Below are 57,454 nucleotides of genomic sequence, written 5' to 3' on the forward strand. Positions count from 1 at the left end.
GTAAGACCCCGTAAGACCCCTTGTAGACGACGAGGTTGATAGGCTTGAGGTGGAAGCGCAGCAATGTGTGTAGCTGACAAGTACTAATAGGTCGAGGGCTTAACCTAAAATTTTTTGTGGCAGTACTTTCTGTAAGGAAAGTGCGAGAACAAAAGATACTTCGGAAGCATATAAGCATTCTTACAGTTTCAATTCGCATCTAGTTTTCAAGGTACAATACCTTGTAAGCAGAACGCTCGAAATTCTATTTGCCTAATCGGGTAACAGATTTTCTCGCGGATCGCGCTTGCGTTGCAAGCACTTGTTTGGTGACGATGGCGGAAGGGAACCACGCGTACCCATCCCGAACACGACCGTTAAGCCTTCCAGCGCCGATGGTACTTGGACCGAAGGGTCCTGGGAGAGTAGGACGTTGCCAAGCAAATACAAGCCACTATTCGATTATGAATGGTGGCTTGTTTTTTTGTATAGCGCTAATTGATAGTAACGAATTTTCACTGGTTAATCTACTTTTGCCTGCATTTGATACATTCAAATCTCATATTGAAGACTAATTGTAGATGTTTGCCTGCATAATGTGCAGGCAAATCTTGCTTATTCTCAATTTTGATGCATTATTAGTTCATTTGGATGTATGAAATGCAGTCAAAGTTAAATAGTTGGACTAAAGTATCATTTTGAATGTACGATATGCAGTCAAAGTGTTTAGATCGCTTAAACATCACTAAAACATCGCTAAAACGAGAACAGGAAGTGCAGAATGAGAAAGAAGCAGCCCAAACATTGCTAAGCTAATACAGCCTACAGATAATACAAGCGCTTTAGCTACTTTCAAGTGATTACAGGACAACAGATAATACAAGCACTATTTCTGTTGCAAAGCTAATACAAACTCTACAGTAGATAGAAAACCCTGCACTTAAATAGAAATCTCTACACTAAACAGAAATCGCTACAACTACTGCAAGCAATCACAAGCCACCATTCCTAATGAATAGTGGCTTTTATTAGCTTTAGTTACGAATATTAGATATGTTTTTTGAATTTTAGTATTTTTAGTGGTGTATAACTCTGTTACAATTTGGGCGTAGTTAAATCTATACGTTAACAGGGGTGAATATATTGAAAAAGTTTGCAATGTTATTTTTATCAATTGTGATGGTTATTGGTTTAGCTGGTTGTGGAGGGTCTGATTCTACTTCTGGTAAAGAGTCGACTAAGCTTGTTGTGTATAGTCCGAATAGTGAGGAAATTATCAAAACAATCATTCCCATGTTTGAGAAACAGACAGGTATTACTGTTGAGCTTGTGACGGCTGGAACCGGCGAAATTATAAAGCGCTTACAATCAGAAAAAGAGAAGCCGTATGCCGATGTTATGTTTGGCGGAGCTTATGCTACGTATGTAGCTAATGCTGATTTGTTTGCAGAATATAAGTCACCTAATGATCAATATTTGTTAGAGGGTCATCGGAATGAAACAGGCTTTATCACACCTTATGTTTCAGACGGAAGTGTTCTATTAGTAAACAAGAATCTAATTGGAGATATCAAAATCGAAGGATATACTGATTTATTAAATCCGAAGCTCAAAGGGAAAATCGCATCTGCAGATCCAGCGAGTTCAAGCTCAGCTTTTGCACAATTGACTAATATGCTACTAGCGATGGGTGGAGACTATACATCTGATAAAGGTTGGAATTATGTTGGTGAACTCATTAAGAACCTAGATGGCAAAATTGCTAGTGGTTCAAGTGCAGCTCATAAGAGTGTTGCGGACGGCGAGTATATTGTTGCTTTGACGTATGAAGATCCATCTTCAAGCTATGTGAAAAGCGGTGGGCCGGTAACGATTGTCTATCCAAAGGAAGGTACTGTTTTCTTAGATGCAGGTTCTGGAGTTATTAAAGGTTCCAAAAATGAAGAGAATGCGAAGAAATTTATTGATTTTATCATTTCCAAAGAAGCACAGGATGCGTTTGGTACCCAGATGACGAACCGTCCATTACGCTCGGATGCCAAGCTAGGCACGCATATGACGCCATACAGTGATTTCAAAATGATAAATGAAGATCTAAAGTATGTACGTGAGAATAAAGCTAAGCTTGTAGAACGTTATACGGAGTTATTTACAAGTCTTCAATAATATACGCTTGCTGATCTTCAACAATATTTAATCAGAAATTAGGTGCAGAAGATGAGTGTCTCGATATCAATTCAGGATGTTGTAAAAAAATATGGTGAGACCAAAGTGATTCCTGAGTTATCGCTCGAAATCAAGGAGGGGGAGTTCTTCACTCTCCTTGGTCCTTCTGGCTGCGGGAAAACGACGCTCTTACGTATGATTGCTGGATTTAACAGTATAGAGGGAGGCTCGATTCTTTTTAACGGACGTGTTATTAATCTAGTTGAGCCAGGGAAGCGTAATATAGGAATGGTGTTTCAGAACTATGCGATATTTCCCCATCTAACTGTTAAGGGTAATGTCGCCTTCGGACTAGAGAATCGTAAGATGGCTAAGAATGAGATGGAACGTAAAGTAGATGAGATTCTTAAGGTTGTTCATATTGATGAGTACAAGGATAGAATGCCGAAGAATCTATCAGGAGGACAACAACAACGCGTAGCCTTAGCTCGAGCTATTGTCATACAACCAGACGTACTGCTGATGGATGAGCCGTTATCCAATCTAGACGCTAAGCTTCGGATCGAAATGCGCAATGCGATCAAAGAGATTCAGAAGGGTGTAGGTATTACGACAGTGTATGTAACTCATGACCAAGAAGAAGCAATGGCGGTATCCGATCGCATTGCAGTCATGAAATCCGGTATTATTCAGCAAATTGGAACACCACAAGAAATCTATCAGAGACCTGCTAATACCTTTGTTTCAACTTTCATAGGTCGCACTAATATTATAGATGGAACTTTGATCAACGATCAGACCAGGCCTTCTGTACATTTGGGAGAGGACTATCACGAGCTATTGCCAAGTGTATATGTTCCAGAGGGTCAACAGCAGGATACTTTGCCAGTAAAAATTTCAGTTAGACCAGAAGAATTCGTGATTGCTGAAGATGATGCAGGATTACATGCAACTATCGTTCATAGTGTGTTTCTAGGCTTGAACACGCATTACTTTGTGGATTTGGAGTCAGGCCAACGCGTAGAAATTATTCAGGAATCTACTGTTTCACAAATATTAGAGCCTGGTGCAAGAATTAGGCTTAAAGTGAAGAAAGAGAAAATCAATGTATTTGATGTGTATGGAGAACTGAATTATTCGAGGAGCATATCATCATGAGCCGGATATTTAGAAAATTTGATATTTGGACAAATATTGCCTTGCTCATTTTCGTTTTTTATTTGATTTTTCTAGCCTTTCCTTTGTTTACGTTGCTTACCAAAAGCTTTGTTAATGGTACAACAGGTGACTTTTCATTAGTGTATTTCCAGAAATTTTTCAGTAAAACATATTATTTATCTGCCTTGTTTAATAGTGTGAAGGTTACCGTAAGTGTGACGCTATTATCTATAGTGATCGCCACACCTCTGGCCTATATCATGTCGACGATCAAAATTAGAGGTAATTCTTTTATTCGAATTCTAATCCTAATCTCATCGATGTCGGCACCGTTCATTGGAGCCTACTCGTGGATTTTGTTGCTAGGTAGAAGTGGTGTCATAACGAAGTTTATGAGCAATACATTCGGTATCACAATGCCTGATATTTATGGGTTTACGGGAATCGTCTTAGTATTAACGCTGCAGCTGTCGCCTCTCATCTTTATGTTTGTTTCCGGTGCCTTGAAGAATGTAGATCATTCATTAGTCGAAGCTGCAGAGAGTATGGGCTGTACAGGTATACGTAAAATGTGGAAGGTGATTGTCCCCTTAATTACACCGACCCTATTTGCGGGTGGCTTGCTTGTTTTTATGCGTGCTTTAGCTGACTTTGGTACTCCGATGCTGATTGGCGAAGGCTATAAGACAGTTCCTGTCTTAATTTTTACCGAGTTTATTAGTGAGGTTGGCGGCGATGATGGGTTTGCTGCTGCGATCAGTGTCATTGTCGTACTCTTTGCGACTTCAATCTTCTTGTTGCAGAAGTTTATTTCGCAGCGTAGGGCTTTTACAATGAGTGCACTTCATCCAATTGAGCCCAAGGCAAGCAAAGGGTTAGCTAATATTCTAGCTCATGGCTGTGTATATCTATATACGTTCATAGCGCTATTACCGCAGCTTTATGTCATCTACACCTCATTCTTGAAAACTTCAGGAAGAATTTTTGTGAAGGGCTATTCTTTAGACAGCTACCGAGCTGCATTCACGAATATTGGGGACGCCATACAGAATACCTTTGTATTAGCGCTTACTTCATTGGTTTTCATTGTTCTGCTCGCTGTTCTGATTGCTTATGTTACGGTGAGAAGAAGCAATGCTTTAACAAATCTACTAGATGTATTTACGATGTTTCCATACATTGTCCCAGGCTCGATCCTGGGAATCGCGCTTCTCGTTAGTTTTAACAGCAAACCGATCTTATTAAGTGGTACAGCGATTATTCTGATCGTCGCGTTTGTTATCAGGCGATTGCCTTATACGATCCGTTCGAGTGCTGCAATTTTATATCAAATAAATAGTGGAATAGAGGAAGCAGCTATAAGCTTAGGTGCTTCAAAGCTGAAAACATTTTTCAAAATAACTTTACCGATGATGCTAGCAGGTGTCATATCAGGTGCTATTCTAAGCTGGATCACGATCATAACAGAGTTAAGTACTTCTATTATCCTGTATACGGGAAGGACCAAGACGATGACAGTCGCTATTTATACGGAGGTCGTTCGAGGTAACTATGGCGTTGCCGCAGCCTTATCTACGATCCTTACTCTTATCACTGTCGTGTCGCTGCTTATTTTCCTTAAGTTAACTGGTAATAAGGAAGTTACGATGTAATTAGTTCAGTTTGACCTAGCAAGTCGGTGCCTGTTATGCAGGGCCGGCTTGTTCTTTGTTGCGAGCATGTGGAAGATACGAGACTTCTTGTTTATTCTTATCAGGCTCCATAATGTAAGGTATAATGTCCATAAACTAAGGCTGTAATTAAGTAAGCGGCTATTGTCGCAATCCTTGTACTGAAAGACTCATCGGATGGGGGTTAGCTATGTTATTTAGCAAAAAGGATCGAAATTTTAAAGAATCGACACGGCATTTATTTCTACAATATACCTTTACCCCATTTATAATCTTATTGGTCTTATTCTTTATTTTTACAATTTATAATACCCGCAGTATTCTATCTACGAAAACGAATGAGGCTTCTCACAAGATCAGTCAGAACATATCCAATGTCTATAATTCCTACTATGAAGAAATTAACAGGATGGCTAGCTCGTTACAGGTCATTAAGTTTGTTAGTACGCATCAGGAGAGCCAAAATATATATGAGGAATTCTATGAATTTAACAATAGGCAGAACGTTAAGAGTATATTTCACATTACCGATACCAAGGGTGTCTTCTTATCTTCATCAGCACCAACAGATCATTTAACGGATGATGTGAACTTTCATACGATGATTACGCGAATTGCCAAGGACCCTGCAGGAACTCTCACTGAAATGAATAACTTCCGGTATTCTCATGATCGTTATACAGTCTATACGTTTGGTAAGGCGATTGTACAAGACAATATCGTGACTGGTTATCTGATCTATCAGCTGTATGAAGCGGATCTACAGAAGCTTATTTTTGAGCCTAATAATGAAATTTCAGTTATAACCGATCAGCATCATACCATCATTGCAACTACAAATAATATTACTAGGGGATTACTGAATAAGTTTAAACCTACATATGATTCGAAGGGTTATGTGGAGCTTCAGAATGGGAAGTACTACATAAGCGAGAAGGAACTCCCAGCCGCTCAGATGCAAGTTTATACACTTAACTCAATTAAATCAGAGGAAACAACCTACTATACACTTTCTATATTCATTATCGTAGTCAGTTTATCGCTATGGATTCTGATTTATTTTTTAGCTCGGAAAATGTCCATTCGAAATACACAATCCATTGATAAATTACTATATGCTGTGAATCAGCTGCGTGAAGGAACTATGGATTCTTATGTTGATATTAGAACGGGAGATGAATTCGAAAGCTTAGGTAATCAATACAATACGATGCTAGATAGGTTGAATGATCTCTTGAGCAAAAATAATGAACTAACGAATATTCGAATTGCAACCGAAATCAAACAGCTTCAATCTCAATTCCATCCGCATTTTATATTTAATGTACTAGAAACATTGCGATATGCGATTAAAGTGGATGCTAATCAAGCACAGGAGATTGTCATGATCCTCTCCAGACTTCTGCGATATAGTGTGAGTAATGACGGGCAAACGGTGTTACTGAAGGACGATCTGAATTATGTGCAGGATTATTTGAAATTACAGCAAATCCGGTTTAATGAACGCTTACAGTATACGGTTGATGTGTCGAGTAGTGCTGGTAATCCAATCGTTCCTAAGCTGCTACTACAAGCTATAATTGAGAATTCGATTAAGTACGGTTACAAAAATCAGAATTATCTTAAATTATCGATTAGTGTATATACAAATGGCCAAGACCTTATTCTAGAGGTTAGGGATAATGGTACTGGCATGAGTGAAGAACGTCTTGCACAGGTGAAGAGCATCATGAATCATCACGATAATACCAGCGAGCATATTGGACTCTATAATGTTCACCGTCGTCTAGTACTTTTATATGGAGAGAGCTATGGCATTCAGATTGATAGTACGCAAGGGAAGGGAGCATGTGTAAGACTAACCATACCTCACGTAAAGGGTGATGATGATGTTTAAGGTGTTGCTTGTTGAAGATGAGGATATGATACGCAGAGGAATACGTTATACATTCGACTGGCTCAAGGCTGATTGTGTTGTCATCGATGAAGCTTGCAATGGACAAGAGGGATTTACTAAAATTGTTAGTTTAAAACCTGATATTGTCATAGCAGATGTTAATATGCCTTTGATGGATGGAATCACGATGATTGAACAAAGTCTCAAAGTACATACATTTAGCAGTATTATTATTTCAGGCTATGATGAATTTCATTTAGCTAAGAAAGCCATTCAATTAGGTGTGAGTGAATACCTGGTTAAACCGCTCGAAGAGCAGCAGTTAATCGAAGCATTAAGCCGGGCCAAGAGCCAGGTTGAGCTTATGAGGAAATATGAAATCATTCTGAACAATTCTAATCAAATTGAAGAGATCTTAAATGCAGATCTACTCAAGATCAACACGAAGGTATCTAAATATGTAGCCAAGATGATGGAATATATACAAGATAACTATTCTCGCAAAATTAGCATTCATGATTTAGTAGAGCAATTAGGGATTAGCTCCACTTATTTGAATCAGAAGTTCAAAATGGAGACCTCTTATACGTTTAATGAATTTGTGAATCGATATCGCATTCAAAAAGCGATGGATTTATTGAAAACAGGTGAGGGAAAAGTATATACGATAGCACATGATACAGGATTTAGTGATTACAAGTATTTTATCAGCATCTTCAAAAAATACACGAATATCACTCCAAGTCAATTTCAAGAATATTTTGGCGATCCATCGTAACCTATTTGACTAGAGGCGAATTATGTCTATATTTTTGGTATAGTAGTAAAAGAAATTGTATAATTCGATATATTTACACAAATTGATTTTACGTTTATTTTGAAAAAGTATACTATATAACTAGGCCATACCATTATTTGTATAATATATTCAAGAATTTCAATATAGATCGTGAGGTAGAAAAATTGACAGCAGGACATTTGCAAATTCGATTCTGGGGAACAAGGGGATCGATACCGATAACAGGGGCACAAAATATGAAATATGGAGGTAACACATCGTGTGTTGAGATCAAGATTGGCCAGACGCTGATTATAATCGATGCGGGGACAGGGATTTATCATCTAGGACGTCATTTAACCAAAGGGACAGTTCCAGTTAAAGCTTGTCTTCTCCTTAGTCACGTACATTTGGATCATATACAAGGGTTTCCTCTGTTCGAACCTGCATTTAATCCGAATAATTTGATACACATTTATGGTGAGGTCAAAGAGAGTCTATCCCTTCGCGAGCAATTGGCTCACTTGCTGCAGCCTCCTTATTGGCCGATTGGACTAGGTGCGATGAAGGCGGATATGCAGTTTCAAGAAATGACAGCAGGTGAAATGATTCAAATTACTGAGGATATTCGAGTTAGAACCATACGTGGGAATCATCCCGGTGGGACGATTCTATTTCGGATTGAACACGGTGCTCAATCGGTTTGTTATATTTCAGATTATGAGCATAGTCAGGAGACGGAGCCTGATTTGATCGGATTCGTTCGGGATACAGATGTCCTTATTTATGATGCGACATACACAGAAACGGAGTACGAAGGACAAGAGGGACAATTAGGTAAGCAAGGCTGGGGACATTCGACCTTCATGGAAGGCTGTAAGCTAGCAACGTTGTCTGGTGCGAAGCAGTTAATATTGTATCATCATAGCCCAGATCGAACAGATGAGCAGCTTGATTCAATTGAGCAAGAGGCAAGGCAGTATTTTGAAGCTACATCGGCTTCCTATGATGGAATGGAGATTCATCTATGATGAAGACGAAAGGGGAAGTAGTAGTGTGAGAATTAAGCTGGCACATGTTATTTCAGTTCTAGTTATTCTCTCTATTGCATTGATGTATAGAGGGACTTTTACTAATATCGAAATGTTAATACAAGACAAGATTATGCAAAAAAAGAGTGCAACCGATGCGCGTATAGCCATCATAGCAATTGATGATGAGAGTATTAATGAATTAGGTCAGTGGCCGTGGAGCCGTGATGTGCATGCTCATTTAGTCAATACGTTGTCAGAGGGTAAGCCAGCAGCTATCGCTTTTGATATTACCTTCCCGGTATCTTCTACCGATCCTGAGGAGGATCAAGCGTTTATAGAGTCCGTGCAGAATGCTGGTAATGTGATTTTACCTAGCTATGGTACTTTTGATAGTTCTGCCAAGCGAGGAACAATAGAAGCTATGGAACTATCAGAGCCATTCACTGAACTAAAGGATGCAGCAGCTGCATTGGGTCATATTAACACCATTCCTGATGATGATGGCGTCGTTCGTCAATCATTATACAAATTTGACTATAAAGGCCAGTCGGTAGAAAGCTTTTCTTGGACTATTTATAAAATGTATAAAGAGCATATGGGGGAACAGGTGGATGCAGCTAAGCTGCCACTGGATGCATTCAATCGGTTTCATATTTCCTATTCGGGAGTGCCCGGAGATTATGAAATCATTCCATATGCCAAGGTCGTAAATGGGGACGTACCGCCGGATTATTTTGAGGATCGAATTGTATTGATTGGTCCTTATTCGGTTGGACTTAAAGATGATTATCCAACACCAATGGATCGTAAGAGCACGATGTTTGGGGTAGAGATTCATGCGAATATTATTCAAACCTTACTGGATGAGAATTTTAAGAAAGAGCTTGATTGGAAATGGAATGCCTTGTTTATCCTGCTGATGGGAGTTATCGTGTATTTTGTTTTCCGTAAGCTGCATGTAGGAATATCGCTTATCATTCTACTACTTCTTATTGTAGGGCTACTCTTTTTGGGCCACTATTTGTATGGACTAGGAGTTATTATTTCTCTGGCTTATATCATCCCGTTGTTGATGGTTAGCTATATTACCGTCCTTATTTTTAATTATATGAAAGAATTGCTAGAGAGAAGGCGAGTTACCGATATCTTCGGTCGATATGTAGCCCCACAAGTGGTTAGTCAAATTCTGAAAAATGGAGATGAAGGTCTAAAGCTCGGCGGAAGTCGCAGAGAGTTAACTGTACTTTTCGTAGATATTCGAGGGTTTACATCGTTATCTGAACAAGCTGAACCGGAAGAAATTGTTGGAATATTGAATGAATATTTGGATCTTACAGCAAGCTGTATTTTCAAATATGAGGGTACGCTAGATAAGTTTATTGGAGATGCAACGATGGCAATTTACAATGCGCCTTTACTCTTAGAGGATCACGCTATGAAGGCTGTTCAAACGGCATGGGCAATGAAGGAAGGCTCAGTTCAATTAGAACAGAAGCTAGTTGAAAGATTCGGATTCGGTGTAAAGTTCGGTATCGGTATTCATACGGGGCCAGCGGTTTTTGGTAACATTGGTTCGAAAACGAGAATGGATTACACCGCGATTGGAGATACGGTCAATACAACAGCTAGACTCGAGAGTAATGCCAAACCAGGTCAAATTATTATAAGTGAGAGCACCTATGAGGCAGTTAAAGATCGGGTTATCGTAAATTCGCTCGGAGAAATTAATGTCAAAGGCAAAGAACAAGGAATACGAGTCTATGAATTGGAGGGATTAAAGTGAAGAGGTTTAGATGGGTCATGACATTCGTAATCATTGCAACGATGATATTACCTAATCTCGTATTTGCCAAAGACAGTAAGAAGGTTGGTAAGATCACAGCTATTACGGGAACTGTACAGGTGCAGAAGAGTGGCGGAGAAAAGAAGTTCAAAGCTTTTAAGGGAATGGCAATTACACAAGGCGATACGGTGATCACAAGTAATAGTGGTAAAGCAACGTTGGAGTTAGATAGCGATAAAGAAGTTAGTATCGGCCCAGGTACAAAGCTACTTATAAGTGAATTAGTAGATAGTATTAAAGCTGGGTCTGGTAAAACAACCATCAGCCTTCTAGGCGGAGATGTAATGGTTCACGTGAAGAAAAAGCTCGAGGGTGATTCTCGATTTGAAGTGAAGACCCCAACTGCCATTATGGGCATCATGGGAACGCAGTTTGTGGTGAGTTATGATCCGAGCGGTAATTCCTTACTCAGTGTTTTCGAAGGGACTGTGGCTGCAACTCCTCCAACTGAGAGTCAAGAGCCTCCAAAACCTGTTCATGTGCATCCGAGTCAACAATTAGAGATTCAAGGTGGTAGTAGTCCAGGAAGTAATCCAGTATGGATGCCGCCTACTGGACTTGATCCAGCGAAACTTCCGTTATTTGTACTGGAACAATTAGCTTTAAACCCAATTTCCGGGTTGAGCGAGGAACTTCTCAAGAAAATTCAAGATGAGTTAAAGAAGAAGCAGCAGGAAGAGGCGAATAAGCCTAAGACACCCGTATTCAAGCCAGCTGATACGATTATCTATGAAGGATCAGCGGGAAATACGCAACCAAGCGGAGGATCGGGTGGTAATTCGGGCGGTGGTTCTGATGGTGGTGTGGAGCCGATATCCACTACAATTAGTCACATCGAGAACGTTAACTTAGTTGAGGGAGACAGTGTGAATCGAGAGTTTACAGTTACTCCAGCGGATGCTGAGGTTATTGTGACTTATAGTGTGGGAGGGTTCGAAAATACACTTCAAATTCTAGGTAATGGTCAATATCGTTGGGGGATTCCTATTGCAAGAGAGCAGAACTTGGTAGCAACCGTTACAGCGACGAAGAGTGGTTATGTTTCTGCAACTAAATCATTTCAAGTAAACGTGTTACCAAATCCAAATCCATTTGTTATTTCAAAAGGGATACTTGACCTATATAGTGATGAGGATTTCAGGATCGAACTTGGAGTTAAAGAGGGTGTTGATTTGGATAGGGTTTATCTAATCCGTCCAGGTATAGAACCGCTTCTTTTAGAAAAAGATCCATATGGAAGTGAAGGATATTCAGGAGATTATTATCTTGCAAATATAAATTTGAAATCTCAGGAACTAGTGCTCAAAAGAGAATTTAAAGAGATCCTTAGAGCAAATATCGATTCTTCCTATACAGTAAAGCTGAGTTTATTATTTACTAGAGAGGGCTACCCAATAGAACCAAAACTTACTAGTGAGGGCTACCCAATAGAACCACCACCACCGCTATTGATTACATTGGATGTAAATCCAATTCCTATTGTAGAAGCGGAAACTGTTGTGTTGGATCATAAGACAATTAGTATTCCATTTGTAAGAGGAATCTCATTGAATTCTCATGAAGAAGAAGACGAATTTCTAAAGCAAAACATTCAATTTATTGTGGAAGGAAGTTCAGATCAATATGACTGGACTGAAGCAGATAAAATTGAAATCATTGCAAATGAATTAGTAATAACATTAGCGAACGATCAGACCGGTTCCTTTTCGGCTTATATTATTATCATGGAAGGCACTTTGAAAGATAGTATATCAAAAACTGTACAACCAAAAGAAATTTGTATCCAAGTTATTCAGGAACCAAAAATCTAGTTTTGTGAAAGCAAACCAAGGAATGACTCGAATAACATTTAAACCAAAGGTAAGGTGATATGAATTGAAGTATTCCCTATGTAAAATAATTCCAGCAGTGCTGATTGCATTGCTTATGGCAGCTTCGACAACGTCTGCTGCATCAGCAGTTGAATCTAACATGAGTACCATAACAAGTGGTTCGGATATGAATTTTGGAACCGCACTAGCATACAAACTTAATCAACCCTGGGGTCTACTCTTTGATAAGCAAGGCAACTTAATCATTGTCGATTCAGGAAACCAAAGAATAGAGAAAATGACACAAACGAAGCTAACGACGCTAGCTGGTATAGTCGGCAAGCCTGATGCGTACGGAAGATTACAAGGTGGATATCTAGATGGTGATGCTGCCAAAGCCGTGTTTAACGATCCGCGGTTTGCGGTAGTAGACAGCAAGGGGAACGTATACATAACAGATTTCAACAACCATTCGATTCGTAAGATTAAGAATGGCAAGGTGTATACGTTAGCTGGAACAGGTAAAGCGGGATTTAAGAATGGCAAGGGTTCTGAAGCGCAGTTTAATAGCCCTACGGGAATAGCCATTGATAGTAAAGACAATCTCTACGTCTCAGATACTCTCAACCATGTGATTCGTAAAATAACGCCTGAGGGAGCGGTAACGACTCTAGCAGGTGAACAATCGGCGACGGGCGGTTTCTTGGATGGTGTTTTGAATAAAGCGCGATTTAATGAGCCAAGTGGACTTGTTTTTGATGACAAAGGAAATTTATTTGTTGCTGATAGTGGTAATCATCTTATTCGGGTTGTTTCTACTGTTAATAATCAAGTGCTTACGTATGCGGGCAAGAAGACTGACATAGACAGTGAAACGGGATATATGGCAGGAGGATACAGTCACGGGAATAAGGAGACTGCACGCTTCAACTCTCCTAAGGGATTGGCTTATGCGGATGGCGTCCTATTCGTAGCTGATAGCTTGAATAACCGAATTCGCGCTATTCAACCGGATGGTAAGGTAATCAATCTTGCTGGGTTGAGTAAAGCGGGTGACACGGTTGGTCCAGCAGATGTAATACAGCTTAATATGCCAGTTGCAGTTGCGTATGCCAAAGGTCAGCTCTATATTGCTGATTCCCTGAATAATAAAATCAAGACACTTCCTGTTGATCCTAAGCAACTGAAGCCAGTGCAGACTAAGGAGGATCTAATTGCAGGCTTTGAGTTTGCTCCAGCAAGTGAAATAGTTCAAGTTTGGTTGGATGGTAAGCTTAGTACGTTCGTATCAAGCAACAAGCCTTTTCAAAAAGATGCTCTAACCTATCTGCCTATCAGAGATATCATCGAACTATGGGGCGGCAAGGTAGAGTGGATACCTGCTTCGAATGAAGCTAAAGTAACGATGGGAGCATGGAATGCAAGCCTCGTCGAAGATGGCGAACATGTTTTACTTAAAGATGAACGCATGTATATCGATTTGGATCGTTTACAAGAGTTGTCTTCATTCGCAATTGTGTATGATGAGGATTACAATGCGCTTGTTATCAACAGAAAGCAGTAGAAGTAGAAGTAGAAGTAGAAGTAGAAGTAGAAGTGCGGGAGACATTCATAATGATATTGGATGATATTGAATTGTTTCGAGGGCTCTCGAAGGTTGAACTGGCACAAATATTAGGCAAATTAGATAAACGTAAGTTTGTAGCTGGAACAACCTTGTTCGGGCAAGGTGATGTTGGCAACTGTATGTATATCATCATTAGTGGCAGTATTGAGCTGTTTTCTGTAACTCCAACAGGTCAGAGCCAGCTTCTCACAACTGTGAAGGAAGGCGTGACGCTAGGAGAGATGGCGATGCTTACAGGCGAGCCACGCTCAGCAACTGCGGTTGCCTCTAGTGATGTTGAGTTATTCGTGCTGGATTCGGAGACATTCGAGTGGTTTATCGAACAGAATAAGTCGATTTCAGCTTATTTCATTCGCCTGTTATCCCAAAGATTAATTCGTACGAATACGGATTTGCTTGCAGTAAAGGAGGCTAGGTCTGCTTGGGTTCGAGAAGAACTTGAATGTCTTCCTAGCCAGCTAGCAGATAGTCTTCTATTCTGCTCGTTACTACCTCGATTTAGTCAGGGTATTGTTCAGGCCCGATTTGGTATCAATAGTTTAATGAATGAGCTGTCTGGATCACCAAGGCTACTCAGTAGTATACAAGTTGACCTATCGGATCCGGAGCAAGTGCTGCTTTCGTTTGATTTTCAAATAAAAAGCACATTATCTGAACTCTTTGCTCAGAAGTATGGGAAGGCAGAACAAGTAAGATGGATTGATTATGCTATAGAGCACTATTTAACTGGATCTGAACATGATTGGTTATTAGCACTACAAATATGTGAAGTATATCAGATGTGGGATATGGGTATAAATGCTATAAATACTAAATGGAATAATCAGCAAGTGGATGCAAGATTACCTATAGAGGAATATGAATTTATTGGACGATGTCCGGATAAGCATCTATTCGAGAGGTTCTCTTTGCTTGAACACTATGTAAGTTACTGTTTAGTAGAAGATCGTGAATCTGGTCTGAGGTTACTAGAAGCAGCGCTTGATCAGCGACAAGCTTATTTCTCAACTACGCAAACAATAACACTCTATGAGTGGGCGGCTGAATGCTGTCGTGGCCTAGGTCAACTGCAGAAGGCGTTAGAGCTGTTGCATACAGCTGAGATGTTAACAGCGTCTATACAAAGCCATAGTAGATTAGGGTCGAATGAAGATCTTAATTATCAGCTGGCAAGACAGACCTTAACAAATCAGAAAACCAAACAATTAGCATCCACAGCAGGCCCAGTATGGAAGCGAAGCCGGATTACGGGAATCGTCGCTTTATTGCTTGCTGTCGTATGCTTATTGTACTTTCACTACGCGACACCGTTTGCTGGACTTAACAGACAAGGAATGGATTTTATCGGTATCGGTGTTGCCGCAGTGATTCTATGGATCGTCAATATTGTTCCTGATTATATTGTCGCGTTGTTTATGGCGATGGGCTGGACGTTAGGTGGATTAGTAAAGCCAGAGGTTGCCTTGTCTGGATATGCTTCATCTACTTGGCTGTATATGCTGTTTATTCTAGCTATTGGAGCTGTTATTGCGAAGTCGGGTATTTTGTATCGATTTTCTTTGCATGCGTTGAAGCGATTTCCGGCTCATTATCGAGGCCAGGTATGGGGAATTGTTGCGGGTGCTGTTCTATTAAATCCACTTATTCCGTCATCTTCGGCGAAGGTAACCTTGGGAGTGCCTATTGCAAAAACACTGTCAGAATCAATGGAATTTCGTGATAGAAGCAGGGGAGCGGCAGGGCTCGGGTTAGCAGCTATGATTTTCTATGGATTTACGGCTCCATTTATAATGACAGGCTCGTATACGAACGTGATGGCTTATGGTCTTGTTTCAAATGCGGAGCAAATCTCATGGTTTCAATGGTTTATATATGCGTTGCCGGGGTTCCTGATTTTTGTGGGTGGTATGCTGGTTTTTCTAAGTATTCTATTCAGAAATGTAGCTCCAGGTAAAGTTATCTCCCAAACATTGATTAACGATCAACTGATTGTATTAGGTAAATTCACAAAGCAAGAACGGATTACGACTTGGACTGTGCTTGGTTGTATTCTGCTTATGATTATACAGCCGTTACACCATGTAGATAATGTGTGGATCATGCTGCTAGGCTTTGCAACGTTTATTATTAGTGGTGTTCTGGATACGAAGACGTTAAAGTCAGGAATTGATTGGCCATTCTTGCTATTTATTGGAATTGCCTTCAGCTTTGCAGAGGTAGCAAATCAGCTTGGCATCGTAGATACGCTAGCTAAGTTCTTGGGCGACTATATGCAGCCATTTATGTCTTCTCCAACCCTGTTCTTAATTGCTGTGGTAATCCTGTCGTTCATCGTTACGCTTCTTGTCAGAGATGATCCAGCTGTGATTCTATTAATGATCTCGATGCTGCCGCTGGCACAGCAGGTGGGTATACATCCGTGGATATTAGTATTTGTTATTCTACTATCAACAGATCCTTTCTTCTTTGCCTATCAGTCACCAACGTATCTGACAGCTTATTATAGTACAGAAGGGAAATCGTTTAGTCATCGTCAAGGTCAGACGGTTGCAATTGGCTATGCGATTGTGGTTATTCTGATTTCGATTACGTGTGTGCCATATTGGGAATGGTTGGGATTAATTCATTGATAAAGGTTTACTGGTAGGAGTTCACTGATATGACATAAGGAAGCATCTGTAAGCAATTGACGGCACAATTATTGACTGATAAGCTACAGTTGTACGAAAGGCTACATGGGTACAAAGGAAGGATATGGTGAAATAATTGATGGATTCGGGTACGATTATTACGGTTTTAGTTGTTTCACTGATCATAGCTGCTCTCGTATTGTGGCTGACTATCTACGTTACCAATAAAGCTTATTCACGTAAATGGGAGCTAGATGATCCGGAAGAATAATAGAGCGTTATTTGGGCGAGGGGTAGAGCGGGTCTAGGTGTCTCGATGTTCTTTGCGTTTTCAAACGATTTAAAGTATATCCCATCTAGAATCGCTCCTCCAAGATCAGCGCTGTTAAGCTTTACTTATCCCATCTGGGCACGTGTAAGATCAGCATCTCGAAGATTTGCCTTCTCAAAATTGCACTCATGATCGTAATCCCATCCATCTGGGCCTCTGAAAATTCAGATCCCACCATTTTACATTCCTCGAATTTAGCGACAAATAGATTTGCATGCCACACATCTCCCTTATGTCAAATAATGAAAGTATACCTAGATCTTATTGAATGACAACGAGAAATAATAAGTATAGCAGTCAAACACGAACTATAATAAGTCAATGTCAATTAATTGTTCGTTTTTATAAATTGACAGCGGATATTACATACTGGTAAACTGAAGGTGTAAATATGATTCTTATTATAACTAATATAGTTCAAACTCGTATAAAATCAGGAATATGGCCTGAAAGTCTCTACCCAGAAACCGTAAATTACTGGACTACGAGGGTGGGGAATGTTTGTGTCTATTAGCCTACCTAACAGTCCAGAATCGGTTGCCAAATTGGCCTGTTTCTGGACTTTTTAGTTGTTATAATTTATAAGCTTGACTTGATTTGAATACTATAATGAGAGTAGGTTGAACATGGCAGCGCGAGTTGGGGTCATTATGGGAAGCCAGTCGGATTGGGAAACGATGGTTAAGACATGTGAAGTTCTAGATGAACTACACATTCCGTATGAGAAGAAGGTCGTATCGGCCCATCGCACACCGGACTTAATGTTCGAATATGCGGAAACGGCAGTAGAACGAGGCTTACAGGTCATTATTGCTGGAGCGGGTGGAGCTGCGCATTTGCCAGGAATGGTAGCAGCTAAGACTGAATTGCCTGTCATTGGTGTGCCTGTTCAATCCAAGGCTCTGAACGGACTTGATTCATTATTATCCATTGTGCAGATGCCAGCAGGTGTGCCTGTAGCAACAGTAGCAATCGGTCAAGCAGGTGCGGCAAATGCAGGTCTATTAGCAGCTCAAATACTTGGTGCATTCGATGCAGAGCTTCAACAGCGAATTCGTGAACGCCGCGAGCGCACGAAGCAAGCAGTTCTAGAAAGCAGTGAGCTATCGTGATGGATAACAAGAAACAGCAGGTTATTTTACCTGGTAGCACAATCGGTATTCTAGGTGGTGGACAGCTGGGCCGTATGCTTGCATTATCAGGAAGAGCAATGGGGTACCGATTTGTTACGCTTGATCCGACAACGGATGCACCCTGTGGTCAAGTTGCTGATGAGCAGATCACTGCAGCATTCGATAATCTGGAAGCAGCGCGTAAATTAGCAGATAAATCGGATGTAATTACTTATGAATTCGAGAATATAGATGCCGGAGTAACGGAACTATTAATGAAAGAAGCTTATGTCCCCCAAGGAAGTAAGCTCTTATATATAACACAACATAGGTTAAGAGAAAAGAAAGCAATTGAAGCTGCCGGCGTTAAGGTAGCTCCTTATAGGGAAATTGACAGTGTAGAAACGCTTCGCGAAGCCGTTCAAGCATTCGGTATGCCATGTGTCCTGAAGACTGCAACAGGCGGTTATGATGGTAAGGGTCAATGGGTGATTCGTAAGCAAGAGGAAATAATAGAAGCGTATGAAACGTTAGCTAAAGCTAAGACTGAACTCGTATTAGAGCAATTTATTCATTTTGATAAAGAACTATCGGTTATTGCAGCAAGAAGCCCACGTGGTGAAGTGAAGGCTTTTCCACCGTCAGAGAACATCCATGTCGATAATATTTTGCACTTATCAATCGTTCCTGCGAGGGTAGCGGATTCGGTAAGTAAGCGAGCTGAAGAGCTAGCCATACGCCTTGCAGAAGGGTTAGATATTGTTGGATTGGTAGCTGTTGAAATGTTCTTAACAAATGATGGAGAGCTATACGTCAATGAGCTTGCACCTCGTCCGCACAATTCCGGGCACTATACAATGGAAGCTTGTAGAACAAGTCAGTTCGAGCAGCATTTAAGAGCAATTTGTAATTTACCACTCGGATCTACTGAGCTCATGACCCCTGTAGTTATGGTTAACCTACTTGGAGAGCATGTTGAGCCGCTGCTCACCTGGATGAAAGATCAAGCTAATCCGTTATCTGATTCATCAAACAGTTGTAATTCAAGTGGAGTTACGCCTAAAATTCATTTATACGGAAAACATGAAGCCAAGCATAAACGGAAAATGGGTCATATTAATTTACTTACTAATGATGTAGAACAAGCGTTATCGTGGGTTCAACAGGTTGGTATTTGGAACTAGCAGAATAAACGGAGGTATGAAGATGATTGAACGTTACACACGACCTGAAATGGCGCGCATCTGGACAGAAGAGAACAAATTTAGAGCATGGTTAGAGGTTGAAATTCTTTCTTGCGAGGCATGGTCAGAGCTAGGTGTTATTCCGAAGGAAGATGTGCAGAAGCTTCGCGTTAATGCAGATTTTCAAATTGATCGTATTTATGAAATTGAGCAAGAAACACGTCATGATGTAATTGCCTTTACACGTGCGGTATCTGAGAGCCTTGGGGAAGAGCGCAAATGGGTACATTATGGGTTAACTTCAACGGATGTTGTGGATACAGCTCTTGGTTATCTGTTACGCCAAGCAAATGAAATTATCGACAAGGATTTAAATAATTTTATTGAAATATTGCGTAATAAAGCAATTGAACATAAAGATACAGCAATGATGGGTAGAACTCATGGTGTACACGCAGAACCGACAACATTTGGTCTCAAAATGGCACTATGGTATGAAGAAATGAAACGTAACCTGGAGCGCTTCCGCTTTGCAGCAGATGGTGTGCAATACGGTAAGATTTCAGGCGCTGTTGGCACATATGCGAACATTGATCCGTTCGTTGAAACGTATGTTTGCGGTAAGCTTGGAACAAAGCCAGCTCCAATCTCGACACAGACATTGCAGCGCGACCGTCACGCAGAATACATGGCAACATTAGCGCTTATTGCAACGTCGATGGACAAGTTCGCGACAGAAATTCGCGCATTACAGAAGAGTGAGTTCCGTGAAGTAGAAGAACCATTCGCCAAAGGACAGAAAGGTTCGTCCGCAATGCCTCACAAGCGTAACCCAATTGGCTGCGAAAGTATTTCCGGTCTCTCACGTGTCGTTCGCGGTCACATGATTTCCGCATATGAGAACGTGACGTTATGGCATGAACGAGATATTTCGCATTCATCAGTAGAACGCATTATTTTGCCAGATGCAACGCAGCTTGTGAACTATATGCTCAATCGCTTAGGCAACATCATCAAGAATTTGACGGTGTTCCCAGAGAACATGAAGCGCAATATGAGAAGCACTTACGATGTACCGTTCTCAGGCCGCGTAATGACTAAGCTGATTGATAAGGGATTTGCACGTGAGCAAGCTTACGACACCGTTCAGCCTCGAGCTATGCAAGCATGGGAAGAACAGCGTTCCTTCCGTGATATTGTGTTTGCATCACCAGCTATTACGGATGTGCTTAGTGAGGAAGAGCTTGAGGATTGCTTTAATCCAAGCTGGCATTTGAAGCATGTAGATACGATTTTTGACCGTTTAGGATTAAAATAGTGTAGAACATAACGATTCAAACAATACAGTTGAGAACAAGGAGAATTGAGAATGAGTAATCAAGCATTATCCACTGCTGTGGATCTCGTTAAAGCACCACTGATTTATAAAGGAAAAGTACGTGAGCTCTACGATCTAGGTGAGCATCTGTTGATCGTTGTAACGGATCGCATTTCTGCTTTTGACTATGTATTAGAGCCAGCAGTACCTGATAAAGGGAATGTACTGAACTTGATCAGTAGAGCTTGGTTCGAGGTAACGGCACAATTTATGGAAAACCATGTTGTGCATACAGATGTTGATCAGTTAGGCGACATTATTGTCGATAAAGACGCACTACGTCATCGCATTATGGTGACTCGCAAAGCAACTCGTATTCCTGTAGAGTGTGTCGTTCGCGGTTACATTACAGGTGGTGGCTGGCGTCAATATCAAGAGACAGGTATGGTTAATGGCCATGTGTTGCCTGAAGGGCTTCGTAAGAATCAGCGCCTAGATCATCCGTTATTTACACCTGCTAAGAAGAATGATGTTGGACACGATGAGGATATTACAATTGCACAGATGGAAGCATGGCTTGGTGAGAACCTAACGAAACAGCTTGCTGAAAAAAGTATCATGCTCTACGTACTCGCTCATTCGTACTGTGAACAACGCGGAATTTTCTTGGCTGACACCAAATTAGAATTCGGATTTATTGATGATCAGATTCTATTAATAGATGAAATTTTCACACCAGATTCATCACGCTTCTGGGCTGCAGATAAATATGCACTAGATATTGAGATTGATTCAATGGATAAAGAGCCTGTTCGCAATTATTTAGCAAATTCGGATTGGGATAAGAATTCCCAGCCTGATCCATTACCAGAGCATGTGGTACAGGAGACTTCCAACCGCTATAAACAAATTCTAAATCTATTATTTGACGAGAAATAAGACATCATCTAACAAACACTCAAGGAGGATTATTCCTATGAAAGCAACCGTCTATGTGACGATTAAACAAAATGTATTAGATCCGCAAGGAAGCGCCGTAGAAGGCGCTTTGCATTCGATGGGTTTTGCAGAGGTAAGCAAGGTTCGTGTTGGTAAATATGTAGAGTTCGAACTAGACACAACAGACCGCGCAGAAGCAGAAGCTCGCATCACAACTATGTGTGAGAAACTTCTTGCTAACACTGTTATCGAAGACTATCGTTTTGAGCTTAACTAAAACATATCATCCTGTGTTGTGATAGGGAAATAGGTTTAGATGAGAGTTTAGTAGATTTCCCGAAAATCATAAGACGAAGTAAAGGGAAACGGAGAAATCATTTCTAGCGGAAAGTTTACGTCCGGCCTTTGAACTTGCATAGTTACCATATATTCAATTAATAAAAAGTATGCAAGTTCAACAGCCGGTGTAAGAGTTTTCGTAAGAAAACTAGCATCGGAAGCATATGCTTAGAAATGCATTTCGCAGTGGAATCTTAACGAAGTGTGTGTAACTTGATTTTCATTAGAAATATTCCGAACTTTCACATAGCCCCATTTCTCATATAAAAAGGAGGCATTACCCCATGAAATTTGCCGTTCTCGTATTCCCAGGATCGAATTGCGATATTGATTGCTATAAAGCAGTGGAAGATTGCGTAGGCCAGCAAGTTGATTATGTATGGCATACGGCAACGGATTTGTCAGCTTATGATTGTATTCTTGTACCTGGTGGATTCTCGTATGGTGACTATTTACGCTGTGGTGCGATTGCTAGATTTGCCCCAGTAATGACAGCATTATCAGAAGCTATTAATCAAGGTAAATATGTCTTAGGAATTTGCAATGGATTTCAAATTCTTACGGAAGCGGGTCTATTGCCAGGAGCACTTCTACGTAACGAAGCGTTGAAGTTCCGTTGTCATCAAACACCACTTGTAGTTGTAAATAATGAGAATCCATTCACAACTGAATATGCTAAGGGTGAAGAGATTAATATTCCGATTGCTCATGGCGAAGGTAATTACTATGTAGATGATCAGACGCTTAAAGAGCTCGAAGCAAATAATCAAATCGTATTCCGGTATAAACAAGATACTAATCCGAATGGTTCTCTTGATGATATTGCTGGTGTATGTAACAAGCAAGGCAATGTTGTTGGTATGATGCCGCATCCAGAGCGAGCTGTGCATGATTTGCTCGGTTCTGCTGATGGCAAACGGATGTTTACTTCAATTCTAAATGCATGGAGGGTTAAACATGACGCAGCAGTTATCCGCTAAAGAACCGACCGCAGAGCAAATTGCCGATCAGCAAATTTACAAGCAAATGGGCGTATCCGATAGTGAATATTCGCTGATCTGTGGACATCTTGGCCGTAAGCCTAACTATGTAGAGATCGGTGTTTTCTCCGTAATGTGGTCAGAACATTGTGCATATAAAAATTCGAAAAATCTGCTTAAACGTTTCCCGATTACTGGACCACGTGTACTTATGGGACCAGGTGAGGGAGCAGGAATTGTAGACATTGGGGACAATCAAGCGGTTGTATTCAAAATCGAGTCCCATAACCATCCTTCCGCAATTGAACCGTATCAAGGTGCTGCGACAGGTGTTGGTGGTATTATCCGAGATATTTTCTCAATGGGTGCTCGCCCAATCGCGTCCCTTAACTCTCTTCGTTTCGGTAAGCTTGAGAATGATCGTGTGAAATATTTATTTGAGAATGTTGTATCGGGGATTGCTGGCTATGGTAACTGTATCGGGATTCCGACGGTTGGCGGCGAAGTGATGTTCGATGAGAGCTATGAAGGTAATCCACTCGTTAATGCGATGTGTGTAGGTCTAATTGATCATGACAAAATCCAACGTGGTGTCGCTAAAGGTGTAGGCAACCCTGTTTACTACGTAGGCCCTGCAACAGGACGCGATGGGATTCATGGTGCGACATTCGCATCAGAAGAATTGTCTGCTAAATCAGAAGCTAAGCGTGCCGCTGTACAAGTTGGCGATCCGTTCATGGAGAAGCTAGTGATGGAATCATGTCTAGAGTTGATCGATTCTGGTATCGTAATTGGTATACAAGATATGGGTGCAGCAGGTCTTACATGTTCCTCATCAGAGATGGCTTCGAAGGCAGGCAACGGTCTTGAGCTATACCTCGATGAAGTGCCACAGCGTGAAACAGGTATGACACCTTACGAAATGATGTTGTCTGAATCGCAAGAGCGTATGCTATTCGTTATTGAAGAGAAGGATGAGCCCGTTGCGATGGAGATTTTTGACCGTTGGGGCGTTATTTGCAAGAAGGTTGGTAAAGTAACAGATGACGGACAATTGAAATTATTCCATGGTGGTGCAGTGGTTGGTGAAATGCCAGTTACAGCGTTAGTGGATGAATGTCCTGTATATAACAAACCATCCAAAGTGCCTGCTTATTATGAAGCGAATGCGACTGTGGATACAACTCGCTATGCAGAAGTAACAGATTTGAATGGTGCTTTATCGAAGATTTTGGCGTCACCAACTGTAGCAAGCAAAGAGTGGGTTTATAACCAATACGATTACATGGTACGTACTTCGACTGCGGTTCGCCCAGGTTCGGATGCTGCTGTCGTGTTAGTTCCAGGCACTCGTAAGGCTCTAGCTATGACAACGGACTGTAACAGCCGATTTGTATACCTGGATCCTGAAGTGGGTGGACGGATCACATTGAGTGAGGCTAGTCGGAATATTGTGTGTTCAGGCGCTGAACCATTAGCGGTTACAGATAATTTGAACTTTGGTAGCCCTGAGAAACCAGAAATTTTCTGGCAAATGGAGAAATCAGTTGACGGGCTTGCAGAAGCTTGTCGTGAACTCAATACGCCTGTTATTGGTGGTAACGTATCGCTATATAACGAAACACCGCAAGGTGCAATTCATCCGACTCCTGTAGTTGGAATGGTTGGCTTGATTCATGATGTGGATCACATTACGACTCAAAGCTTCAAGGATGCTGGTGATGTGATTATTCTGTTAGGAGATACCAAAGCTGAGCTAGGTGGATCTGAATTCCAATATGTGATTCACGGTGTAACAGAAGGTCGTCCTCCAGAGCTTAACTTAGCAACAGAGAAGAAGTTACTAGCAACTGTGCTTGAACTTATTCAGCAAGGTAAAGTGAAATCTGCGCATGACTTATCAGAAGGCGGACTTGCGGTAGCAGTAGCTGAGTCCTGTATTTCTGGTGGTGTTGGAGCTGAGGTTAACTTTGCGTCTGATTTACGTATGGACTTCGCTTTATTCAGTGAGAGCCAATCTCGTATTCTACTATCAGTTGCTCCTGAGCAAGCTGAGGCAGTGGTTAAATCAGCAGCAGCGCAAGGCGTACCTAGCCAAGTAGTAGGAACGGTAACGGCTAATAAGCAATTAAACATCGCAGTGAACGGCGCTCCTTCGATTGGAGCTGAAGTGGATACATTGGAAGCAATCTGGAAGGATGCGATTCCATGTCTCATGAGCTAAAAGATCAAGCTTTATCCTTGTGGACTGGCGATTATTATAACGAAGGTATGAATGTCGGCGATGGCATATTCGATAAGCTCGGCGAAGAATGCGGTGTATTCGGCGTATGGGGGCATGGGGACGCGGCGTCCCTATGCTACTACGGGCTACATGCTTTACAGCATAGAGGCCAAGAAAGCGCAGGTATTTGTACGAATGATAACGGCGAATTCCATTATTATCGTGGGATGGGTCTAGTTAAAGAAGTGTTTAACAACACGAATCTCAAAGACTTAACCGGAACGAATGCAATTGCACATGTACGCTATTCTACAGCTGGCGAGAGTAAGCTAGTCAACGCACAACCACTTGTATTCAAATACCGTGGCGGCGATCTTGCGATTGCAACGAACGGGAATATCGTGAATGCGAAGGAGCTTCGTCAGCGTCTTGAGAATGATGGATCTATCTTTCAAACAAGCTCTGATACCGAAGTGCTAGCCCATCTAATCGCACGTTCTAAGCAAAACAATATCGTTGATGCTGTAAAAGATGCTCTTGGGCAGCTTATCGGTGCTTATGCCTTCTTAATTCAGACGCAGGATACGTTAATTGCTGCGCTTGATCCGAATGCACTACGTCCATTTGCAATGGGACGTCTAGGTGAGGCTTATCTGTTCGCTTCAGAAACTTGTGCATTCGACACAGTTGGTGGCATCTATGAGCGTGATGTTCAAGCAGGAGAGATCATCGTATTTCAGCGTGATCAAGAGATGCGGATTGAGCGATATGCAGAAGCCAAGAACAAAGCCGTTTGTTCAATGGAATATGTCTATTTTGCCCGTCCAGACTCTGATATAGATACCGTGAATATTCACGCAGCTCGTAAGCGTATGGGCAAAAGATTAGCGATGGAAGCATTCACGGATGCAGATGTTGTTACAGGAGTCCCCGATTCATCGATTTCAGCAGCGATTGGTTATGCCGAGCAGACAGGAATTCCGTACGAGCTTGGTCTAATCAAGAATCGTTACACAGGACGTACATTTATTGAACCAAGCCAGGAACTGCGTGAGCAAGGTGTGAAGATGAAGCTGAGTGCAGTCCGTAAAGTAGTTGAGGGCAAGCGTGTCATCATGATTGATGATTCCATTGTCCGTGGGACAACTTCACTACGGATCGTCAACTTACTTCGCGAAGCGGGTGCTACAGAAGTGCATGTACGTATTTCATCACCTCCCTTCCAGAATCCATGCTTCTATGGAATTGATACACCAACTCGCAAAGATTTAATTGCAGCTACCCATTCACTTGAGGAAATGCGCAAAGCAATCAATGCGGATTCGATTTATTTCTTAAGCAAGCAGGGTATGCTCGATGCAATCGGTCTAGGACCTAATGGCGAACACAATGGTGGCTGCTGTACCGCTTGCTTCGATAATCACTACCCAACACCAGTCGATGATGAAGATACGAAGAATTGTTCTTGTTAAAATAAATCAGGTTTCGATTATGATTTGTGCTCAGAGTAAAGGAACGTAGGGTTGTGTAAATCCTGAAAAGCGATAGCGTTCGCCCTTTGAAATTCTATTCTTGCATCATCATGTGTTATTCAATAAGGAGAATAGAATTTCAACAGGCGATGTAAGGATTTACACAAACTCGTAGTGACTAAGCGAATGAAGCTCGATCCATAATCGGTTCCCACACTCAAAGGAGATGGAAGCTGTGTCAGAAGCATATAAAAAAGCCGGAGTCGACATTGCAGCAGGCAATGAAGCAGTCGAACGCATGAAGAAACACGTACAGTCCACAATGCGTCCTGAAGTCATGGGCGGTCTAGGTGGATTCGGTGGTTTGTTCGGCCTGAATAAAGACAAATACGAGGAGCCAGTGCTTGTATCGGGTACAGATGGTGTTGGCACGAAGCTGAAAATTGCCTTTGCGATGGATAAACATGACACAATTGGGATTGATGCAGTGGCCATGTGCGTGAATGATATTATTGTTCAAGGCGCAGAACCGCTATTCTTCCTCGATTACCTCGCTTGTGATAAAGTTATTCCTGAGAAAATCGAAGCTATTGTCAAAGGTGTTGCGGATGGCTGCTTGCAGTCAGGCTGTGCATTAATTGGCGGAGAAACAGCTGAAATGCCTGGGATGTATGCCGATGGCGAGTACGACATTGCCGGATTTACCGTGGGTATTGTAGATAAGAAGAAAATGATTGACGGATCGACGATTAAACCGGGAGACGTCGTGCTTGGGCTAGCTTCCTCTGGTGTACATTCCAATGGATTCTCGCTTGTACGCAGATTGTTACTAGAAGAACAAGGCTATTCACTGCATGACGAAATCGCTGAACTAGGCTGTAAGCTTGGAGATGCTCTACTTGCACCAACGCGAATTTACGTGAAGCAAGTATTAGCTATTCTTGAACAGGTTCAAGTAAAAGGGTTAGCACATATTACGGGTGGCGGTTTTATCGAGAACATTCCACGCGTGCTTCCACAAGGTGTCAATGTAGCGATCGATTACGGCTCATGGCCAATCCTGCCTATCTTCGAGCTTATGCAGCGTGAAGGTGGCATCTCGAATCGCGATATGTTCACGACATTCAATATGGGAATCGGTATGGTAATGGTCGTAGACGCTAGCCAAGCTGAAGAAGCAATTCGTATTGCGGAATCACAGGGTGAAACGGTATATCGTATCGGAACTGTTACGGAAGGTGACCGAATCGTTACCTTTAATGGAGCGGAGGTCTAGGCATGACTGAGCAGACAAAAGCTGCTTATCGCATTGCTGTATTCGCTTCTGGCAGCGGTTCGAACTTTCAGGCAATTGTAGATGCTGTTGCAAGTAGCAAGCTTGATGTTCAGATCGAGCTGCTCATTTGTGATCGTCCGCAAGCGTATGTGATAGAGCGGGCAAAGCAGGCAGATGTGCCTGTTTTTGCTTTTCGCCCTAAAGATTATCCGAATCGTGAGTCATATGAACTCGTAATCCTAGAGGAGCTTAAGCAGCGTGGTGTTGACCTAATCGTGCTTGCTGGGTACATGCGTATTATTACGAATGTTCTAGTTGAGACTTATGAAGGTCGTATGATTAATATCCACCCTTCGCTACTCCCAGCATTTCCAGGTGTAGATAGTATTGGACAAGCGATTGCATACGGTGTAAAAGTAACGGGAGTCACGGTGCATTATGTAGATGGAGGACTCGATAGTGGTCCTATCATCGCCCAGCAGGTTGTGGACATTAGGGCAGGTGAACCTGTGGATGAGTTAGCTGAACGTATGCATACAGCAGAGCATGAATTGTATCCAGAGGTTATACGCTTGCTTAGTGAGGGACGGGTGCAACTCGAAGGACGACAAGTCACGATAACTTCCTAACGAAACTTCCTAAAGATAACCATAACCTTCTAATGAATTAGATAAATGAATATAGTCATGAAGGCATGAAGACATAAAAGAAAACACCCTGCATAATACTTTGGGTAGCAAATGACGGGCTATTGAAGGAGATATGATTTATGAGCGATTTAAGCAATCGTATAACAGAATGTCCGAATTGTGGTTGTAGAGAGCTTGGCAAAGGAAAACAGGATGGTTACGCAACAATGTATAATGCCAACAAAGTGTTCAGCATGGGATCCAAGATATTTCATAGCATTTGTACCCGTTGTGGCTTGATCGTTCAGAGCTATGTGGAGAAGCCGGAGCGGTTTAAAGAAGAGTAGTGGACAGTTAAATCATAATCAGTGCTTGCTAAAGAGAGTACCATATGCAGATCGTAGCGGAGGGAACGGAATTGTCCTGAAGAAGCGAAGCGTTCGCCTTTGCCACCGGATTTCAACCGCTATAAGCGGTATAGGATCAAGAAATCTGGGGGCAACAGCGATCGGAAGGACAATCCGTTCACACAGCGTTCATCTATAGGCAATGTTTTAGACAATGATTTTGGTGACGAGCCGTCATTAATGAACTAGTTTCCATAATCAATAAATAAATTAATCAGATAGGGGATACAATTGTGGCAATCCAAAGAGCTTTAATCAGTGTTTCGGACAAAACAGGTCTAGTAGAGTTTGCGCGTGAGTTAGCAGGACTAGGTGTAGAGTTAATTTCAACAGGTGGAACTAAGACGTTACTTGAACAAGAGGGCGTTCCTGTCATTGGAATTTCCGAAGTAACAGGTTTCCCAGAAATTCTCGATGGACGTGTCAAAACTTTGCACCCAGCTGTTCACAGTGGACTTCTAGCTGTTCGTGACTCAGTAGAGCATCAGAAGGCAATGAAAGAGCTTGGTTTAGACTACATTGATCTAGTGGTTGTGAACCTATATCCTTTTGCAGCGACGATTGCTAAGCCTGATGTGTCTTATGAAGATGCGATTGAGAACATTGATATTGGTGGACCTACGATGTTACGTTCAGCAGCTAAGAATCACGCATTCGTAACGGTTGTTGTAGATAGTGCGGATTATGCTTCGATAGTTGAAGAAGTGCGTGCTGGAGGGGATACCACTCTTGATACGCGCAAACGTCTAGCAGCTAAAGTGTTCCGTCATACAGGAGCATACGATGCATTGATTGCAGATTATCTATCCAAACAGCTGGGCGAAGTATTCCCAGAGAAATATACAGTTACTTATGAAAAGGTTCAGGATCTACGATACGGAGAAAATCCACATCAACAGGCTGCCTTCTATCGCAAGCCGCTTGCTGCAGCGGGTTCATTAGCGACAGCTGAGCAGCTGCATGGTAAGGAATTATCTTACAACAACATCAATGATGCCAATACAGCAATTGCAATTGTTAAAGAATTTAGTGAGCCTGCAGTAGTTGCGGTGAAACACATGAATCCTTGTGGAGTGGGCATCGGTGAGAATGTGCTAGCTGCGTTTAAGAAAGCGCATGATGCTGATCCTACATCCATATTCGGTGGAATTATCGCATCTAATCGTACAATTGATGGTGCTACTGCTGAGCTATTGCATGATATTTTCTTGGAGATCATCATTGCACCGGATTTCACACAGGAAGCACTAGATCTTTTGATGAAAAAGAAAAATATTCGCTTAATGAAGCTTGATCCGAATACGAGTGTCAAAACAGCGCAACACGTAATTACTTCCGTAGAAGGCGGTATGCTAGTACAGGATAGCGATGTCTACTCACTTACTGAACCGGACTTGACCGTTGTTACGGATCGTAAGCCGACTGAAGCGGAAATGAAGCAGCTTCTATTCGCATGGAAGGTTGTTAAGCATGTGAAGTCGAATGCGATTGTACTTGCTGCTGACGATATGACAATCGGTGTAGGCGCTGGGCAAATGAACCGTGTAGGCGCGGCTAAAATTGCTATTGAGCAAGCTGGAGATAAAGCGCGTGGATCTGTCCTAGCATCAGACGCATTCTTCCCTAAAGGCGACACGCTTGAAGAAGCGGCTAAAGCTGGTATCACAGCGGTAATCCAGCCTGGTGGTTCCATCAAGGATGAGGAATCCATTCGTGTTGCGAATGAACAAGGCCTTGCTATGGTAATGACAGGCGTACGTCATTTTAGACATTAAGAGAGTAAGTTAGTAACGTCGTATGATATAAGTACAATCGTGATATGACATAGGTACTGTCGTATGACATCAAGCTTGCACTCGTTAAATAGATATGTGGAGGGACTAGCGTCATGAAAATACTCGTTGTAGGACGGGGCGGACGTGAGCATGCGATTATTTGGAAGCTCAGTCAAAGTCCCAAAGTAACCAAGCTGTATTGTGCGCCAGGTAATGGCGGTATTGCTTCACTTGCAGAGTGTGTGCCCATTACGGAAATGCAGTTCGAACAACTAGCGCAATATGCGATTGCTGAAAAGATCGATCTTGTCTTCGTAGCGCCAGATGACCCATTAGCAGCTGGTTTGGTCGATTTCCTTGAAGCAAGAGGCGTTAGAGCCTATGGACCTCGTGCAAATGCAGCTTTAATTGAAGGCAGCAAAGCCTTCATGAAGGATTTACTTCGTAACTATAATGTGCCGACTGCGGCATACGAAACATTCGATACTTATGAAGCTGCACTAGCGTATTTGCGTAAGCAATCTACACCGATTGTGATTAAAGCGGACGGACTAGCCGCAGGCAAAGGTGTTATCGTTGCGCAGACAATGGAAGAGGCAGAGCAGGCTCTCAAAGAAATTATGCTGGACAAGGTATTCGGCGTGTCTGGCTCGCAAGTAGTGATCGAAGAGTTCTTGCAAGGACAAGAAATGTCCTTGCTTGCCTTCGTCGATGGTGAAGTTGTGCGACCGATGATGCCGTCGCAGGATCACAAGCCTGTGTTCGACGGAGACAAGGGTCCGAACACAGGAGGTATGGGCACGTATTCACCCGTGCCCCACATTCCACAAGCTGTCGTAGACGAGGCGATCGAGACGATCGTAATTCCGACAGCTAAGGCAATGGTCGCGGAAGGCCGACCCTTCCGCGGAATCCTCTTCGCCGGCTTAATGATCTCGCCGGACGGAACACCCAAAACGATCGAGTTCAACGCTCGTTTTGGGGACCCAGAGACGCAGGTGTTACTGCCGCGTCTTAGGACAGATCTGCTCGACATCATCCTCGCCTCGCTTGAAGGGCGACTCGCTGAGCTACCGATCGAGTGGAGTGATGATGCCGCAGTCTGCGTCATCCTTGCCTCTGGCGGGTATCCGGGCAACTACCCGAAAGGCTTGCCAATCAGCGGCCTAGATGCGAAGCACGAGCATTGCATCGTGTTCCACGCAGGAACCGCGCTGTCGGAGGACGGCACGCTCCTGACTAACGGCGGTCGCGTCCTCGGCATAACTGGCTTAGGCGCTAATATTGCAGAAGCACGTGAACGTGCCTATGCAACAGCTAACGCCATCCAGTTCGAAGGCAAGCAGAATCGCACTGATATTGCGATGAAGGCACTTTAGAAACAACAGCTAGTAAGGATATCTAGGCACACCTTCTGAAGAGGGTGTGCTTTTTCTTTTGATAAGAAATAGGCGTATAATCACTACTGGTGTCTATGTGAAGCTAATATTTATTAGTTTTTTCATAGTGGAATATATTAGTTGAAGTATAATGAAAAATATACAGAATTTAGGGAGGCGTATCATGGAAAACTTCACATTTCATAATCCAACGAAGTTGATATTTGGTAGAGGGCAAGTGAGTAATTTAACGACGGAGGTACCTCGTTATGGAACTCGGGTGCTGCTCGTGTATGGCGGCGGGAGTATAAAGCGCAATGGTCTCTATGATCAAGTGCTTCAGCATTTAGCAGAGATTGATGCGCATGTAGTGGAGCTAAGTGGCGTTGAGCCGAATCCACGATTGTCTACGGTATATAAGGGTGTAGACCTGTGTAAGTCGGAACAAATTGAGCTCATTCTTGCAGTAGGCGGAGGCAGTGTGCTTGACTGCGCGAAGCTGATTGCCGCAGGAGCCAAATATGATGGAGATGCTTGGGATTTCTGCATAAGGAAAGCAGTGGCTAAGGATGCACTGCCTATCGGTACGATCCTGACAATAGCTGCAACAGGCTCTGAAATGAATGGGAATTCGGTAATTACTAACTGGGATACGAAAGAGAAGAATGGTTGGGGCAGTCCGCTTGTGTACCCGAAATTCTCTATTCTAGATCCAGTCTATACGATGTCGCTACCTAGGGATCAGACGATTTATGGCATGGTGGATATGATGTCACATGTGTTAGAGCATTATTTTCATCATGAGCCGAATACACCATTACAGGATGGCTTCTGTGAGACATTGCTTCGTACAGTGATCGAGACTGCGCCGCTATTACTTGCGGATTTGCAGAGCTATGAGCATCGTTCTACGATTCTCTACTGCGGGACAATGGCGCTCAATGGCGTACTGAATATGGGGTACAGGGGTGACTGGGCAAGTCATAATCTGGAGCATGCAGTGTCTGCTGTATATGATATTCCACATGGCGGAGGACTGGCGATCCTGTTCCCGAACTGGATGAACCATGTACTGGATGGCAATGAAGCAAGATTCAAGAAGTTTGCTGTGAATGTGTTTGGTATCGATCCGGCTAGCAAAAGTGATCGTCAAGTAGCTGAGGAGGGTATTGCTGCACTTCGTTCATTCTGGAACTCCATTGATGCGCCTAATCGTCTAGCTGACTACGAAATAGATGATTCTCAGCTCGAAGTGATGGCTCAGAAAGCTGTTGCTTTTGGTGAATATGGTAACTTCAAAACTCTTAATTATGAGGATACATTGGCAATATACAGAGCATCTCTATAGCAACACATCCTTAAATAGGAAAATATTATGAAACTTATTTCCAAATTCTGCGTAATAAATTATGAATAAATGATTTAGTTGTTAAGTGAATCAGTTTCATAGCGCTTCATTTAAGCTGAGCTGTGGGATTGATTCACGTGTTTGTTTCTATGGGAAGGAGAGGTGAGATGATTACATTTTATTGGAGCTGTTTTGCAGGTGGAGTGATTTTTGCCCTGATTAGTGTTCTGCTCGGCGATATCATTAGCCAAGCGATTGATGGCGTACTGGATTTCTTGTCATTTGATTTCCTGCAGCCTATGGTGATTGCAACGGCCATAACGTCAATGGGTGGAGCGGGTATATTGCTGACGAAATATTCGTCCCTTAGTAGCTTGTTCGTACTCCTGATATCGGTCGTCCTTGCACTATTGCTTGCAGTTGCGGTCTATTATGGTTATGTGAAGCCGATGCAGAATAGTGAAAATTCAACGGGATTCTCCATTCAAGATCTCCAAGGCAAAATGGGTCAGGTTACTGTATCCATCCCTTCGCATGGATTTGGTGAGGTGCTTGTGCGAGTCGGTGCAGGACACACGAATCAAATTGCAGCGAGTTTCGAACGGACGGATATACTGGAGGGCACACGAATCGTTGTCGTAGATATTCGAGAGAGTGTTCTGTATGTATCCGAAATAACGATTTGAGAATAGGAGTGATTTAAGTGCCAGATTTGGGCGAATTCGATTATCTGTTAATTCCGATTATTATCATTGCTGTCATTGTCGTGTTAGGTTTAGCTTTTTGGGCTCGTTACCGAACGGTCGGTCCAGAGAAAGCCATGCTGGTGACAGGTTCGTTTCTTGGTGGAGGAGCTACGATTTCTACAGACGAATCCGGGCGTAAAATCAAAATTATTCGTGGTGGAGGAGCTTTCATTTGGCCGATCTTCCAGCAGTCACAGTACATATCCTTACTATCACATAAGCTGGATGTATCGACACCTGAGGTGTACACCGAGCAAGGCGTTCCCGTTATAGCCGATGGTGTTGCGATCATTAAGGTTGGCGGTACCGTTGAAGATATCGCAACTGCAGCAGAGCAGTTCATTGGCAAGCCAATTGAAGCGTTGAAGAGCGAAGCGCAGGAAGTGCTAGAAGGTCATCTACGGGCTATTCTCGGCTCGATGACGGTGGAGGAAGTGTATCGTAATCGAGATAAGTTTGCGCAAGAGGTACAGGGAGTAGCTGCGCGAGATTTGAAGAAAATGGGACTGCAAATTGTCTCCTTCACAATCAAGGATGTGCGAGATAAGCAAGGTTACCTAGATGCACTCGGTAAGCCTCGTATCGCTGCAGTTAAGCGGGATGCAGAAATTGCAGAAGCGGAAGCAGTGAGAGATGCGAGAATCCAGAAGGCCAAAGCTGAGGAAGAAGGACAGAAGGCAGAGCTTATTCGCGATACGAATATTGCGGAAGCAGGCAAGACGAAGGAACTGAAGGTCGCTGCCTTTAAGAAAGAACAGGATACAGCCAAAGCGGAAGCGGATCAGGCTTATCAGATCCAAGAAGCGAAGGCGAAGCAAGTGATGGTTGAGGAGCAAATGAAGGTCGAGCTTGTTCGTAAGGAACGTGAAATTGACTTGCAGGACAAGGAAATTCAAGTTCGTCAGAAGCAGTTCGATGCAGATGTGAAGAAGAAGGCTGATGCTGATAAATATGCTGTTGAGCAGGCGGCAGAAGCAGACAAATCCAAGAAAATGCGCGAAGCGGAAGCGATGCAGTACTCCATTGAAACACAGGCCAAAGCGAATGCTGAGCAGAAGCGACTCGATGGTATGGCGATAGCAGATGCGGAGCGTGCTAAAGGTACAGCTGATGCAGATGTCATTCGTTTGCGAGGCTTAGCGGAAGCGGAGGCGAAGGAAAAGCTGGCAGAAGCATTCCAGAAATTTGGCGAAGCAGCGGTACTCGATATTATTGTTAAAATGCTACCAGAGCTTGCGGCTCGTATTGCTGAGCCACTAGCATCGATCGATAAGCTGACAGTAGTGGATACAGGTCATGGCGAAGGCGCTGCTCGAGTAAGTAATTATGTGACGCAGCTAATGGCAACTGCCCCTGAAATGCTGCGCAGTGTTTCTGGTATTGATCTTGAGCAGCTGATTAAGGGAATGACGCAGAAGGTAGGTCAGCTAGCAGCTCCTGCGCAGCTAGCAGCTCCTGCGCAGCTAGCAGCTCCTGCGCAGCTAGCAACTCCTGCGCAGCTAGCAGCTTCTGCGCAAGTAGCGGCATCAGAAGCAACGCCAGTTCCTGTATCAAAGCCAGCTTCAGTGGAGCCATCCATAGTTAAAGACGTAGAGACTAATTAATATTGGCATTATAAATATAGAATAATAAAGGCTCAACACCAAAATCAGTGCTTGAAAAAATGTAATGGTGCCGATAGATAAACGCTACGTGGACGGATTGTCCTTTCACTGATTAAGATTTAGAGCCCTTAACTAATTTGAATATAATTTAATTCAGTTTAATTTAGTTAGTCAATATTCAAAGTGACCACTGTCCAAGATGTTATTGGGCAGTGGTCTTGTTTGTTTTAGGGGTGTTTGTTTTAGCGCCTAAGTCTAAGGGTATGTAAGGGTGACACGTTATCCGAGTATTCATGATATGATGATGTGAGGTTAGAAGGTACGCATGATAGGATGATGTAAGGATAGAAGATACGAAGGAGGGCTTATGACATGATCTATCCATCATTATTTGTTGCACATGGTGCGCCGACATTAGCGACTGAAGATACACCCTATACGCGTTATTTGGATCAGCTGTTTACTTCCACGTTGCCTAAGCCAGAGGCTATTGTGATATTTAGTGCCCACTTTGAAAGTAGCATTCAGCAGGTCTCCACTGTTAAGGAATATGATACGATTCATGACTTTTACGGATTCCCACCAGAGTTGTATGAGTTAAGATACCCTGCTCAAGGAAATCCGGAGCTTGCTCAGGATATTCTCGATCTATTCGCAGATGAAGGGATTAAAGCAGAATCAGATAGTAGTAGAGGGTTAGATCATGGCGCTTGGGCACCTCTAATCAGGTTATTTCCTCAGGCTAATATTCCTGTTGTTGCGCTATCGGTTAATCCAAGATTAACGATCGAAGAGCAGTACCGCATTGGTAAAGCACTATCTCCGTTACGGGATCGAAATGTACTTATTATAGGTAGTGGAGGTACGGTGCATAATTTGTACCGTGTGAATTGGGATGCGCAAGAGCCTGATGCTTGGGCAGTTGCTTTTGATGAATGGCTTGAAGAAACACTTGAAACGTGGAATACGCGTGCATTATATGATTACGAGAATGAAGCTCCATTTGCTCAAGAAGCAGTTCCAACAAGTGAGCATTTTGTCCCAATTGTACTAGCGATGGGAGCGGGGGATCAAGGTAATGAAGCCAAGCTGCTCTATCGAGGCTATCAATACGGCTCGTTAAGCTTGAGTGTATGGCAGTTTGATTAGAATAAATAAATGTTTAATTTAGAAAAGTTAATTAGCTCTTGTTGAATAAGCTTGACGAGCTAGTCGAGGTTATATACGATAATAGTAACAATTTTGTGACAATTATAGGAGTCATGGGGGGTACAGTATGATAATCCGCAATTTGCTATCTACTGTATATCGCACACATGAGAAGGAAATTACACAACAGGTTGATCTATGCGATACACAGGGCAAACTGTTACTAAGCAGTGTTGGATGGTCAAGACAACCGATTATACGCTGTAATGTAACAGGTCATCCGTTACGCAAGAAGAAATGGAATTATTGGTGCGTAACTAATCCGGAATGTATGTTCTCAGTAACGATTTCGAACATTGATTACGCAGCTGTCATGTTCATGTATTTACTAGATTTTAAAACGATGGAATTCGAAGAGCGGACTTTAGTAGTTCCATTAGGTAAAGGCTGTCAAATGCCTGATGAGGTGAATGCTTCTGTAGAATTCACCAGTAAAAAGATGCAAATTGCATTCTTTTATGAAAACGGTATCACAACCATACAAGTACGCTGCGAAGAGTTTGGTGGGAGGTTACTAACCGCAGAACTAGAAATCAACTGTCCTGATGGGCATGATACGCTTAATGTAGTTGTTCCCTGGAGTGCGGATCGGTTTCAATTTACTTCTAAGCAGAACTGTTTAAGAACCAAGGGTAAGATTGTATGGGGCGACAGGGAGTATTCGTTTGATCCTTCGAATGCTTTTGCCTGTCTAGATTTTGGGAGAGGTGTCTGGCGATATAAATCGACTTGGAACTGGGCTTCAGCATCAGGTGTGCAGAATGGTCGTACGATTGGTATTACATTCGGTGGTCAATGGACGGACGGCACAGGTGTAACAGAGAACGGGATTCTTGTCGATGGACATTTAAGCAAAATTGGAGAGGAAATTCTCTGGAAGTATGATTCGAATCGTTATATGGATCCATGGACACTTCAGACGGTCAAAACAGATCGTATTTCGCTGACTTTCGTTCCTTTCTATGAGCGAATAGCGAAGACGAAAGCCGTGATTATCGACTCCGAGGTCCATCAGATGATTGGCCGGTTCTCAGGTTATGTTATAACGGATGAGGACGAGAAGCTGGAAATTGATTCTATGATCGGTTGGGCAGAAGACCATCGTGCTCGGTGGTAGCAGGATATATAGTTGGATTAATATGTCAAAAAATTTGCGAGAGTTGTACAATAATGATAAAGTAATAGCGATTCATTGATCGATAAAACGTCGTTTAAGCTCAGGTGTGGGAAGCATGCACGAATCTGTACGACCAAACCAAGTGTAGCGATGGCGAGCTATCCATTTATAGATGTGGTTTCTTAAGGGTCTAGGTACGATGATGAACATATAGAGTAGAGGCCATGGTCTGTGTAATCGCTTGGCAATGCGCAGCGCAGCAGTAGACTGTGTGTAGGCTTGTCCTTGCTCGATTAACAAGATCGTATCGTTTGAATCGGAAGGTATTCTTGCTTCAAGCAGTAGCCTTTGACCAGCTTCTGATTGTAGAGGAGCAAACATGAAGCGTTCCGTAGGATCACGACGAATGATGAACGTAACTGCTCCATTACAGAGGTTGCAGACGCCATCAAACAGAATGACAGGTGAATCGTTCATATTATGTACCTCGCGTTTCGTCAGATTTCATCTTATTTAAAGTAAAGTGTAGCACATAAACAAAAATAAGTGGGGATGGCATATGTATGAAGAGTAGAAATACGGCTCAGAGAAATCGATATTTACGACAGAATGCGTTAGTAATGCTTATAGGGGTAATCCTTCTAGTTGCAATAACAGGCTGTTCTACGGAAACATCTGAAGAAGTCGTTCCTACTCCGATCCCAGTAGCTACTATTCAGCCGACAGCTGAGCCGACACCGACGCCAAGTGGTTATCGTATGCCGCTCACGGGTCTTCCAGCTAGTGAACCGATGCAGACTCGCCCAGTTCTCATAACAGTCGAGAATTCACCGCAGGCTCGTCCTCAAACTGGCTTAGATAAAGCGGATGTTGTGTATGAAGTACTGGCAGAAGGCGAAATCACGCGGTTCCTTGCGATCTATCAGAGCCAGAAGGTAGATACGATCGGACCTGTTCGGTCGATGCGGCCTTATTTTGTAGAAATTGGTGATGGCTATGATGCTGTACTTGTCCATGCGGGCTGGAGCTCAGATGCGATGGCTATGATGCAGCAGAAGAAAACCAATCACCTCGACCAAGTGTATGGGGATGATGCTTTCTACTGGCGGTCCAAAGAACGTAAAGCACCACATAATTTATATACATCTACTGAAAAAATTGGACAAGGCGTCGTGAAGCGTAAATTTCGTCAGGAATGGAATGAGCGTAGCCTGACTTATGCGAGTGAGAATTCTCGTGTGTTTCTAGAGCAAAGCGCTCAAACGATCGAGATTCCCTATCTTATGGGCTACAAAGTATCCTATGAATATGATCTGACTAGTAAACTATATAAGCGCTCGATGCTCGGTAAACCGCATTTGGACAAGGAAACCAACCAGCAGCTTACTGCTAAGAATTTAATGATCATTGAAGCACAGCATAAAGTACTCGACAAAGAAGGACGTCGGGACGTCGATGTAATGGGTCCTGGTAAAGGTATTATTATTCAAGAGGGCAGAGCACAGAACATAACCTGGGAACGCAAAAATGGTATTATCCGTGCCTTTCTGAATGGCAAAGAGGTTCCATTACTTTCAGGTAATACGTGGGTGCAAATTGTACCCATTGGAACGATTGTAACAATCGGATCGTAATAAACAGGGGTCGTCTGAGATGCACAGATCGTCCGACGACCGCATACCGCATCTGTGTAGGGTAAACGTCTGCTCATGAGCTCTTTAGCGTTTACGTTTGCTGGTTGGGCTAGTTGATTTCTTCTTCGTGGTGACAGAGTTCTTCTTTTTGTTGGAAGCCTTGCGCTTGGACTTAGGAGTAGAGGCTTTGGCTGAGTTAATACCGCCTTTAGTCTTGCTACCACCGAAAGTATTGTATAGCATTTTGATCATAGGTGCCATTTGGGTAACGGATTTCATAAAGCCTTGCACTTTACCGAAGGTGTTGACGATTCCGTCAATTCCGCCCATACGATCGAGGTATCCCTTGAGCTGATTAAAGCTCAGCAAACTTGCGATACCGCCGGCGCGATCAGCAGTGACCACTTCGGTCACCTGTGCAACTGGGACTGGTAGGTTAGAGGGAAGAGATTGATCCCCAAACGCATTGCCAGTTGCATTCCCTAGATTATTACTGATTCCTGGATAAATATCATCGGGAGCTGGAGGACCGCCACCTGGATTGCCAAATGCAAGTATGTTTGCATTATCCGATCCATTGCCGAAGCTTTGATTGTAGTTATTCACGCTAATCACAATCCTTTATTCAAGGTGTAAACCTAGTGAACCTCATGTTTTTCTGTTCCTTATGAATAGAGAAATGAATAGAGATTGAAACTTATCCGTCTAACTCAGACGGTCAAACGTGTTCTTATTGATCTTCTTCTTGTATTGTATGTGATCGTTATATAAGCGGATTGGACTCCTGTCATGCATGGTCACATTTTACATCGTTAACGCATAAAAATTTTAACGTTATGCTAAAGTAAAGGAAGGATTTAAGCAGACATGTGTCGAAAAGGTATATGTCCGTTTATATTTATGGCTTCACATACTAGTAGCTAATAGTTAGTAGGGGTTGATAATGATATGCAGCTTAAGAAATTAAATGATAAGGCTATTGATCAATTATTTGAAGCGGTTCTAACGCTAAAGGATGTGGAAGAATGTTATGTATTCTTCGATGATCTATGTACAGTGAATGAGATTCAATCATTGTCCCAACGCTTAGAGGTAGCACGTATGCTACGCAAAGGCTATACCTATAATCAGATTGAAGCTGAAACAGGCGCTTCAACCGCAACGATATCTCGTGTTAAACGTTGTTTGAATTATGGTAACGATGGTTATTTGATGGCCCTTGACAGATTAGATCGTTAGAATCGTTTGTGTAGAGCCATAGATCGCAAGGAATCATAAGTAAATTATTTGTAGATAAGATCAATCCTATTTTACTTTTTGTAAAGTGGGATTTTTCGTCTTTCAAGAAGTTATAAGAAGAACATGAGTTCGAGTGAAGTGAGGTTGATTGACTAACAGATCGTCTATTCGCCTGACCAAGTTGACATTGTATAGTTGATTAGATAGCATGAGGTTAATAAAAGTGATAATTCCAAATAACAACTTGAGAAACCATATATAAGGTTAACTTATACCAAGCTTGTTATATTTAGATTGAAGTGGTGATAAAGGGTATGGTCAAACGAGCAAGGCTTATTTATAATCCAACATCCGGTCGCGAAGAAATGCGCAGGAGACTGTCTGATATTCTACAGCGCCTCGAAAGTCAGGGTTTAGAAACATCGACTCATGCGACAACTGGAGAAGGTGACGCAACACGTGCGGCTGCTGAAGCTGTTGAACGTGGGTTCGATGTCATTATATCCGCAGGTGGAGATGGCACGCTCAATGAAGTTATTAACGGAATGGCAGAGAAGGAACATCGTCCAACCTTAGGAATTCTGCCGCTTGGAACGACGAATGACTTTGCCAGAGCGCTTGCTATTCCCCGTAATTGGGAAGCTGCATGTGATCTGATTACCGCAGGCAATACGAAAAGTATTGATGTAGGTAAGGTGAATGATAACTATTTCATTAATATTGTGGGCGGAGGCTCTTTCACCGAACTGACCTATGAGGTGCCAAGCCGGCTGAAGACTCTACTAGGTCAGCTTGCTTATTATATGAAGGGACTTGAGAAGCTACCTAGGCTTAAGCCAATAGAGCTGCATTTGAAGTCTGAGGAGATTGAGCTGCAAGAAGAAGTCATGATATTCCTGATTTCGAATAGTAACTCGGTTGCAGGTCTTGAAAAGCTAGCACCTAGTGCCAGTCTTAGTGATGGTCTGTTCGAAGTAACGGTCTTACGCAAATGTAATTTAGCAGAATTCATCCGAATCGCTACATTAGCACTGCGAGGCGAACATCTGAATGATCCACATGTCATTCAGTTCCATTCCAAACGCATTGAAGTCACCTCGCCAGACTATGTTCAGTTGAATGTTGACGGAGAGCTTGGGGGCATTCTTCCATGTGTAATTGAGAATTTACCTAATCATATAGATATTTGCATCGATCCATCAGGACACTCGACTTACCGAGGTAAAGGGTACCTTAAAGAGTAGAGTCTATCTGACAAGTGAAGGATAAACATAAATTTACAATAATTTGTTTTATTGTTGAAGTTACGGAGTGAACATACATGAATCGCACGGAAATACCGGTTGTTAAGAATGGCGAGTACATTGCTGAAGTCGTTGGCATTGGACATGAAGGCGAAGGGGTAGGCCGTGTAGATGGCTTTACCCTTTTTATTCCTGGGGCACTGCCCGGTGAGAAGGTACTTGTTAAGGTAGTTAAGCTCAAAAAGCAATATGGCTACGGTAAGCTGATACGCGTGCTAGAGAATAGTGCTGATCGGATTGAAGCACCTTGTGAAATTTACAGTAAATGTGGTGGCTGTCAGCTCCAGCACCTCAGCTACGAAGCGCAGCTTCGCTGGAAGCGCCAGCTAGTCGTCGACAACTTGGAGCGGATTGGGAAGTTGAGAGTAGCGGGACAAGAAGCTGCTGACTCCTCTGATTCTGGGATTGTCGTTTATCCAACTCTTGGTATGCAGGACCCTTGGCGTTATCGGAACAAGGCTCAGGTTCCTCTTGGCGAGGAGCAAGGTGGATTAGTAGGTGGCTTCTATGCACAGGGAAGTCATCGCATCATTGATATGGATAGCTGCTTAATTCAGCATGAACGTAATGATACTGTTGTAGCTAAGATCAAAGAGATTGGCCGACGCTTAGGCGTATCTGCTTATAATGAACAAACCCATAGCGGTCTGCTTCGCCATGTTGTTGTGAAGGTGGGCTTCCGGACGGGTGAGACCATGGTGGTCTTAGTGACGAATGGAGAAAAGATTCCGCAAGTGGATGCGTGGATTGCAGGGATTAGGGAAGCATTGCCTGAGGTTGTATCCATTGTTCACAACATCAACCGTGAGAAGACGAATGTGATATTTGGCTCGAAGACGCGTGTCATTTGGGGACAAGAGTACATCTATGACTATATCGGAGATGTGAAGTTCGCAATCTCCGCGCGATCGTTCTATCAGGTGAATCCTGTACAGACGGAAGTCTTGTACGGGAAGGCGTTAGAGTACGCCGCGTTAACTGGCGATGAAGAAGTGATCGATGCCTATTGCGGCATCGGAACGATTTCGCTGTTCCTTGCGCGGCATGCACGCAAGGTGTATGGCGTCGAGATCGTGCCGGAGGCGATCGCGGACGCGAAGCGTAATGCCGAGTTAAACGGCATTACGAATGTTGACTTCGGCGTCGGTGCCGCCGAAGCAGTGATCCCCGCGTGGCAGCGCGCGGGGATGAACGCCGACGTGGTGGTCGTAGACCCACCACGCAAGGGATGCGACGCGGAGCTCATCGCGTCGATTCTTGCGATGCGGCCGCGCCGCATCGTCTACGTTTCGTGCAACGCATCGACACTAGCCCGTGACCTCCGTCTGCTCGAGGACGGAGGCTACCGCACCGAATGCGTGCAGCCGGTGGACATGTTCCCGCATACTGTACATGTGGAGTGCTGTTCACTATTAGTTTGGAACGGAAATAACGAATGAGAAGTTAATGTGGGATTGCCCTCTCTTCATTGAGAGGGTATTTTTTTGTCTTCACAAGGGAGCGGGAGTTGGATGCCATAGGACACTCGGGGGGGTGGATTACAGCTAAATGAATGTCTCTGTTATCAATATCGGGCAGTACACATCTTCTCAGCAACCAGACGTAAAAATTTTTACGATACGAAAGGGGAATTACCAACATATGGTACAATAGGTTTAGGTAATTGTTCTGATGAAAGTTGTTTGGGGGTTAGATAGATGGAGCGAGAAGTATTATGGAAGTCGTTGATGATGAACGGTTCTATAGTTATGTTTTGGAGACAAAGCATATTAGAAAAATACACTGAAAATATAAGAAATGAAGGTTTTGAAATATATCTCTTTGACTGTGAATCATGGGATAAGGATACTTGTCTTTTGGAATTAGGTAATACTCTTGAGTTCCCAGAATACTACGGTAAAAACCTAGATGCGTTTAATGATTGCCTTTCCGACATTGTCTCTAGCAATGAAGGTTTTGTTCTGGTCTTCAAGAACTTCGACAAATTCAATGAACGAGATAAAGATACTGCATACCATGTGCTGGACATTATCCAAGATAATTCATGGAAATTACTTGTCGGAAACCAAAAAAAGTTGATGGCTTTTTTGCATTCGAGTGACCCTCAATTACATATTCAATCTGTAGGAGCAATGCCTGTGCTTTGGAATAACGAAGAATGGCTTAGTAAGACGAGAGGTCTGTAATAAGATCGCGATTTTATAGGAGTAGGTGGGTAATTCATGGATTTTTTTGCATCACTAACTTATATTTATATGCTTGGGCTTGGTTGTGGCATATGGAGCAAAAAGGAAATCATTGATTGGTGTGACAAAGTAATTGAAGTAAAGGAAGATCCACCATATGAGATTATAGAACTTTCTTTAATGTCTAACGCAAAAATTGATGATATTGAAGGAAAATTGTTGGACTTAAGCAAGGTAACAGAAGATAATTACTCAGTAAAGATATTGCTTGGTGTATTGTATAAAAAAATCAATCGAAAACAAATGCAAATGGAACAAGCGATAAAATGCAGTACAAGGCTTTTAGTTCGAACTGGGCTGTATAATGAAAAAGAGTATTACAACCTATACGGTATTGACGACAGTTTTGATTTAGCTAAAGCTGGAGTTTATGGTGATTTAACAGACGCTGAAGATTCATACCTTGATGAAATAAGAGTATTCAGTAAGTATTTTGATGAGTTCCATCAAAAATACCATACAGAAATGAACAACGAGTGGGATTGCTAAAAGAACAATTTGATTAAAGAGGAGTAGTGCCGTGAAAATTGGTTTCAATCAAAGTGACATAGATTTCTCTGCTTACAAAGGGCAAATATTAATCATAGAAGTAATGGGATGTTTGGTGAAATTCCGAGCATTAAAGATCATATTCCCGTCGAAGAAGTCGGGTTGTCAAAGCCACATGTGAGCGTTTGATGCCAATGCAAGCGGATTCGAAGTTACAATGTTTTATGTTGGTCTGGGTGATTATCGTTTAAATATTGAAAGAGTTGCGGCTCGAGTTAGTAATGGCGGGCATGATATTCCTACTGAGGATATTATCAGACGACATGACACTTCAATTCAAAATTTACTTTCTCACCTTCATTTGCTTGACCGTCTGATCGTTATAGATAACAGCCGCGCAGAAGGTGAAATTGCACTTGTAATAAGATGCGGATCGATCATAAGCTGTTTGTTCCTTGATTTATAAGGGTTTTGAGTGAGTGAATAGAGGAAGTTGGGGACGAAATGGGGACGTGAGCTATTCACGTCCCTATTTTAATCGTGATTGAGGCTTGCCGGATACATTTCCATCCGATGAAGATCAATGACCATGTTGCTATTCTTAATGATGTCTAGACCGATGAGGCCATTAATGTAATTAATATCATCATGAAAAACACCAAAATCAATAGGGATGTCTTCCATGATAAAATCGCTACAATTTAATCCTCCCATACGTCCCCACACGCCATACATATTCAATAGGCCCCATTTTAAAGCGACGCAGCCAAAGTGTACTGGCTATCATCTGTCCAATAAGAATAAGAACAGCCGTTAGATAGAGTGTAGAGCGATGCACATTATCGAACCAGTTGAGCGAATGAGCGAGTGTAAGAATAATAACGGTCTGTAACAGATAGTTAGTCAGTGCCATTCTGCCTATATTGGCTAACGGCGTGAGTAGACGCTGAACGGAGCTTCGTTGCATGAGTAGGATAATCGTCGTGACATAGAACACGCTGAGGGGAAGTCCACCCACCGCTAGTGCAACGTCTAACATACCTGATTCATTCAGAATCATTTCTTGAACGAAATACATCGGAACGATTAACACGAATGTTGTGATTTGTGTTCGTCTCAAGCCTCTTCTGTAGCGCTCAGGATCTTCGAATAGTCCGATTTGGCCTGTCCAATGTCCGAGCAAGAACATGCCAAGCACAAGAACTGGGAAGCCTAACCAGCAGCCTGCTATGGTGAAGAACAACCCGGAAGATAGCACGATCGTAGGTTTGGCACGGTGGAACGGAATAAGTAAGAACCCTATGATCGCATAAATCAATAGTGCTTCTCCAGGTTGAAAGATATGATGAATAGCACCGATGATGAGTAGAATAAGTAGCCTGCGGATAAATAGCTTTATAGGACTTTGTCCTTTAGCCTTGGCTCTAGAAGTGAAGATATAGAACCCTACACCGAATAGATAGGAGAAGATAACAAAGAATCTGTGGTTGATTGCGACAAACGACACTTTGGAGAGCATGAGATCGAGTGCACTAAAGTCACTATTCACATAAACCATTTGCTCAATGTTAATAAAGATAATGCCTAGCAGCGCGAATCCGCGAAGAACATCAAGAGTAATCATTCTTTTCATAAGGGAATTCCTTTCTGATGACCGCCTAAGTCGTATATTTAGTAAAGGTTAGACTTAAACCTTACCAGATCTCATCAGTAGTTCCGATAGATTAAGATTACACTTTTCTTACAACGATGTAAGGTTACGTCCGATGGGACAAGCTGCTTGCGCCTTTTCACTTCCTAGGTTATCCTCGGTACATAGAACGACTTGTAGGAGTGATGATGATGCAGACGATCTTAATCATTGAAGATGATCCTCAGTTACGGAAATTACTGAAGGAGCACTTAGAGAAATATAACTATCAGGTTCAAGCGATTACAGAATTTGGGACCGTACTGGAACAGTTCAAAGAGGTTAAGCCACATTTGGTTCTGCTCGATGTGAATTTACCGAAATTCGATGGATTCTTCTGGTGCAGACAGATTCGCACCATATCGACTTGTCCAATTCTCTTTATATCTGCACGTGCAGATAAGATGGATCAAGTCGTGGCATTACAGAACGGAGCGGATGACTACATCACGAAGCCCTTTTATCCGGAAGTGGTGCTAGCGAAAGTAGAAAGCCAATTAAGACGAGCGTATGGAGATTATGCGTCGGCTCCGACCACCATAATGGCTGGGGAACTGAGCTTGAAGGTGGATACACAAGAACTTTCCTATAATGGTGTCACAGTAGAACTCAGTTTCAAAGAAACGACCTTACTATCCCTATTAATGGAGCATGTTAATCAAGTGGTGAGTCGCGTTTTTTTACTGGATGCGCTATGGGATGATCATCGTTACGTAGGAGAGAATACACTTAATGTCTACGTTACACGATTACGGAAGAGTCTTGAGGTCATGGGTCTCGAACAATCGATCGAAACGATCCGAGGGGTAGGGTACAGGCTGAAGATAGGAGACGATATATGAAGCTTTTTGTAAAAGATCACCTGATGCTGATCGCTATGAATCTTCTGCAATTATGCTTACTACTATCAGTTCTTTGGCTAGCAGGATTCACAAATATATCATTACTCATGTATATTTTCTTGCTTGGCTTTGTCGTACTAGGTCTTTACTTAATTATTCGTTATGTTCAAAATCGTTCATTCTATAAGCTTCTATCTCAAGTAGAGACCATGAATAAGCTTGATGATACCTTGCAACTGAAAGCTAACACCTATGCAGCCAAGCGGACTGAGGCATTATTGCATAAGCAATACCAGCTGTATATAAAAGACGTACAACAGTTTGAGTCGCACCAGAAACAGCATATCTTGTTTATGAATCAATGGGTTCATCAAATGAAGACCCCTCTATCGGTTGCGAATCTACTGGTTAAAGGGCGACCCGATCCGATATTTGTAGATATCCAGGAGCAGCTAGATCGGATGGAGAAGGGGCTTGATATGGTTTTGTATATGTCACGTCTGGAGAGCTTTGAATTGGACTTCTTTCTCGAACCAACGGATATGCTTGAGCTGTTAAATGAAGTATTACGTGATCACCGGCGTCTATTGATTAAAAATGAGTTGTATCCATCCGTTCACGGAGAGGAAGGTTTGATCATCATAACGGATAAGAAGTGGCTAGCTTTTATCCTCTCTCAGATCGTAACGAATGCGGTACGTTATTCAATGAAATCCAATCATCTAGATATTCGTTTGTCTAGAGAAAATAACTTGGTTGTAATTGAAGTCGAAGATTACGGTGTTGGCATTGCACCACAGGATATTCCTCGCATATTTGATGCACATTTCACAGGGGAGAACGGGCGATTGTACCGTGAGTCAACAGGAATGGGCCTATATATGGCCAAGGAAGTATGTCGTCGCTTAACACATACGATTGACGTGAAGTCTGTTCAAGGGTCAGGGACAACGATCCGTATGACCTTTGCTGCACAAGAGACTTATCTTACATCAATGTAAGGAAAGTGTAAGGTTAACAAGTCGACCCCTATATGTGATTACGGTAAGTTATATGTAACACAACTGAAGGGCAGAGTGATTGAATATGGAGACATTACAACTTAATCAAGTAAGTAAGATATATAACGGCAAAGTATCTTATAAAGCATTATCGGATATAACATTTACGATACAGCAGGGAGAATTTGTAGGCATTATGGGACCGTCAGGAAGCGGGAAGACGACGTTACTCAATTTAATCTCTACGATTGATACACCGACTTCAGGCGAAATACGCATTAATAATAAACAAACAACAGGTTTATCGAAGAAAGAGCTAGCGTCGTTTCGCCGCCGTGAGTTCGGACTTGTGTTTCAAGACTTCAATCTTCTAGATACGTTGACAGTCAAAGAAAATATCGTTTTACCGCTATCGCTTGATCGTAAAAGTGTCGTTGAGATGAATATACGTGTTGATGAGATTGCTGGACGAATTGGGATTGCAGATATTCTAGATAAGCGCACATATGAAATATCCGGTGGTCAGCGTCAGCGCGCAGCGATTGCCAGAGCCGTCATTCATCAGCCTTCACTATTACTTGCGGATGAACCTACCGGTAATCTTGATTCCAACTCTGCTCGTAATGTAATGAGAATGATAGAGACGTTGAATCGTGAAGATGATACAACGACCCTTTTGGTGACGCATGATCCGGTTGCGGCTAGCTACTGTCAGCGTATTATTTTTATCAAAGACGGTCAACTTCACAATGAACTACGCCGAGGAGAGAATAAGCAGACATTTTATCAAGAGATCATTAACACGTTGTCATTCTTAGGGGGCGAGTCACGTGACATTTAGTCAATTCGCCTGGAACAATGTCACCCGTAATGCACGTGCTTATGTGGCATACTTTCTCTGTAGTACATTCTCAGTGTCGATTTTCTTTTCGTATGCGATCTTCATGTTTCACCCTGCACTAATGGGCGACGAACTTGGGATGTCCATTCAAGTGGGGATGCAAGCGGCAGAATATGTTATATTCTTCTTCTCATTCGTCTTTGTCCTGTATTCGATTAGTTCCTTTCTTAAGGCGAGGAAGAAGGAATTTGGCATATTAACGATACTTGGTGCGGAACAATCCCAGATCTATACGATTGTATTTATGGAGAATCTAATCATCGGAGCACTTTCCATTGGGAGTGGGCTAGGTTTCGGTCTATTATTCTCCAAACTCTTCTTATTGTTAAGTGCCGAAATGACGGGTCTTGAAGGACTGAACTTTTATTTCCCAACGCAAGCGATAGGGTTAACAGCAGGAGCCTTTGCAGCACTCTTTATTATCATCTCGTTCACAACGACGTTGTTTCTGCGTAAGCAACAAACGTTGGAATTACTGAAAGGGAGTAGTAAACCCAAAACAGAGCCGAAAGCATCGATATTCCTGTCACTCCTGTCGGCAGCCTGTATTGGTGGCGCTTTTTTCCTAGCACAGAAGGATATTGGTCAGACGTATATATACGTACTTGGTTTAGGTACAATCGGCACGTACTTCTTTTTTACACAGCTAAGTGTGTATATGATCCGTCTTATGAAGCGTAGTCAGGCTTTCTTTTACCGTGGAGTCAATCTACTCTGGCTGTCAGAGATGGCTTACAAAATCAAAGACAGTGCACGTATCTTCTTCATCATCACAGTCGTTACCGCGATGGCTTGCGGGTTCCTTAGTATTGTATTGAGTGGTGACGCTCAGAACAAACGGGAATTCAACAACAATCCGTTCGCGATTCAATATAAATCCTATGATACGGTAACTCCCAATTGGGATCAGGATGTCCTCAGGATCGATCAGATCTTAGATCGCAACGAAATCAAGTATGACAAGATACAAATTGAAAGTGTACATGTGAACTTTGAAGAAGAGATTTCTGGTTCGTTCGGATTAATTAGTTTGTCAGACTACAAGCAATTAGTCGGGGTTTATAAACTCCCGGGTATCGATGTTCTAGCGGATCAAGAAGCAGTTGTTCTTAACAATTCTTCTAATACGTTTACACCTTCTGGGCAAAAGCAAACAGAGGGATTTACAACCTATCCAACACTCACATTTAATCAAACCTCATCATTTGATGTGTTGATGCAACAATCGGCAGCCATGCCGGAGATCTATGAGGCTCGATTAGTCGTATTGTCTGATGAACGATATAACGATCTGTTTGAGCAAGTATTGAGTAGTCCGAATGCTCAGACACCATCGGCTACTGTATTGTATAAGATACCGGAATGGTCGAATGATCATTTGCCGCAGGAGAATTCACAGGAGTTAAAGGTCACTGGAGAGATCAACACGATCATGAATAAAGACTTAGGATACATCTCTCTGCGTGCGACTGACTACTTACAAATGAAACAAGAATTTAGCATTATTAAATTCGTGTGGATCTTTATTGCCGCTATGTTCTCAGTGTCATCCGTTAGTTTCTTATATTTCAAACTGTACAGTGATTTGAAGTCAGATCAACGTATGTATCAATCATTATCGCGAATAGGTCTGACAGAACAAGAGATGAGTAAATCAGCCTCGATCCAACTTGCTGTTCTATTCTTTCTTCCGCTATTTATCGCATCCCTAGGGGCCATTATAACGGTGGAGCTCATTCGTCCAGAATTAGGTATGGATACGACGATACGTTCCTCATTAACCGCCGTAGTGGGTTACTTCATCGTGCAAGTCGTATACTTTATTATTATTAGAGCCCTCTATATACAGAAATTGAAAAAGGCGATGTTCTAAGATTAAAAAGACCAGAAAGATAGACACTTTGTGAGAAAAGTGACCTTCATTCTGGTCTTTTTAATAATTCCAAATGCATCTGTTTCTTCTTCACTTTACCTCGAACAGGAGGTTTAAGAAAGGTGATCAGAATAAGAGAGATGATACAGAGAATTCCAATGACGATAAACGTTTGTTTGAATCCTCCTGTGATGGAGGCAATGAATGCACCGGATAATGCACCTAGACCAAATCCTTGGTAGATGATTCCGTAGTTCTTGCTGTGATTCTTCAGACCGAAGAAATCTCCGACAATCGCAGGGAATACGGTAATGTTACCACCAAAACAAAAGGCAATTCCTGCTACACAAGCAAAGAATATTCCATAGTTTAATGGGACGAAACTCAACACAAGTACTGAAAGCGTAGTAACAAATAAAGCACCTGCGACGACGCGTAACCGACCTGCCTTGTCCGACAGTGCACCAAGAGTAATCCGTCCAGCTGTATTAAAGATGGCGATCATAGCTACTGCATTCGCTGCGCTTTCAACAGACAGTCCAACCAATTGCACCCCGATGTCTTTTACAATACCAATAAGATACAATCCACTCATACATGCGGTAGAGAAGACAATGAACAAGAGATAAGCTTCTTTGGTTCTTAGCATTTCTTTGACTGTGAAATTCTTGTCATCACTATGAGAAAGTTGAGTCGAACTCACCTGATCAGCCACAGGAGCCTCACGTATAATTTGAGCGCCCGATATAACCATGATCATCACAATAACTCCCCATATTAGGAACGCTTGCGACACACCTACTGAATTGATAAACCCAGAATTGATATATTTGAAAATCAAGCTACCCATGCCGTAAGAGCCCACAGATACTCCTGCAATCAGACCCTTTTTATTCGGGAACCATTTGATCAAATTAGATAATGAAGTGATATAAGCAGTACCGTCTGCGAATCCAACGACCACGCCAGCTAGTAGATATATGAGGAATAATGAATTTACCTGTGAGCTTGCGATGAGACCAAGACCAAGTACCAATCCTGCGATCGTGATCAGCTTACGAATACCCCACTTGTCTTGCAATTTACCTGCAAAAAGTGTTGAAATAGCCAGTGAAAAACTAGTTATAGAGAAGGTCATTGCGACAGAACTGAGGTCCCAGCCGAACTTAGTTACGAGAGGTTGATTGAATAAACTCCAGGTGTAGATTGTCCCAAGACCCATCTGAATGATAATAGTACCAAGTACGATAAGCCAACGTTTCATAGGTGTATTTTTCATAGAGGTGGCCTTCTTTCTCATAGTCTCATGATGTTAATGTAACCTTATAACCGAATTATAGACCTTGTAGAAATTGGATGGTCGGTTATGGCATGAGATGCAATGAAAACGGTGTGGTAATCCATCCGTAGTCTCGGTTGAACAGACCACAACCGGAAGAAAAATCCAGGGTCGTGGTTCTTTTATATGACGGATTTTTGTGCCAAGATAACGATGTGGGGTGATCTTACTTGTATAATGATTTCGAACTGATTCATGAACGACCGGTGTACATTCAGGTGATGGATTACGTGAAACGGCTAATCCTGGAAGGAGCCTTGCAGGACAACCAGAAGCTCCCCTCCACTCGCGAGTTCAGTACGTTGCTGCATGTGAGCCGCAATTCTGTGATCGCAGCTTATACAGGCTTAGTGGAGGATGGCTTCGTATATGTCGTGAAAGGCCAAGGAACCTATATTACCTCCTCAGCCACCAATGCTGCGCCCCCTTCATGGCAGCTGGATTGGAAGGCACGCCTGAACGAGCATGCCATTCTAGCCGAGGAGCTTGACCTGATGAAGCACGGAATACGCGCCCAGAAAGGGACGATCTCCTTCACCAGCATTGCCCCTGACGAAACCTTATTCGATTTAGACAATATTAAGCGAGCGTTTCTGGATCGGATGGCCGTGGAAGGGAACGTGGTGCTGAACTACGGCTACGCCAAGGGATACAAACCGCTTATTGACTATTTGCTGCGCTACATGGGGCACAAGGGCGTCGATTTGAAAGGCAAAGATCTATTAATTACGAATGGCTTCACAGAAGGCTTCGATATGATCTTATCCGCCCTGAGCAGGAAGAATGGTACTGTCATCTGCGAGAATCCGACCCACAATACCGCGATCAAGAATCTCAAGCTGCATGGATTCGAGATTACCGGGATCGGTATGGAACAGGATGGGATCAACCTAAGCGAGCTGGAACATGCTTTGTCCAGGCAAGCCTACGATTGTGCTTATTTCGTCCCTTCTTATCATAATCCGACTGGTATCGTGATGTCGGCTGAGAAGCGGGTCGCACTGATGAAGCTGATGTCTCGTTATCAAGTCCCGGTCATCGAAGACGGCTTCAATGAGGAGCTTCGCTATTCGGGCTCTCATGTCTCGCCACTTATCGCAGCGGCAGGCCTAGGCAACAGTGTGATCTACGTAGGCAGTTTCTCCAAGGTGCTGTTTCCTGGGCTTCGCGTGGGTTGGGTGCTGGCCGACCGAGAGCTGATCTATTACCTGGAGAGCATCAAGCGTGCCCGCAGCATCCATACATCGACCATCGATCAATCGATTCTCTATCAATATTTGCACAATGGTAACTTGGAAAAATATTTAAAAAAAGCAAGGACTACGTACAAACGCAAATACGAATGGACGCTGGAATGCTGTAGAGCCTACATTCCTTACACGAACTTATCGGGCGACGGTGGGCTGCATCTTTTCCTCGCTTTCGATGAAGGCTTTGATACGAGAAAGCTGCTGGAAGCGTGCGCTCAGCAAGGGGTTATTTTCACACCAGGGGACGTGTTTCACACCGATGGCAAGGGAAAGCATACGATGCGGCTTGGATTTTCCAGAGTAGCAGATGAAGATATTATCAAGGGAATTCGAATTATTGGCGAGATGGCCAAACAACTAATGGGTTAAAGAGGTGCAGACATGAAGATTGGCATCATTATGGGTGGCATTTCATCGGAACGCGAGGTATCGATCCAGACAGGTAAGGAAATGCTGTCGCATCTGGATCACAATCAATATGACGTGACTTCCATCGTGATTTCACAGCGAAATGAGCTGATTGAGAAGGTGCAAGGGATCGATATAGCACTACTTGCGCTTCATGGAACGTATGGGGAAGATGGAACGGTGCAGGGTACGCTAGAAACGTTAGGTATCCCTTATACAGGAAGCGGCGTACTCGCTAGCAGCATGTGCATGAACAAGGAAGTTACCAAGCGATTACTGCGCTATGAGGGAATCACAACGCCCGATTGGTTATGCTGGAACAGGTTGGATGATTACTGTGCGGAAGCCGTCGAACGGTTAGGGTATCCGGTTATAGTTAAGCCTAATTCTGGCGGTTCAAGCATCGGCATTCAAAAGGTCACAAGTCCGAATTCGCTTCGGAGCGCTGTAGAGGAAGCTTTTCGTTGGGATGATTCGATCTTGATCGAACGATATATGCCCGGAGAAGAAATCACTTGTTCCATCTTGAACGGTGAATTGCTGCCCATCATCAGCATACGATCGGTTCATTCGGACTGGTTCGATTATACGGCCAAATACACGGACGGTGAGGCCGATGAGCGAGTGATCGTGCTGCCCCCGGAGGTCGAAGAGCGAGTGCGTTCAGCAGCGCTAATGTGTTACCGGATCATGAAGTGTGATGTATACGCGAGAGTCGATATGATGCTAGTGAATGGCATCCCTTACGTATTGGAAGTGAACACTCTACCCGGCATGACCATGAATAGTCTGTTTCCCAAGAGCGCTCTAGCGGCGGGCATCTCGTTCGCTCAGCTACTGGATCACATTATTCAAGGCTCGTTAACAGGGAGAGAATATACCGCTTCTTATTTTGTACCTGTTTTAGCAAAAATACATTATTCAAGGAATTGTAAGCAGGGCGATAAAGAGGTAAATTAAGGATATTAGAAGTCAATGGGGAGGAAGTCATATGTCAAATACAGCAGTCAAAACCGTTCATGTCATTTTTAAAACGCATCTGGATATTGGATTTACAGACTTGGCAGCAAATGTCGTTGATCAGTACATGAATCAATTTATACCGAAGGCATTGGATCTATCTGAGCAGGCTATGCATCCTGATGGTCGCTGTGATTTCATATGGACAACAGGATCTTGGCTCATATATGAATATCTGCGAACAGCGGCACCGGCTGATCGTCTTCGAATGGAACAAGCTATCCATGATGGACGAATTGCTTGGCATGGGCTACCTTTTACGACACATACAGAGCTCATGGATCCTTCACTGTTTGAATTTGGATTATCGCTTTCAAAAAGACTGGATAAGCAGTTTGGCAAACAAACGATTGCCGCAAAAATGACGGATGTTCCTGGACATACGATTGCAATGGTTCCTCATCTAGTTAAATCTGGTATTCAATATTTGCATCTCGGTGTTAACCCGGCATCGAAAGTACCCAATGTTCCCTCGTTATTCCGCTGGCAAGCTCCGGATGGATCTGAAGTGATTGTCAATTACGCGGATAATTATGGCAAAGTATTGGAGATTGAAGGGCTAGAGGATGTGCTAGTATTCGCACATACTGGCGATAATTGCGGTCCTCCTTCACTTGATGAAATTCAATGTCAGTTGGAATACCTGGCAGAGCTATACCCAGGAGCAACCATTAAAGCTTCGACGCTGGATGCTTTTGCAGAACGGTTGATGACAGTACGAGACAAACTCCCGATTATTAAGGATGAAATTGGTGATAGCTGGATTCATGGCGTAGGGAGCGATCCTATTAAGGTATCTCAATATAGAGAACTCCTTCGCTTGCGAAGTGAGTGGATACATAATGGGGTGCTGGACGTGGACAGCGATGCTTATTATCAGTTTAGCGAGCGTTTGCTGCTTATACCAGAGCATACCTGGGGAATGAACGAGCAGGTGTATCTTCCTGATTATGAGCATTATTCGGTTACAGATTTTGATGAGGCAAGAACAACCGACCAGGTACACCCCAATGCTTCACGTAAATACAATTATGTTGTGGCTTTTAGTATGGGTAATTTAGATGATCATTCCTCTGATTTATTTAAAGACTGGGTTGCCTCCAAATCCTATAGCAAATTCGAGAGCTCTTGGCAGGAACAGCGCGAATACATTCAGCAGGCTATTGCAGCATTACCCGTTCAATTGCAGAACGAGGCCAAATCGGCACTTAACAAGCTATCTAACTTTGACACTTGTGAAGACTTGGGGGAATCATGCGTTTCTTTGGAAGTAGGCAAGTGGTATAGATTGGGTACATTTAATGTGAAGTTCGCAGGAGATGGTTCAGTCGATGGACTTAAGGATCAGAAGGGGAAGTTATGGGCAGATTCCGGACATGTCATTGGTTTATATCGATACGAAACGTTCGGCAAATCGAATTATGATCGTTGGTTCGATGAGTATGTAGAGAATATTAGAGCAACACATCCATGGTCAGAGGGGGATTTTGGAAAGCCCGGTATGGAATTTGCTTTACCCAAACCTGAACATCAACTACATACTCCTATTCTACAAAGTATATGGCATTTAAGTTCCAGTACAGAGGATCAGATTGTTGTGAAGCTAACTCTGTCTTCAGACATTGTGAAGGATACAGGAGCTCCACAGGAGGTTTTGCTGAAATATACATTTGATAAGTCATGTGACCGTGTAGATATCACACTGCAGTGGAAGGACAAAAAAGCATTCAGATTACCAGAAGCTGCTTGGCTATCCATTAATCCACTTGTAGATAATCCAAACCGATGGGAACTTGGCAAAATGGGACAGTGGATCTCTCCGTTATTCGTTGTCAAAAATGGCAATCGCAACATGCATGCTGTGAACTTAGGGGTGAGATATCAAGGGCCCGATGGGCATGTGCAGTTGACGACTTGGGATGCTCCGTTAGTATCTCCGGGGGAGCCAAGATTGCTTCAGTTTGATCAAACCTTTGCTTCACTGGACGGCGGGATGCATTATAATCTGCATAACAATGTGTGGGGGACGAATTTTCCAATGTGGATTGAAGGGAATGCTCAATTTCGTTTTACTTTGGAATGGAATTAAATATATTGAAGGTTTCTCTATTTTAGTGAAAAAGTAGTCGTATTCTTCAAAGTTGCCTGCCGTGATTTTCTCTGCTGAAATCATACTGCCAGTGTTTTGATGGTATAGTCCATAACTGCGCAGATTCTGCATGTGCTTGGTCCAAAC

At 42.7% G+C, this 57,454-nt stretch carries 49 protein-coding genes, 2 rRNA genes, 1 pseudogene and 1 riboswitch; of the genes and pseudogenes, 46 read left to right on the plus strand and 6 right to left on the minus strand.

Annotated elements, in window-relative coordinates:
• The 13 genes from AC1DOK_RS22535 to ytzI all read left to right on the plus strand — a co-directional run.
• Positions 1-107: ribosomal RNA gene (locus tag AC1DOK_RS22535) — 23S ribosomal RNA — on the plus strand; the annotation flags it as partial.
• A 197-nt stretch (positions 108-304) separates the two neighbouring features.
• Positions 305-421, plus strand: a 5S ribosomal RNA gene (rrf, locus tag AC1DOK_RS22540).
• A 701-nt stretch (positions 422-1,122) separates the two neighbouring features.
• On the plus strand, positions 1,123-2,145 hold the full coding sequence (locus tag AC1DOK_RS22545) for an extracellular solute-binding protein (RefSeq protein ID WP_477556553.1): 1,023 nt from the start codon (positions 1,123-1,125) through the stop codon (positions 2,143-2,145).
• Between the two features lie 51 nt (positions 2,146-2,196).
• The gene (locus tag AC1DOK_RS22550) at positions 2,197-3,303 is read left to right on the plus strand and encodes an ABC transporter ATP-binding protein (protein ID WP_477556554.1); all 1,107 of its coding nucleotides are present in this window, start codon (positions 2,197-2,199) and stop codon (positions 3,301-3,303) included.
• On the plus strand, positions 3,300-4,955 hold the full coding sequence (locus AC1DOK_RS22555) for an ABC transporter permease (RefSeq protein WP_477556555.1): 1,656 nt from the start codon (positions 3,300-3,302) through the stop codon (positions 4,953-4,955). The genes AC1DOK_RS22550 and AC1DOK_RS22555 overlap by 4 nt, the downstream gene beginning before the upstream one ends.
• A 208-nt stretch (positions 4,956-5,163) precedes the next feature.
• Positions 5,164-6,870, plus strand: coding sequence for a sensor histidine kinase (locus AC1DOK_RS22560; RefSeq protein ID WP_477556556.1), 1,707 nt, complete (start codon positions 5,164-5,166; stop codon positions 6,868-6,870).
• A complete protein-coding gene (locus AC1DOK_RS22565) occupies positions 6,863-7,648 on the plus strand; it encodes a response regulator transcription factor (protein ID WP_477556557.1) in 786 nt (261 codons plus the stop codon). The genes AC1DOK_RS22560 and AC1DOK_RS22565 overlap by 8 nt, the downstream gene beginning before the upstream one ends.
• Positions 7,649-7,833: 185 nt before the next feature.
• The gene (locus AC1DOK_RS22570; protein ID WP_477556558.1) at positions 7,834-8,679 is read left to right on the plus strand and encodes an MBL fold metallo-hydrolase; all 846 of its coding nucleotides are present in this window, start codon (positions 7,834-7,836) and stop codon (positions 8,677-8,679) included.
• On the plus strand, positions 8,633-10,465 hold the full coding sequence (locus AC1DOK_RS22575) for a CHASE2 domain-containing protein (protein ID WP_477556559.1): 1,833 nt from the start codon (positions 8,633-8,635) through the stop codon (positions 10,463-10,465). The genes AC1DOK_RS22570 and AC1DOK_RS22575 overlap by 47 nt, the downstream gene beginning before the upstream one ends.
• A complete protein-coding gene (locus AC1DOK_RS22580) occupies positions 10,462-12,336 on the plus strand; it encodes a FecR family protein (protein WP_477556560.1) in 1,875 nt (624 codons plus the stop codon). Before AC1DOK_RS22575 ends, AC1DOK_RS22580 begins: the two co-directional genes overlap by 4 nt.
• Before the next feature lie 64 nt (positions 12,337-12,400).
• On the plus strand, positions 12,401-13,900 hold the full coding sequence (locus AC1DOK_RS22585) for an NHL domain-containing protein (protein ID WP_477556561.1): 1,500 nt from the start codon (positions 12,401-12,403) through the stop codon (positions 13,898-13,900).
• Positions 13,901-13,950: 50 nt separating this feature from the next.
• The gene (locus AC1DOK_RS22590; protein WP_477556562.1) at positions 13,951-16,593 is read left to right on the plus strand and encodes an SLC13 family permease; all 2,643 of its coding nucleotides are present in this window, start codon (positions 13,951-13,953) and stop codon (positions 16,591-16,593) included.
• A 139-nt stretch (positions 16,594-16,732) separates the two neighbouring features.
• Positions 16,733-16,864 (plus strand): YtzI protein, encoded by a 132-nt coding sequence (ytzI, locus tag AC1DOK_RS22595; protein WP_477556563.1) that lies wholly within the window; start codon positions 16,733-16,735, stop codon positions 16,862-16,864.
• Here ytzI and AC1DOK_RS22600 read toward each other — a convergent pair.
• A pseudogene (locus AC1DOK_RS22600) lies at positions 16,825-17,138 on the minus strand (pentapeptide repeat-containing protein); the annotation flags it as partial. The gene ytzI and the pseudogene AC1DOK_RS22600 overlap by 40 nt on opposite strands.
• A 189-nt stretch (positions 17,139-17,327) precedes the next feature.
• Positions 17,328-17,429, plus strand: a riboswitch (purine riboswitch).
• 121 nt (positions 17,430-17,550) lie between these two features.
• Between AC1DOK_RS22600 and purE the strand changes: the two are divergent.
• From purE to AC1DOK_RS22695, 19 genes are all read left to right on the plus strand, one after another.
• Positions 17,551-18,036 carry a 5-(carboxyamino)imidazole ribonucleotide mutase gene (gene purE / locus AC1DOK_RS22605; protein ID WP_477556564.1) on the plus strand — a complete coding sequence of 162 codons (486 nt, stop codon included), beginning with the start codon at positions 17,551-17,553 and terminating at the stop codon, positions 18,034-18,036.
• On the plus strand, positions 18,036-19,220 hold the full coding sequence (purK, locus tag AC1DOK_RS22610; protein WP_477556565.1) for a 5-(carboxyamino)imidazole ribonucleotide synthase: 1,185 nt from the start codon (positions 18,036-18,038) through the stop codon (positions 19,218-19,220). The genes purE and purK overlap by 1 nt, the downstream gene beginning before the upstream one ends.
• 22 nt (positions 19,221-19,242) lie before the next feature.
• Positions 19,243-20,538, plus strand: a complete 1,296-nt coding sequence (purB, locus tag AC1DOK_RS22615) for an adenylosuccinate lyase (RefSeq protein WP_477556566.1) — start codon at positions 19,243-19,245, stop codon at positions 20,536-20,538.
• Positions 20,539-20,589: 51 nt separating this feature from the next.
• Positions 20,590-21,477: a phosphoribosylaminoimidazolesuccinocarboxamide synthase gene (locus AC1DOK_RS22620; RefSeq protein ID WP_477556567.1), complete on the plus strand. Its 888-nt coding sequence runs from the start codon at positions 20,590-20,592 to the stop codon at positions 21,475-21,477.
• Positions 21,478-21,514: 37 nt separating this feature from the next.
• Positions 21,515-21,754 carry a phosphoribosylformylglycinamidine synthase subunit PurS gene (gene purS, locus AC1DOK_RS22625; RefSeq protein WP_477556568.1) on the plus strand — a complete coding sequence of 80 codons (240 nt, stop codon included), beginning with the start codon at positions 21,515-21,517 and terminating at the stop codon, positions 21,752-21,754.
• A gap of 346 nt (positions 21,755-22,100) precedes the next feature.
• The gene (gene purQ, locus AC1DOK_RS22630) at positions 22,101-22,796 is read left to right on the plus strand and encodes a phosphoribosylformylglycinamidine synthase subunit PurQ (protein ID WP_477556569.1); all 696 of its coding nucleotides are present in this window, start codon (positions 22,101-22,103) and stop codon (positions 22,794-22,796) included.
• Positions 22,774-25,020 (plus strand): phosphoribosylformylglycinamidine synthase subunit PurL, encoded by a 2,247-nt coding sequence (gene purL / locus AC1DOK_RS22635; protein WP_477556570.1) that lies wholly within the window; start codon positions 22,774-22,776, stop codon positions 25,018-25,020. The genes purQ and purL overlap by 23 nt, the downstream gene beginning before the upstream one ends.
• Positions 25,005-26,492, plus strand: coding sequence for an amidophosphoribosyltransferase (gene purF / locus AC1DOK_RS22640; protein ID WP_477556571.1), 1,488 nt, complete (start codon positions 25,005-25,007; stop codon positions 26,490-26,492). Before purL ends, purF begins: the two co-directional genes overlap by 16 nt.
• 235 nt (positions 26,493-26,727) lie before the next feature.
• Positions 26,728-27,768 carry a phosphoribosylformylglycinamidine cyclo-ligase gene (purM, locus tag AC1DOK_RS22645; RefSeq protein WP_477556572.1) on the plus strand — a complete coding sequence of 347 codons (1,041 nt, stop codon included), beginning with the start codon at positions 26,728-26,730 and terminating at the stop codon, positions 27,766-27,768.
• A gap of 2 nt (positions 27,769-27,770) precedes the next feature.
• Positions 27,771-28,397: a phosphoribosylglycinamide formyltransferase gene (gene purN / locus AC1DOK_RS22650; protein ID WP_477556573.1), complete on the plus strand. Its 627-nt coding sequence runs from the start codon at positions 27,771-27,773 to the stop codon at positions 28,395-28,397.
• Positions 28,398-28,537: 140 nt separating this feature from the next.
• Complete coding sequence (locus AC1DOK_RS22655) at positions 28,538-28,744, plus strand: transcription initiation factor TFIIIB (RefSeq protein WP_477556574.1); 207 nt, start codon at positions 28,538-28,540, stop codon at positions 28,742-28,744.
• A 25-nt stretch (positions 28,745-28,769) separates the two neighbouring features.
• Positions 28,770-28,943 (plus strand): hypothetical protein, encoded by a 174-nt coding sequence (locus tag AC1DOK_RS22660; RefSeq protein WP_477556575.1) that lies wholly within the window; start codon positions 28,770-28,772, stop codon positions 28,941-28,943.
• A gap of 94 nt (positions 28,944-29,037) precedes the next feature.
• On the plus strand, positions 29,038-30,579 hold the full coding sequence (gene purH, locus AC1DOK_RS22665) for a bifunctional phosphoribosylaminoimidazolecarboxamide formyltransferase/IMP cyclohydrolase (RefSeq protein WP_477556576.1): 1,542 nt from the start codon (positions 29,038-29,040) through the stop codon (positions 30,577-30,579).
• 113 nt (positions 30,580-30,692) lie between these two features.
• Entirely contained in the window at positions 30,693-31,958 is a 1,266-nt protein-coding gene (gene purD, locus AC1DOK_RS22670; protein ID WP_477556577.1) for a phosphoribosylamine--glycine ligase, read from the plus strand.
• A gap of 184 nt (positions 31,959-32,142) precedes the next feature.
• Positions 32,143-33,306 carry an iron-containing alcohol dehydrogenase gene (locus AC1DOK_RS22675; RefSeq protein ID WP_477556578.1) on the plus strand — a complete coding sequence of 388 codons (1,164 nt, stop codon included), beginning with the start codon at positions 32,143-32,145 and terminating at the stop codon, positions 33,304-33,306.
• Between the two features lie 167 nt (positions 33,307-33,473).
• Complete coding sequence (locus AC1DOK_RS22680; protein ID WP_477556579.1) at positions 33,474-33,992, plus strand: NfeD family membrane protein; 519 nt, start codon at positions 33,474-33,476, stop codon at positions 33,990-33,992.
• A gap of 17 nt (positions 33,993-34,009) precedes the next feature.
• Entirely contained in the window at positions 34,010-35,656 is a 1,647-nt protein-coding gene (locus AC1DOK_RS22685; RefSeq protein WP_477556580.1) for a flotillin family protein, read from the plus strand.
• A gap of 372 nt (positions 35,657-36,028) precedes the next feature.
• On the plus strand, positions 36,029-36,805 hold the full coding sequence (locus AC1DOK_RS22690; RefSeq protein WP_477556581.1) for a DODA-type extradiol aromatic ring-opening family dioxygenase: 777 nt from the start codon (positions 36,029-36,031) through the stop codon (positions 36,803-36,805).
• Positions 36,806-36,932: 127 nt separating this feature from the next.
• Entirely contained in the window at positions 36,933-37,982 is a 1,050-nt protein-coding gene (locus AC1DOK_RS22695) for a DUF2804 domain-containing protein (RefSeq protein WP_477556582.1), read from the plus strand.
• A 72-nt stretch (positions 37,983-38,054) separates the two neighbouring features.
• Here the strand turns inward: AC1DOK_RS22695 and AC1DOK_RS22700 are convergent, their stop codons facing one another.
• A complete protein-coding gene (locus AC1DOK_RS22700) occupies positions 38,055-38,459 on the minus strand; it encodes a thiol-disulfide oxidoreductase DCC family protein (protein WP_477556583.1) in 405 nt (134 codons plus the stop codon).
• A gap of 86 nt (positions 38,460-38,545) precedes the next feature.
• Here AC1DOK_RS22700 and AC1DOK_RS22705 point away from each other — a divergent pair, with 86 nt between their 5' ends.
• Positions 38,546-39,616 (plus strand): DUF3048 domain-containing protein, encoded by a 1,071-nt coding sequence (locus AC1DOK_RS22705; RefSeq protein ID WP_477556584.1) that lies wholly within the window; start codon positions 38,546-38,548, stop codon positions 39,614-39,616.
• A gap of 84 nt (positions 39,617-39,700) precedes the next feature.
• Here the strand turns inward: AC1DOK_RS22705 and AC1DOK_RS22710 are convergent, their stop codons facing one another.
• Positions 39,701-40,222, minus strand: a complete 522-nt coding sequence (locus AC1DOK_RS22710; RefSeq protein WP_477556585.1) for a hypothetical protein — start codon at positions 40,220-40,222, stop codon at positions 39,701-39,703.
• Between the two features lie 342 nt (positions 40,223-40,564).
• Here AC1DOK_RS22710 and AC1DOK_RS22715 point away from each other — a divergent pair, with 342 nt between their 5' ends.
• The 6 genes from AC1DOK_RS22715 to AC1DOK_RS22740 all read left to right on the plus strand — a co-directional run bounded on the left by AC1DOK_RS22715 (position 40,565) and on the right by AC1DOK_RS22740 (position 45,360).
• Positions 40,565-40,855 (plus strand): YerC/YecD family TrpR-related protein, encoded by a 291-nt coding sequence (locus tag AC1DOK_RS22715; RefSeq protein ID WP_477556586.1) that lies wholly within the window; start codon positions 40,565-40,567, stop codon positions 40,853-40,855.
• A 314-nt stretch (positions 40,856-41,169) separates the two neighbouring features.
• Positions 41,170-42,099 carry a diacylglycerol kinase gene (locus AC1DOK_RS22720; RefSeq protein ID WP_477556587.1) on the plus strand — a complete coding sequence of 310 codons (930 nt, stop codon included), beginning with the start codon at positions 41,170-41,172 and terminating at the stop codon, positions 42,097-42,099.
• Positions 42,100-42,176: 77 nt separating this feature from the next.
• Positions 42,177-43,598 carry a 23S rRNA (uracil(1939)-C(5))-methyltransferase RlmD gene (rlmD, locus tag AC1DOK_RS22725; protein WP_477556588.1) on the plus strand — a complete coding sequence of 474 codons (1,422 nt, stop codon included), beginning with the start codon at positions 42,177-42,179 and terminating at the stop codon, positions 43,596-43,598.
• A gap of 258 nt (positions 43,599-43,856) precedes the next feature.
• On the plus strand, positions 43,857-44,345 hold the full coding sequence (locus AC1DOK_RS22730) for a barstar family protein (protein ID WP_477556589.1): 489 nt from the start codon (positions 43,857-43,859) through the stop codon (positions 44,343-44,345).
• Between the two features lie 36 nt (positions 44,346-44,381).
• On the plus strand, positions 44,382-44,894 hold the full coding sequence (locus AC1DOK_RS22735) for a protein kinase (protein ID WP_477556590.1): 513 nt from the start codon (positions 44,382-44,384) through the stop codon (positions 44,892-44,894).
• 217 nt (positions 44,895-45,111) lie between these two features.
• The gene (locus AC1DOK_RS22740) at positions 45,112-45,360 is read left to right on the plus strand and encodes a hypothetical protein (RefSeq protein ID WP_477556591.1); all 249 of its coding nucleotides are present in this window, start codon (positions 45,112-45,114) and stop codon (positions 45,358-45,360) included.
• Between the two features lie 68 nt (positions 45,361-45,428).
• On the opposite strand, the gene AC1DOK_RS22745 is transcribed toward AC1DOK_RS22740, so the two are convergent.
• On the minus strand, positions 45,429-45,578 hold the full coding sequence (locus AC1DOK_RS22745; RefSeq protein WP_477556592.1) for a hypothetical protein: 150 nt from the start codon (positions 45,576-45,578) through the stop codon (positions 45,429-45,431).
• Positions 45,579-45,588: 10 nt separating this feature from the next.
• Complete coding sequence (locus tag AC1DOK_RS22750; RefSeq protein ID WP_477556593.1) at positions 45,589-46,527, minus strand: DUF418 domain-containing protein; 939 nt, start codon at positions 46,525-46,527, stop codon at positions 45,589-45,591.
• A gap of 209 nt (positions 46,528-46,736) precedes the next feature.
• Here AC1DOK_RS22750 and AC1DOK_RS22755 point away from each other — a divergent pair, with 209 nt between their 5' ends.
• The 4 genes from AC1DOK_RS22755 (at position 46,737) to AC1DOK_RS22770 (ending at position 51,201) form a co-directional block, all read left to right on the plus strand.
• A complete protein-coding gene (locus AC1DOK_RS22755; protein WP_477556594.1) occupies positions 46,737-47,426 on the plus strand; it encodes a response regulator transcription factor in 690 nt (229 codons plus the stop codon).
• Complete coding sequence (locus tag AC1DOK_RS22760; RefSeq protein ID WP_477556595.1) at positions 47,423-48,427, plus strand: sensor histidine kinase; 1,005 nt, start codon at positions 47,423-47,425, stop codon at positions 48,425-48,427. The genes AC1DOK_RS22755 and AC1DOK_RS22760 overlap by 4 nt, the downstream gene beginning before the upstream one ends.
• 85 nt (positions 48,428-48,512) lie before the next feature.
• Positions 48,513-49,268 (plus strand): ABC transporter ATP-binding protein, encoded by a 756-nt coding sequence (locus tag AC1DOK_RS22765; protein WP_477556596.1) that lies wholly within the window; start codon positions 48,513-48,515, stop codon positions 49,266-49,268.
• A complete protein-coding gene (locus AC1DOK_RS22770; RefSeq protein WP_477556597.1) occupies positions 49,258-51,201 on the plus strand; it encodes an ABC transporter permease in 1,944 nt (647 codons plus the stop codon). Before AC1DOK_RS22765 ends, AC1DOK_RS22770 begins: the two co-directional genes overlap by 11 nt.
• A 46-nt stretch (positions 51,202-51,247) precedes the next feature.
• Here the strand turns inward: AC1DOK_RS22770 and AC1DOK_RS22775 are convergent, their stop codons facing one another.
• The gene (locus AC1DOK_RS22775; RefSeq protein ID WP_477556598.1) at positions 51,248-52,480 is read right to left on the minus strand and encodes an L-lactate MFS transporter; all 1,233 of its coding nucleotides are present in this window, start codon (positions 52,478-52,480) and stop codon (positions 51,248-51,250) included.
• A 230-nt stretch (positions 52,481-52,710) separates the two neighbouring features.
• Here AC1DOK_RS22775 and AC1DOK_RS22780 point away from each other — a divergent pair, with 230 nt between their 5' ends.
• The 3 genes from AC1DOK_RS22780 to AC1DOK_RS22790 are packed head-to-tail and all read left to right on the plus strand — an operon-like array spanning position 52,711 to position 57,307.
• The gene (locus AC1DOK_RS22780) at positions 52,711-54,159 is read left to right on the plus strand and encodes an aminotransferase-like domain-containing protein (protein ID WP_477556599.1); all 1,449 of its coding nucleotides are present in this window, start codon (positions 52,711-52,713) and stop codon (positions 54,157-54,159) included.
• Between the two features lie 12 nt (positions 54,160-54,171).
• The gene (locus AC1DOK_RS22785; RefSeq protein ID WP_477556600.1) at positions 54,172-55,158 is read left to right on the plus strand and encodes a D-alanine--D-alanine ligase; all 987 of its coding nucleotides are present in this window, start codon (positions 54,172-54,174) and stop codon (positions 55,156-55,158) included.
• 31 nt (positions 55,159-55,189) lie between these two features.
• Complete coding sequence (locus tag AC1DOK_RS22790) at positions 55,190-57,307, plus strand: DUF5054 domain-containing protein (protein ID WP_477556601.1); 2,118 nt, start codon at positions 55,190-55,192, stop codon at positions 57,305-57,307.
• The last annotated feature ends 147 nt before the right edge of the window (positions 57,308-57,454 follow it).

This window comes from Paenibacillus sp. P5_B5, assembly GCF_056400365.1.

Coding starts and splice junctions, on each gene's coding strand:
- AC1DOK_RS22550 (WP_477556554.1), top strand. CDS start 2,197: ATGAGTGTCTCGATATCAATTCAGGATGTTGTAAAAAAATATGGTGAG.
- AC1DOK_RS22690 (WP_477556581.1), top strand. CDS start 36,029: ATGATCTATCCATCATTATTTGTTGCACATGGTGCGCCGACATTAGCG.
- AC1DOK_RS22590 (WP_477556562.1), top strand. CDS start 13,951: ATGATATTGGATGATATTGAATTGTTTCGAGGGCTCTCGAAGGTTGAA.
- AC1DOK_RS22740 (WP_477556591.1), top strand. CDS start 45,112: ATGTTTTATGTTGGTCTGGGTGATTATCGTTTAAATATTGAAAGAGTT.
- rlmD (WP_477556588.1), top strand. CDS start 42,177: ATGAATCGCACGGAAATACCGGTTGTTAAGAATGGCGAGTACATTGCT.
- purE (WP_477556564.1), top strand. CDS start 17,551: ATGGCAGCGCGAGTTGGGGTCATTATGGGAAGCCAGTCGGATTGGGAA.
- AC1DOK_RS22765 (WP_477556596.1), top strand. CDS start 48,513: ATGGAGACATTACAACTTAATCAAGTAAGTAAGATATATAACGGCAAA.
- AC1DOK_RS22695 (WP_477556582.1), top strand. CDS start 36,933: ATGATAATCCGCAATTTGCTATCTACTGTATATCGCACACATGAGAAG.
- AC1DOK_RS22735 (WP_477556590.1), top strand. CDS start 44,382: ATGGATTTTTTTGCATCACTAACTTATATTTATATGCTTGGGCTTGGT.
- AC1DOK_RS22720 (WP_477556587.1), top strand. CDS start 41,170: ATGGTCAAACGAGCAAGGCTTATTTATAATCCAACATCCGGTCGCGAA.
- AC1DOK_RS22775 (WP_477556598.1), bottom strand. CDS start 52,480: ATGAAAAATACACCTATGAAACGTTGGCTTATCGTACTTGGTACTATT.
- AC1DOK_RS22700 (WP_477556583.1), bottom strand. CDS start 38,459: ATGAACGATTCACCTGTCATTCTGTTTGATGGCGTCTGCAACCTCTGT.
- purL (WP_477556570.1), top strand. CDS start 22,774: ATGACGCAGCAGTTATCCGCTAAAGAACCGACCGCAGAGCAAATTGCC.
- ytzI (WP_477556563.1), top strand. CDS start 16,733: ATGGATTCGGGTACGATTATTACGGTTTTAGTTGTTTCACTGATCATA.
- AC1DOK_RS22715 (WP_477556586.1), top strand. CDS start 40,565: ATGCAGCTTAAGAAATTAAATGATAAGGCTATTGATCAATTATTTGAA.
- purK (WP_477556565.1), top strand. CDS start 18,036: ATGGATAACAAGAAACAGCAGGTTATTTTACCTGGTAGCACAATCGGT.
- AC1DOK_RS22745 (WP_477556592.1), bottom strand. CDS start 45,578: ATGGAAGACATCCCTATTGATTTTGGTGTTTTTCATGATGATATTAAT.
- AC1DOK_RS22705 (WP_477556584.1), top strand. CDS start 38,546: ATGAAGAGTAGAAATACGGCTCAGAGAAATCGATATTTACGACAGAAT.
- purQ (WP_477556569.1), top strand. CDS start 22,101: ATGAAATTTGCCGTTCTCGTATTCCCAGGATCGAATTGCGATATTGAT.
- purN (WP_477556573.1), top strand. CDS start 27,771: ATGACTGAGCAGACAAAAGCTGCTTATCGCATTGCTGTATTCGCTTCT.
- AC1DOK_RS22565 (WP_477556557.1), top strand. CDS start 6,863: ATGTTTAAGGTGTTGCTTGTTGAAGATGAGGATATGATACGCAGAGGA.
- AC1DOK_RS22730 (WP_477556589.1), top strand. CDS start 43,857: ATGGAGCGAGAAGTATTATGGAAGTCGTTGATGATGAACGGTTCTATA.
- AC1DOK_RS22620 (WP_477556567.1), top strand. CDS start 20,590: ATGAGTAATCAAGCATTATCCACTGCTGTGGATCTCGTTAAAGCACCA.
- AC1DOK_RS22555 (WP_477556555.1), top strand. CDS start 3,300: ATGAGCCGGATATTTAGAAAATTTGATATTTGGACAAATATTGCCTTG.
- purB (WP_477556566.1), top strand. CDS start 19,243: ATGATTGAACGTTACACACGACCTGAAATGGCGCGCATCTGGACAGAA.
- AC1DOK_RS22760 (WP_477556595.1), top strand. CDS start 47,423: ATGAAGCTTTTTGTAAAAGATCACCTGATGCTGATCGCTATGAATCTT.
- AC1DOK_RS22675 (WP_477556578.1), top strand. CDS start 32,143: ATGGAAAACTTCACATTTCATAATCCAACGAAGTTGATATTTGGTAGA.
- AC1DOK_RS22680 (WP_477556579.1), top strand. CDS start 33,474: ATGATTACATTTTATTGGAGCTGTTTTGCAGGTGGAGTGATTTTTGCC.
- AC1DOK_RS22790 (WP_477556601.1), top strand. CDS start 55,190: ATGTCAAATACAGCAGTCAAAACCGTTCATGTCATTTTTAAAACGCAT.
- purF (WP_477556571.1), top strand. CDS start 25,005: ATGTCTCATGAGCTAAAAGATCAAGCTTTATCCTTGTGGACTGGCGAT.
- AC1DOK_RS22750 (WP_477556593.1), bottom strand. CDS start 46,527: ATGAAAAGAATGATTACTCTTGATGTTCTTCGCGGATTCGCGCTGCTA.
- purS (WP_477556568.1), top strand. CDS start 21,515: ATGAAAGCAACCGTCTATGTGACGATTAAACAAAATGTATTAGATCCG.
- AC1DOK_RS22755 (WP_477556594.1), top strand. CDS start 46,737: ATGCAGACGATCTTAATCATTGAAGATGATCCTCAGTTACGGAAATTA.
- AC1DOK_RS22655 (WP_477556574.1), top strand. CDS start 28,538: ATGAGCGATTTAAGCAATCGTATAACAGAATGTCCGAATTGTGGTTGT.
- purD (WP_477556577.1), top strand. CDS start 30,693: ATGAAAATACTCGTTGTAGGACGGGGCGGACGTGAGCATGCGATTATT.
- AC1DOK_RS22560 (WP_477556556.1), top strand. CDS start 5,164: ATGTTATTTAGCAAAAAGGATCGAAATTTTAAAGAATCGACACGGCAT.
- AC1DOK_RS22785 (WP_477556600.1), top strand. CDS start 54,172: ATGAAGATTGGCATCATTATGGGTGGCATTTCATCGGAACGCGAGGTA.